The following is a 55,531-nucleotide window of genomic DNA, read 5'->3' on the forward strand; positions in this document are numbered from 1 at the left end:
CAGCCCTGCGCCAGAAATGACCACCTGTCGGATCAGGCGGTGGACGGGGGTCATTGGGCCTGGGTGGCGGATCTCGCGATCTTCTAGGGTGGGTACGTGGCTCGCAGCGTGTATCTGACCAGCGTCGGTTCGGGCGGGGGCAAGTCGACCATCGCCCTCGGGCTGGCGGAGCTGTTGTCCCGACAGGTCGGGCGGATCGGCGTGTTCCGGCCGCTGGTCTCCGGCACCGGCCCCGACCCGATCCTCGCCCTCTTGCACGACCGCTACCGGGTCGACCTGCCCGAGGCGGACCTGACCGGCATGACATACGCCGAAGCGGCGGCGCTCGTCGCCGACGGGCGCCGGGAGGAGCTGATCTCCCGGGTCGTCGAGCGGTACCGGGCGGTCGAGCGGCAGTGCCCGGCGGTGGTCGTGGTGGGCAGCGACTTCGACGACCCGGGTGACCCGGCCCATCCCCGGGAGCTGGCCTTCAACGCCCGGCTGGCCACCGAGTTCGGCAGTGTGGTGGTGCCGGTGGTGGACGGTTTCGAGCAGGAGCCGGCGGCCGTCGCGGCGGCCATGCGGGGCGCGTACCACGATCTGGCCGACCTGGGAGCGACAGTGCTCGCGGTGATGGCCAACCGGGTGGCCGGGCCGATGACGCTGCCCGACCTGCCGGTCCCCGCGTACGCCATCCCGGAGGTGCCGACGGTGTCGGCGCCGACGGTGGCCGAGGTGGCGGCGGCGCTCGACGCCACCCTGCTGGCCGGGGACGACGCCGCGCTCAGCCGGGACGTACTGGACTTCGTGGTCGGCGCGGCACACGTGCCGACCCTGCTGGACCACCTCACCGAGGGCGCCCTGGTGATCACCCCCGGGGACCGGGCCGACCTGCTCGTCGCCGCGAGCGCCGCGCACGTGGCCGGGCAGGTGTCGGTGGCCGGGCTGGTGCTCACGCTCGGCGAGCAGCCCGACCCCCGGGCCATGCGGCTGGTGGAGGGGCTGAACACCGGGCTCGCGGTGCTGTCCGTGCGCAGCGACAGCTACGACACGGTGGCCGCGTCCAGCCGGATCGAGGGGCGGCCCAGCGCGGCCAACCCGCGCAAGGTGGAGGCCGCACTGGGCGCTTTCGAGCGCTGCGTGGACACCGACGACCTGGCCCGCCGGTTGCGGGTCAGCCGGTCGACCCGGGTCACCCCGCTGATGTTCGAGAACGAGCTGATCGACCGGGCGCGCTCGCAACGCCGGCACCTGGTGCTGCCGGAGGGCGCCGACGACCGGATCCTGCGCGCGGCGGAGATCCTGCTCCGCCGCGGGGTGGCCGAGCTGACGCTGCTGGGCCGACCGGACGACATCACCCGGCGCACCCGCGAGCTGGGCATCGACCTCGGCGACGCGAACGTGGTCGACCCGGTCACCAGCGACTGGCGGGACGACTTCGCGGCCGAGTACGCGCGGCTGCGCGCCCATCGGGGTATGACCGCCGAGCTGGCGCACGACATCGTGGCCCAGCCCAACTACTTCGGAACCCTGATGGTGGCGACCGGGCGAGCCGACGGCATGGTCTCCGGCGCCACGCACACCACCGCCGCGACCATCCGACCGGCGTTCGAGATCATCCGTACCGTGCCGGAGGTCTCGGTCGCATCCAGCGTCTTCTTCATGCTGCTGGCGGACCGGGTGCTGGTCTACGGAGACTGCGCGGTCAACCGCGACCCGGACGCCGCCCAGCTCGCCGACATCGCGATCTCGTCGGCCGACACCGCCGCCCGGTTCGGCATCGAACCCCGGGTGGCCATGCTGTCGTACTCCACCGGCAGCTCCGGTGCCGGCGCGGACGTGGAGAAGGTCGCCGCGGCCACCGCGCTGGTCCGCGAACGCCGGCCCGACCTGCTGGTCGAGGGGCCCATCCAGTACGACGCGGCGATCGACCCGGCGGTGGCGGCCACGAAGCTGCCGGGAAGCCCGGTCGCCGGGCACGCCACAGTCTTCATCTTCCCGGACCTGAACACGGGCAACAACACCTACAAGGCGGTGCAGCGCTCGGCCGGGGCGGTCGCCGTCGGCCCGGTCATGCAGGGCCTGCGGCGGCCGGTCAACGACCTGTCCCGCGGCGCCATGGTGCCGGACATCGTCAACACCGTGGCGATCACCGCCATCCAGGCGGCCACCGAGGAGGCGTCGTGAGTCGGGTGCTGGTGCTCAACTGTGGGTCGTCGTCGGTGAAGTGGCGCCGCTACGACGGTGAGCAGGTGCTCGACCACGGCACCGTCGAGCGGGTCGGTGAGCCCGGTGGCGGCCCGGCGGACCACGCCAGCGCCGTCCGGCAGATCCTGGACGGGCTGGACCTGACCGGCCTGACGGCAGTCGGGCACCGGGTGGTGCACGGCGGCCGGAAGTTCAGCGCACCGGCGCTGGTCGACGACGCGGTCCTGGCCGCCATCAAGGACCTGGTGCCGCTCGCCCCGCTGCACAACCCGGCCAACCTGGCCGGCATCGAGGTGGCCCGCGCGGCGCTGCCGGACATCCCGCAGGTCGCCGTCTTCGACACCGCGTTCCACCACACTTTGCCGGAGGCCGCCGCGACGTACGCGATCGACCGCGAGGTCGCCGAGCGGTACGGCATCCGCCGGTACGGCTTCCACGGCACCTCGCACGCGTACGTGTCCCGCCGCACCGCGCAGCTGCTGGGCCGCCCGTACGAGCAGCTCAACACGATCACCCTGCACCTGGGCAACGGGGCGAGCGCCTGCGCGGTGGCGAACGGTCGCAGCGTCGCCACCTCGATGGGCATGTCCCCGTTGCAGGGGCTGGTGATGGGCACCCGCAGCGGTGACCTCGACCCCACGGTGATCTTCCACCTGCGCCGGGAGGGCGGGCTGTCGGTCGACGAGATCGACGACCTGCTCAACCACCGCAGCGGTCTGCTCGGGTTGACCGGCGTGAACGACATGCGCGAGGTGCTCCAGCGCCGGGCGGCCGGTGACCGGGCGGCGGAGCTGGCCTTCGACGTGTACTGCCGGCGCATCACCGGCTACGTCGGGGCGTACTACGCGCTGCTCGGCCACGTCGACGCGATCACCTTCACCGCCGGGGTCGGCGAACACGCGGCGCCGGTCCGGGCTGCCGCGCTGGCCGGCCTGGACCGGCTCGGCATCGCCGTCGACGATGTCCGCAACGGCGGCGAGGGCGACCGGGTGATCTCACCCGACGGCGCCGAGGTGAGTGTCTGTGTCATCCGCACCGACGAGGAACGGGAGATCGCCCGGCAGACCCGGGACGTGGTCGCGCGGGGCTGACGACGCGTCAGCGGCTGGCGTTGCGCCGACGCCGGGCTGGGCGCGTCGGCACGGTCCGGCACGCTCAGCCCGTCGCGAGCCAGGCGACGAGGGCGACCAGCACGACCACGACGACCGCCGCGCCGATGATCAGCGGCAGGCGGGACGGCGACTCCGCCGGCGCGGCGGCCTCCGGCGTCTGGCTGAACGCGCGGAACGCCTCGGTGTTGCCACTGGGGTCGGTGTAGTTCTCAGGCATGCCGGTGACCCTAGCGAAGCCGGTCCAGGCGCACCGCCCCCGCCCGCACCGCCCGCTCGGGTCGACCCGCCCGGCGGATCGGACCCGACCGGGTGGCGGGCACAGCCGGGCCGGACGGCGGGGTCGTTGCGCACACTCGGGCACCTACCGTGGAACCATGGGGGCGCGACGGCTGGTCGCCGTACTGGTGACGGCACTGCTGGCTGGTTGCGCGCCGGCCACCGCCACGATCGACGAGGCCACCGGGCCGGTGTCGGCGCGTCGGGCGCCCGAGGGGTCGTACGCCGTCGGCGTGCGTACGCTCACCCTCGATCCGCGCTCGGCGCGCCCACTGCCGGTGACGATCTGGTTCCCGGCATCGGCGGACAGGGTGGCGGCCGGGCGGTTCCCGGTGGTGGTCTACAGCCACGGGCTGGGCAGCCGCCCCGATCTGCACGCCGGCCTGACCACCCGCTGGGCGGCGGCGGGGTTCGTGGTGGCCGCTCCCGCGTACCCGCACACCCGGCAGGGCGCCGCCCACTTCACCCGGGCCGACGTCCGCAACCAGCCGGCCGACGCGTGGCGGCTGATCCGGCACCTCGGGCGGCTCGACCGCGACCGCGAGGATCCGCTCGCCGGTCACCTGGACCTGACGTCGGTCGCCGCCGCAGGGCACTCGGCGGGCGGTTTCACCACCTCCGGCATGTTCAGCGAGGGGCACCCGGCCCGGTTGCGTGCCGGGATCGTGATCGCCGGGGGCGGGTTGCCCGGCAGCTTCGCGGGGCCGGTCGCGCCGGTGCTCTTCGTGCACGGCACAGCCGACGCCGTGGTGCCGCTGACGGTCGGACGGGCGGCGTACGGGCGTACCCCCGGCCCGGCCGCGTTCCTCAGCCTGCTCGGCCAGGACCACGGCGCGTACCTCACGCCGGGCCATCCGGGTTTCGCCCCGGTCCTCGCCACCACCACCGACTTCCTGCGCTGGACGCTGTACGGGGACAAGGCGGCGGGAGCCCGTCTCCCGGCCGACGCCCGCACTCCCCTGACCCGCTACGACTTCCGTCCCGCCCACTGAACCCGGCCGAGTCGTTACGGTCTTCCGATGGACGAGCTTGCGTGCCGGCAGTTGGCGAGCATCGCCGAGGTGGTCGCGGTGACCGGGGCGGACGGTATCCCGGTGTGGCTGCGCGGTGGCTGGGCGATGGATTTCCAGCTCGGCACGGTGACCCGTCCGCACCTGGACGTCGACTGGTACTGCTGGCGCGACGACGCGGACCGGCTGGCCGACCTGTTGCTGGCCCGGGGCTGGCTTCCCGACCCGAGAATGCCGGTGGAGTCGCAGTTGGACCTGTTCGCCGCCGACGTGGAGGTCAGCTTCGCGTACCTGGGTCGCGATGCCGCCGGGCGACCGACGGTGGGTGCCGGGTCCTGGGCCGGCACCCCGCTGCCAGCCCGGATGCTGGACGCCCCACCCGGCCGGATCGGCCCGCTCACCGCGCCGACCATCTCGGTGGCGGCCCAGATCGAGTTCAAGCAGATGTACCCGGTCTGGATGCCGGAACGTCCCCGCCGCCCGAAGGACGCCGAGGACCTGGCCCGGCTGCGCGCCCGTTCTGGTCGAGCAGGTCCTCGTACACCCCGACCTTGAAGGTGATCAGGTCCAGGCACTGGGCGAGCCGGCCGAGCTGGTCGGTGACGCGCCCGTGGTGCTCGCGCAGGAGCACGAGTCGTTCCTCCTCGTTGCCCTCGCCCTCGCGAACGAGGTCGGCGTAGCGGCGGAGCGCGGGCAGCGGCATGCCGGAGGCGCGGAGGATGATGCAGACGCTCAGCCAGTCGACGTCGTCCTGGCTGTAGACGCGACGCCCGGCGGGCCCACGGCGTACGGGGCTGACGAAGACACCCTGCTGCTCGTAGAAGCGGAGCGCGTGCACGCTCAAGCCGGTGCGTTCGGCGACCTGTCCGATGCTCAGACTCGCGGTGACCTCAGCCATGCCGAGCAGGGTAGCGAGGGTTGACCTAGAGCCGACTCTAGCTCCTACGGTGCCAGGTGATCACTACTGAATCACCTAGGAGCATCGGCATGCGCTATCGCACCCTCGGCGGCACCGGCATCGAGGTGAGCACCCACTGCCTCGGAACCATGATGTTCGGTGCCGTCAGAAACCCCGACCACGACGACTGCGTCCGCATCGTCCACTCCGCCCTCGACCAGGGCATCAACGTCGTCGACACCGCAGACATGTACGGCCGCGGCGAGTCCGAACAGATCGTGGGCAAGGCGCTGCGCGGGCGCCGCGACGACGTCGTGCTCGCCACCAAGGTGCACTTCCCGATGGGCGAGGGCCCGAACCAGGGTGGCAACTCGCGGCGCTGGATCCTCAAGGCGGTCGAGGGGAGCCTCCGGCGCTTGGAAACCGACTGGATCGACCTCTACCAGGTGCACCGTCCTGACCCCTCGACCGACATCGAGGAGACACTCTCGGTGCTCACCGACCTCGTCCGCGAAGGCAAGATCCGCGCCTTCGGCTGCTCGACGTTCCCCGCCGAGGAGATCGTCGAGGCACACCAGGTCTCCGAGCGCCGCGGCCTCGGACGCCTGCGCACCGAGCAGCCGCCGTACTCGATCCTGGCCCGCGGCGTCGAGGCCTCGACCCTGCCGGTCTGCCAGCGCTACGGCATGGGGGTGCTGGTCTGGAGCCCGCTCGCCTTCGGGTTTCTCAGCGGGAAGTACCGCAGGGACCAGCCCGTCGACCTGTCGGCCGGGCGTGCCGCCCTGCGGCCGGCGCAGTTCGATCCCACGATCGCCGAGAACGCCGCCAAGCTCGACGCCGTCGAGCAGCTCGTCGACCTCGCGGCCAGCATCGGCTGCACGCTTCCACAGCTCGCCATCGCCTTCACCGTCGCCCATCCGGCCGTCACCTCGGCGATCATCGGACCGCGGACCATGCCGCAACTGGAGGACCTGCTCAAGGGCGCCCCGCTCACCCTGGACGACGCGACCCTCGACCGGATCGACGAGATAGTGCCGCCCGGCACCAACCTGTACAACCCGAACGCCGCCTTCCGGCTGCGTTCCCTGACCGACACGGCGCTGCGGCGGCGCCCCCTCGCCGACCGTGCTGCGGCCTGACTGAGCCTGACGCCGGGACGCAGCGGTCGGTGATCGGGCGGGCACAGCGCGTCGAAGCCCGCCGGCCGGGTCCACCGGGCAGGGCACAATTGGATTCATGTCGCGTCGCGTCACTCCCGCACTGATGGCCAGCACCGTGCTGATGGCCGGTCTGGTCGGCTGCTCAGCGGACAACCGCCCGAGTCAGAGCGGGCAGGCACCGCCGGTCGAGCCGAAGGCCGCCGCCACGCCGACACCGCAGGTCCCCGCCGGAAGGGCCCCGCAGCGCGCCTTCGCGGTCGGCGTACGCCAACTGAAGCTGGACCGGGACGGCCGCGCGCTGCCGACGACGCTCTGGTACCCGGCGGCCGGGCAGTCCGGCGGCGCGGCCAAGCGGTCGGCGACGGCGGCGGAGGGCCGGTTCCCGGTGGTGATGTTCAGTCACGGTCTGGGTGGGCGGCCGGACGACTACACCACCCTGCTGACCCGCTGGGCGGCGGCGGGTTTCGTGGTGGCCGCGCCGACGTTCCCGCACACCTCCCGGGGCGCGGACAACAACGTCCTCGACGTGCTCAACCAACCGGCTGACGTGTCGTACGCGTTGGATCAGGTGCTGGCGTTGGACGGCAAGGCCGGCGACGCGTTGCGCGGCCGGTTGGACGGCGAGCGGGTGGCCGCGGCCGGGCACTCGGCGGGCGGGGTGACCACCATCGGTCTGTTCACCGCGAGCAGGGACGAGCGGCTGGACGCGGGTGTGGTGTTCGCCGGCACGGCGCTCGGTGTGGGCACCGCGTTCGCCGGGGCGGCCGCCCCGCAACTGTTCGTGCACGGCGAGTTGGACGAGGTGGTCGAGTACGCGGCGGGCAAGGCCGCGTACGACAAGGTGCCCTGGCCGAAGGCGATGCTGAGCCTGCCCAAGGGCGACCACGGGCGGGCGCTGCTCAGCGACGGCGCCACGCTGCGGGTCGTCTCGGACACGTCGGTCGAGTTCCTGCGCTGGTCGCTCTACGGCGACCCGGACGCCAAGAAGCGCATCCCCACCGACGCGACCCGCGGCGACATCGCCACCTTCGACGACCACCTCTGACCCGACCGGGCCGAAAACGGCGAAGATCCGCGCAACATCAGTGATGTTGCTGCCTCAGCGCGCCCCGAGGCAGCAGTTTCCCCGATGTTGCGCGGATCATGACGGGCGTCAGGCCGTGTGGTCGATGACGATCTTGCCGAAGGCGTCGCCGGAGTGCAGCCGGGCGAAGGCGTCCTCCACACGGCTGAACGGCACCACGCTGTCCACCACCGGGCGCACCTCGTTGTCGGAACAGAACGCCAGCAGCTCGTACAGCTCCCCCGGCGTGCCCATCGACGTGCCCAGGATCTCCAGCTGCATCGCGAAGAGCCGGCGCAGGTTGACCGCCGGCTGGTGCCCGGCGGTCGCCCCGGAGACCACGATCCGAGCCATCGGCGCGGCCGACTTCAGCGAGTGGTCGAAGGTCGCCGCACCGACCGTCTCGATCACCACGTCGACCCGTTCCGGCAGCCGGGCACCGGGTTCCACGGCGGTGGCGCCGAGGGCGGAGATCCGTTCCCGCTTGGCGGCGTCGCGGCTGGTCGCGTACACCCGCTTGCCCATCGCGACGGCAAGCGCGACGGCCGCGGTGGCGACGCCACCTCCCGCGCCCTGCACCAGCACGCTGTCGGCGTCCGCGACACGGCCCTTGGTGGTCAGCATCCGCCACGCGGTCAGCCAGGCCGTGGGCAGGCACGCCGCGTCGGTCGCCGACATGCCGTCGGGTAGCGGGATCAGGTTCGATCGGGGTACGGCGACCCGCTCGGCGAGCGTCCCGGCGAAGTGCTCGGAGAGGATGGAGACCCCGCGCGGGTCACCGGGGGTGACGACCACCGGGTACACGACCACCGGGCGCCCCTCCGGGTCCAGCCCGACCGCGTCGCAGCCGAGGATCATCGGCAGCTGGGCCTCGGTGAGGCCCACCCCGCGCAATGACCAGAGGTCGTGGTGGTTGAGCGAGGTGGCGCGCAACTGCACGGTCACCCAGTCGTCGGCCGGGTGGGTCGGCTCGGGCTGCTCACCGACAGTGAGCGCGGTGAGCGGGTCGGCGTCGTTGAAGCGGGAGGCGAAGGCAGCACGCATGATCGGCACGGTAACAAGCTGAGCGCCCGTTAAGAAGCCGTGCGCACAGGCCGGCGGCGCATGCTGCGCCGGAGCGCCCCCGGCCCATGCGTGCGCACACACCGGCGGCGCATGCTGCGCCCCCGGCCCGTGCGTCCTCAGCGGCGGGCGACGCCGTCGCGGCGGGCTGCCTCGGCGACCGCCTCGGCCACGGCCGGCGCGACGCGCGGGTCGAGCGGAGACGGGACGATCGCGTCCACGGTCAGCGACTCGGCCACCACGCCGGCGATGGCGTCCGCGGCGGCGACCTTCATCGCCTCGGTGATCCGGGTGGCGCCGGCGTCGAGCGCGCCCCGGAACACCCCGGGGAAGGCCAGCACGTTGTTGATCTGGTTGGGGTAGTCACTGCGACCGGTGGCGACCACCGCGACGTGCCGTGCGGCCACCTCGGGGTCCACCTCCGGGGTCGGGTTGGCCAGTGCGAACACGATCCCGTCGGGCGCCATGCCCGCCACCGCGCTCTCGGGAATCTGCCCACCGGAGACCCCGATCAGCACGTCCGCGCCGCGCAGCGCCTCGGTGATGTCGCCGTGGCGACCCTCGGCGTTGGTGCTCGCCGCCAGCTCGGCCTTGGTGCCGGTCAGCTCGGTGCGGTGCCGGCCGATGATCCCCTTGGAGTCGCAGACCACCACCTGGTCGGGGTTGACGCCCCCGGCGATCAGCATCTTCGTCACGGCCACCCCGGCCGCGCCCGCACCGCTCACCGCGACCCGCAGGTCGCCCAGCTTGCGGTTGAGCAGAGTGGCCGCGTTGCGCAGCGCGGCGAGCACCACGATCGCGGTGCCGTGCTGGTCGTCGTGGAAGACCGGGATGTCCAGCGCCTCGTCGAGCCGGCGCTCCACCTCGAAGCAGCGGGGCGCGCTGATGTCCTCCAGGTTGATCCCGCCGAACGACGGGGCCAGCGCCCGCACCACGGCGACGATCTCGTCCACGTCCTGGGTGTCCAGACAGATCGGCACCGCGTCCACCCCGCCGAACTGCTTGAACAGCACCGCCTTGCCCTCCATCACCGGCAGCGCCGCGCGCGGGCCGATGTTGCCGAGCCCGAGCACCGCCGAGCCGTCGGTGACCACCGCGACGGCGTGCGCCGCCCAGGTGTAGTCGTCGGCCAGGCCGGGGTCGGCGGCGATCGCCTCACACACCCGGGCCACCCCCGGGGTGTACGCCAGGGAGAGGTCTTCCCGGCTGGTGAGCGGCACGGTCGAGGCGACGGCCATCTTGCCGCCCCGGTGCAGCAGGAAGACGGGATCAGCGGGGTCCACGGTGGACGAAGACATGGTGGTGACTCCAGTATCTGTCGAGCAGACGGGGCGGCCGGCCCTGCCGCGAGGTGGGCGGCGAGCGGTGGCACGCTGTGCGGGGGGTCACCCGGGCACTTTCCGAGCATAGTGTCGGCACTGCCCGTCGGATGTGAGCAGGGTCATATCCGCCGGCGAGGAACCCGCCCCGGACGCGGCCAGTAACGGGCCACCACCCGCCCCCGCACGTCGGCCACCCCGTACGCCCGGGAGTCGTCGGTGATCAGGTCGTTGTCCCCGTGCAGCCACCAGCCGCCGTCCTGCGGCCGGACCGCGCGCTTCACCACCAGCAGCTCGGGACGGGTCCGGAAGACCGCGACCACCACGTCCCCGGGCCGGATCGGGCGGCCACCGGGGCGTACCAGTACCGCGTCGCCGTGCCGCAGCGTCGGCGCCATGGACGGTCCGGTCACCAGAACGGCGGTGAGAGGTCTCCGCAACCGGGCCGCCTCACCCGGGTGATCGGTGCCCACTGGTTTCACCTCCACCCGGTTCGGGGAGCATTCCCAGGAGTAATGTCGCCTTTGATCATCGCAAACTTCCCATGGAGGATCCCGATGCGACTTCCGCGCATCCTTGCGCCCCGCGTCACCGCGAGCGCTCACTGCGACCTGCCGTGCGGTGTCTACGATCCGGCTCAGGCTCGGATCGAGGCCGAATCGGTCAAAATGATCTGCGAGAAGTACCAGGCGAACACCGACCCGGAGTTCCGCACCCGCGCCATCATCATCAAGGAGCAGCGCGCCGAGCTGGTCAAGCACCACCTGTGGGTGCTCTGGACCGACTACTTCAAGGCGCCGCACTTCGAGAAGTACCCGAACCTGCACACCCTGTTCAACGAGGCCACCAAGCTCGCCGGTGCCGGTGGCGTCAAGGGCAGCCTCGACCCGGCCACCGCCGACAAGCTGCTCGGCAAGATCGACGAGATCTCGAAGATCTTCTGGGAGACCAAGAAGGCGTGACCACCCCGGTCATCCCGACGATCCGGCCGGTACGTCCCGAGGACGTACCGGCCGTCGTCGCCATGGTGCACGAGCTGGCGGAGTACGAACGTGCCCCGGAGCAGTGCCACCTGAGCGTCGACCAACTGACCTCGGCCCTGTTCGCGACTGTTCCAGGTCGTGGCGCGGCGTCAGACGCGCCGAGTTGGAATGGTCGTCCGACTGCTCCGGCGCTCTTCGGGCACGTCGCGGTGAACGAGCGCGACGAGCCGATCGGCTTCGCGCTGTGGTTCCTCAACTTCTCCACCTGGGCCGGGGTGCACGGCATCTACCTGGAAGATCTCTACGTCCGGCCGGCAGCTCGCGGCTCCGGGGCCGGTCGGCTGCTGCTCGCCACCCTGGCCGACATCTGCGTACGACGCGGATACCGGCGACTGGAGTGGTGGATGATCAACTGGAACCCGGCCGCCGGGTTCTACGCCTCGATCGGGGCGGAGCAGATGAGCGAGTGGGTCCCCTACCGACTCAGCGGGGACGCCCTGAGCCGGTTGGCCGGCCAGGCCACCAACGTCGGCACGCGTACGGGCGACTGACCGGGTAGAGTCCCCGACCGGGGGGATGAGGCGTGACTCAACTGACTGGCCAGGCAGCAATCGACGACGACGTGGTGCACCTCACGGTGCCCGCCGACGGCGGTTACCTCGGCGTGCTCCGCACCGCCACCGCCGGTCTGGCGGCCCGGTTGCAGTTCGCGCTCGACGAGATCGAGGATCTCCGGATCGCGGTCGACGAGGCGTGCGCCATGCTGCTCGCCATCGCCACCCGCGACGCCGAGCTGGAGTGCCGCTTCGCGGTCACCGAGGACGCGCTGACCGTCGAGGTGACAGTGCCGACCGTGCGGGGCGCCACGCTGCCCGGCGAGTCGTCCTTCGCCTGGAAGGTGCTCACCGCGCTGACCACCTCGGCATCGGCCACGGCCGCCGACGGTCGGGCCACGATCGCGCTGCTCACCCGCCGCTCCGGCAGCTACTGACCGACCCGGCGCACACCGGCAGTCACTCGAAGCCGAGCGCCCGGGTCGTCGGAGGGCTGACCAGCAGCCAGCCCACGCCCAGGCCGAGCGCCATCAACGGCACACCCAGCCAGGCCAGCCCGGCCTGAATCATGAACCACCCGATCGGCAGCAGCATGAGCTGGAGCACGATCGCGGGGGCCCGTGCGCCCGCCTGGAGGCGCAGCAGGGCCCGGCCCAGCGCCCAGAGCACCACCGCAGCTCCGATGGCGAACACCGTCACCAGCAGCGCCGACAGCAGATCGGTGGTGGTGGCCGTGAGGTCGGCCCAGATCAGCCACACCGCGATCAACCCGACGACGGCGGCCTCCGCCCACAGCAGCCGGACCGCCCAGCGGAGCGTGACGGGAAACGGGGCCGAGTCGATGGTCACGCGCGCCACGATACCCGGGCTTTCGGGAGGTACAGTGCCGCCCATGCGGGCCGTCCTGGTGGTCAATCCAAAGGCCACCACCACCAGCGAACGCAGCCGGGACGTGCTTGTCCGGGCGCTGCGCAGTGAAGTCGACCTCAGCGTGCGCTACACCCGCCGACGCGGGCACGCCATGGCGTTGGCCCGGGAGGCCGCCGCGGAGGGGGTCGACCTGGTCGTCACCCTGGGTGGCGACGGCACGGTGAACGAGGTGGTGAACGGCCTGATGACGGCCGACCCGCCGATTGGTGCCGACGACGCCCCGATGGCCGAGCGGCTGCCGGCGCTGGCGACCGTTCCGGGCGGCTCCACCAATGTCTTCGCCCGCGCCGTGGGTCTGCCCCGGGAGTGGCCGGAGGCGACCAGCATGATCCTGGAAGGGCTGCGGCTGGGTCGGAGCCGGACGGTCGGGCTGGGCCTTGCCGACGACCGCTACTTCACCTTCTGCGCCGGGTTCGGCCTGGACGCCGCGGTGATCCACCGGGTGGAGCAGGCCCGGCGCAAGGGGCGGGTGTCCACGCCGTCGCTCTACCTGCGCTCGATCATGAACCAGTACTTCTTCGCCTCGGACCGCCGGCATCCCGCGATCACGTTGGAGCGCCCGGGCGAGCAGGCGGAGGCGGAGCTGGCCACCGTCATCATCCAGAACACGGCGCCGTGGACGTACCTGGGCGACCGGGAGGTCAACCCGAACCCGTCCGCGTCGTTCGACCTCGGGCTCGATGTGCTGGCACTGCGTCAGCTCCGGGTGGCTAGCACAACACGGACAGTGACACAGTTCCTGGGTCGGCAGCCTGATCCACGAGGTCGGCAGGTGTTACGACTCCATGACACGGCGGAGTTCACCCTGCTCTCCAGTCGTCCGCAGGCGTTCCAGCTGGACGGCGACTATCTCGGCGAACGGGAAAAAGTCAGATTCACCTCCGTTCCCGCCGCACTGAGAGTAATCTGCTAGGTCTCGGGTACTGCCGTAGGTCGACACGGTGACCGCAGCCACACCGGCCGATCGCCGCCACACCGAGGGGTAGGTGCCGGAAATGTCAGCAATGTCACGCGGACTGTACTATATTGATCCTCGACTGTGGCACGGCGGGTAACCAGGAAAGCACTGGAACCCGGACAAATGGGTTGTGGGCTTGCTCACCGCCCGGAGTTTTTCCGAGCGTCACCCTTGACATCACGAGCGTTCGTGAAAGTATTCACAAGCGAACTTGAGTTACCGGGACATTGCCTGGATATGCTCGTCAGGTTGAGCTGTTCCAGCAGGTCCCCGGCACTAACTGCCTGCTCACGCACTGCCGAATGGTCGGACGCTAACTGTCACCATCGGCACGCGGATGCATATAGGAAAAGCACGACCAAGCAATTGTTGCCACCCATCCAGAATGAGGAGTGTTGCCGCCATGGACTGGCGTCACCATAGTGTCTGCCGCGACGAGGACCCGGAGCTGTTCTTCCCGATCGGGACGTCCGGACCGGCTCTCCTGCAGGTCGAGCAGGCAAAGGCCGTCTGCAGGCGCTGCTCCGTGACCGACCAGTGCCTGCAGTGGGCACTCGAGTCTGGTCAGGACGCTGGCGTCTGGGGCGGAATGAGCGAGGAGGAGCGGCGCGCTGTCAAGCGGCGCGGCGGTCTCCGGGTGCTGCGCGCTCACTCCGCCTGATCCCCAACACACAGCTGTACGCCCCGGTGGGTTCACCCATCGGGGCGTTCCGCTGTCCGACACAGGATCACCGCGCCGGCACAGGTCACCCGATCGGCGTGACCATCGGCCGGCAGGGCCGGTCGTCGACTCGGCGCAGCACCAACTCGACCAGCTCCGGTGCGTCGGTCAACGGCGCGGCGACCGACACGGCGCCGGCCGCCCGGGCCGCCTCGGCTACCGCGTCGTGGAACAAGCCCGGCGCCAGGAAGTACGCACACACCGCGACCCGACGCGCGCCGGCCGCCCGCAGCCGGGACACCGCCACGCCGGCCGCCGGTGGAGCCGCCGAGGCGTACGCCACCCGGCAGGGCACCCCGAACTCCACAGCGAGCGCGTCCGCGACCTGGCCCACCGAGCGACGCGCCCGCGCGTCCCGGGTGCCCGCGGCGGCCAGCACCAACGCGTGGAAGCGGCCCGGGTCCGCCTCACCGAGCCTGCGGCGTAGCCCGCCCAGCAGCCCGGCATCGACAGTGCCGTCCGCCGGGCCGAGCACGTCGGTCACCCGTACCGTCAGGGGTGGCCCGGCCTGCGCCGCCGCAGCGACCGCCGCCGGAATGTCCACCCGATGGTGGTACGCGGCGGTCAGCAGCAGCGGCACCAGCACCGCCTGACGGTGACCGGCCAGGGCCAGGTCGCGCAGGACCGCTGTCGGCCCCGGCTCGGTGTGGTCCAGCCAGCTCGCCCGGACCGATGTGCCCGGTCGGGCCGCCGACACGGCTCGCGCGAGCGCCCGGGTGGCATCGGCCGCTCGTGGATCACGACTGCCGTGCGCGACCAGCACCACCGGAGTCACCCCGCCGGCCGCACCAGGGCCGGTCGGGGTCGTCGTTGGCGAGGTCAGACGTGCAGCCCGCACTCGGTCTTCTCGAACATGGCCCACCGGCCGGCCCGCGCGTCCTCGCCGGCCTTCGTGCGGCGGGTGCACGGCCAGCAGCCGATCGACCCGTACCCCTGCTTGAACAGCTCGTTGACCGGCACGTTGAAGCGGGCGATGTAGGCGTCCACGTCCCGCTGCGACCACGCCGCGATCGGGTTGACCTTGACCTTGCCGCGCCGCGCGTCGAAGGTCACCACCGGAGTGTTCGCCCGGGTCGGCGACTCGTCCCGGCGCAGGCCCGCGGCCCAGGCGTCGTACCCGGTCAGGGCCCGCTCCAGCGGCTCCACCTTGCGGAGCTGGCAGCAGTCGTCCGGCGACTTGTTGAACAGCCGGGGGCCGTACTGGCCGTCCTGCTGGCCGACGGTGAGCCGGGGTCGGATCGACCGGACGTTCACCGGCAGCGTACGGGCGACCTCGTCGCGCACCCTGAGGGTCTCGGGAAAGTGCAGGCCGGTGTCGAGGAAGACCACGTCCACGCCCGGGGCCACCCGGGACACCAGGTGGGCCAGCACGGCGTCGGCCATCGAGCTGGTGACGCAGAACCGGTCGCCGAAGGTCTGCGCGGCCCAGCGGGCGATCTCCAGCGCCGGGGCGCCTTCCAGGTCCCGGGCAGCCTGCTCGGCCAGGACGCGAAGCTCGTCCGGGTCGCGCCGGGCCGGATCGGTCGGCGTCGGACCACCCGGCCCGACCAGGCGCAGGTTCGCTGCGGAGACGAGGCTCATCGGGTCACCGCCCGGGAGAGCAGCCCGGTGAACTTCACTGAGAAGACCCGGGTGCAGGCGCGGCACTCCCAGGCGCCGTGCCCCGCCTCGTTCGGCCGCAGGTCCTCCTCGCCGCAGTACGGGCAGTACAGGGGTGCCGCTCGGTTCTCGCTGCTCACCGCAGTTCCTCCTCGTCGACTCTGATCACCCAGTTGGCGAACGTCTCGCCCTCGCTCCGACCGGCCAGGTAGCGACGGGCCAGCCGTTCCACGTACTCCGGAAGCTCGTCCGCGGTGGTCTTCAGGCCACGCAGCTTGCGGCCGAAACCGGCGGTCTGACCCTGGGCCATGCCCAGCCCGCCGCCCAGGTGCACCTGGAAACCCTCCACCTGCTGCCCGTCCGGGCCGACCACCAGTTGACCCTTGAGCCCGATGTCGGCCACCTGGGTCCGTGCGCAGGCGTTCGGGCAGCCGTTGATGTGGATCGAGATGTCCGCGTCGAAGTCGCGCAGCCGCTGCTCCAGCCGGGCCACCAGCTCCTCACCGCGGGCCTTCGTCTCGACGATGGCCAACTTGCAGTACTCGATGCCGGTGCACGCCATCGTGCCGCGCCGCCAGGCCGACGGCCGGGCCTCCAGACCGATCCCGCGCAGCGCGTCTACCAGCGACTCCGTCCGCTCCGACGGCACGTCGAGCACCAGCAGCTTCTGGTACGGGGTGAGCCGCACCCGGTCGCTGCCGTGCGCCTCCACCACGTCGGCCAGTTGGGCGAGCTGCGTGCCGGAGACCCGCCCGACCACCGGTGCGGCGCCCACGTAGTGCCGCCCGTCGGCCTGCTCGTGCACGCCCACGTGGTCGATCGGCTTCGACGGCAGGGTCGGCGCCGGACCGTCGAGCAACGTGCGACCGAGGTAGTCCTTCTCCAGGACCTCGCGGAACCGCTCCACGCCCCAGTCGGCCACCAGGAACTTCAGCCGGGCCCGGTTGCGCAGCCGGCGGTAGCCGTAGTCGCGGAAGATCCCCACCACACCGGCCCACACGTCCGGAATCTCGGCCATCGGCACCCAGACGCCGAGCCGCTGGGCGAGCATCGGGTTGGTGGAGAGACCACCGCCGACCCAGACGTCGAAGCCGGGGCCGTGCTCGGGGTGGTCGACACCGAGGAAGGCGATGTCGTTCGACTCGTACGGGGTGTCGACCAGCCAGGAGATCGACGTCTTGAACTTGCGGGGCAGGTTGGAGAACTGCTTGTCGCCGACGTACCGGGCGACGATCTCGTCGACCGCCGGGGTCGGGTCGAGCAGCTCGTCGCGGGCGACCCCGGCGACCGGGCTGCCCAGCACGATCCGCGGGCAGTCGCCGCACGCCTCGGTGGTCTGCAGGCCGACCGACTCCAGCCGGCGCCAGATCTCCGGCATGTCCTCGACGCGGATCCAGTGGTACTGGATGTTCTGCCGGTCGGTGATGTCGGCGGTGTCCCGCGCGAACTCCCGGGAGATGTCCGCGATCACCCGCAGCTGGGCCAGGCTGAGCTGGCCGCCGTCGATGCGGACCCGGAGCATGAAGAACTCGTCCTCCAGCTCGTGCGGCTCCAGCACGGCGGTGCGCCCGCCGTCGATGCCCGCCTTGCGCTGGGTGTAGAGGCCCCACCAGCGGAACCGGCCGCGCAGATCCTGCGGGTCGATGGAGGCGAAGCCGCGGTGCGCGTAGATGGTTTCGATCCGGGCCCGGACGTTGAGCGGGTCGTCGTCCTTCTTGATCCGCTCGTTGGGGTTGAGCGGCTCGCGGTGGCCGAGCGCCCATTGACCCTCACCCCGGGGCCGGCGCGGCGCCCGGGCCGGGCGGGTCGTCGGGTCCTCGGATCGGGCCGGCGTGCTGCTGACCGCCATCGCGGCGTCCTCCGTTGTCTGCTGTGCCTCGGGGCACGCGGGGCGCGGCGGCCGACCCGGCGAAGCGGGCGGGACAACGGTGTCTGAGACAGCCGGCGCGGAGCGCGCCCGAGACAGAATGGTCGGGCGTCGTCAGTAGGCCGGACAGATCGCGCTGCGCACGCGGCCGTAATCGACGTGGCGACGAGCCACGAAGCGGCGGACGACTGCGGCGGTCATGGGGCTCATGCTGCCACACCCCATGGGGGCCGGCCAATGTCCACGTGCTGGATCCCACATCACGGGCCGAGAGCTAGCCGACCAGCTGGTCACCGAGGACAGTTCGGGCATAACGCACCACCCGGCCCTCTCGTACGCCGGCGATCAGCCCGTTGTCCCGCAGCGTGGTGAGGTGGTGCGACGCCGTCGCCGGCGCGAGCCCCAACATCGCGGCCAGCTCGCCGGTGCTCAACGGTGAGTCGAGCAGGGATAGCGCCGCCGCCCGGGTGCCCCCGAGCAGGGCGCCGAGCGCCGCGCTGGGCGGCGGCGAATCCCACAGCCCGCCCAGCCCGGTGGGCGGATAGCAGAGGGCTGGCCCGCCGTCGCCCTCCATGATCGCGTGCACCGTCGGCCCGGAGAACGCGGTAGGCAGCAGCGTCCACGGGCGCCCGTCCAGGTCGGCCGGCAGGGTCGTGCCGACAGCAACCCGCAGCGCAGCGCCGTCCCACCGGATCAACGGGTGCACCTCGCGCAGCAGGGTGCGTCCGCCCTGCTCGGCGGCGAGCAGCGTCCGCCGCCGAATGTCGGCCAGCGCGAGCGCCCGCAGCCGGGGCCAGTCCGGTGCGATCAGCAGGGTGAAGTACCGGCGTAGCTGCGCGACCAGCTCGTCCGGGGCCAGCCAGGGTGCGCCGGCCCGCTCCAGTTGCCGGCGCACCCTGGACGGGTGGGTGCCGGCGACCGCCCGTAACTCGGCAGCGAGGTTCGGCGCCACCCCGATCGGGGTGAGGAAATCCGGCACGTAACCGTTGGACGACCTGAGCACCGCCAACAGCGGTGCCAGGCCGGCATCCGGCAGCAGCCGCTCCGCGCGCTCCCGCCACGGACGGTGCATCCAGTACTTCGCCGGCTTGCGTAACGCCCAGGAGCTGGCCACCAGCTCGGCCAGGGGCGAGTGCACGAACCGGACCCGGCTCAGGTCGTCGGGCGAGAACCGAACCTCGATCACTCACGAATTCGACCACGTTCGAACGGTTCGGCGACAGCGCCGGGCGGCCCGACGATTCTCGTCATGGAGTACAGGCAACTGGGCCGGTCGGGCCTGCGCGTGAGCGCGGTCGCGTACGGCAACTGGGTCACCCACGGCAACCAGCTCGACGACGACGCGGCGGCCGCGTGTGTGGCCGCCGCCCTGGATGCGGGCATCACCACGTTCGACACCGCCGACCGGTACGCGCAGGGGCGGGCCGAGGAGTCGTTGGGCAAGGCGCTGAGCGGCGTCCGGCGCAGCTCGATCGAGCTGTGCACGAAGGTGTGCCTGCCGGTCGGGCCGGGGGCCAACGACTCCGGGCTGTCCCGCAAGCACATCATCGAGGGCTGTCACGCCTCGCTGGGCCGGCTGGGCACCGACTACGTCGACCTCTATCAGGCGCACCGGTACGACGGCAGCGTGCCTCTGGAGGAGACGATGCTCGCCTTCGCCGACCTGGTCCGCCAGGGCAAGGTGCTCTACGTCGGCACCTCCGAGTGGACCGCCCCGCAGCTGCGCGCGGGCCTGCGGCTCGCCGCCGAGCTGCACATCCCGTTCATCGCCAACCAGCCGCAGTACTCAATGCTGTGGCGGGTGGTGGAGGCCGAGGTGTCGCCCGCCTGCGCCGATCTCGGTCTGGGGCAGCTCGCCTGGTCGCCGCTCGCGATGGGCGTGCTGACCGGTCGATACGAGCCGGGCCGACGTCCGCCCGCAGGTTCCCGGGCCGCCGACGGTTTTGGTGGCTCGTTCATCGCCCGCTACTCCTCGGATCTGCTGCTCTCCCGGGTACGCCGGCTCCGACCGATCGCCGAGGCCGCCGGCTGCACGATGGCCCAGTTGGCGGTGGCGTGGGTGCTGCGCCGGCCGACCGTGGCGGGCGCGATCGTCGGCGCGTCCCGGCCCGAGCAGCTCGCCGAGACGGCCAAGGCCGCCACGGTACGGCTCGACGACGAGCTGATGGCCCGGATCGACGCCGTGCTCGACGAACTGGTGGAGCGCGATCCGGCGAAGACCGCCCGGCCGAACGATGTGATGCCCGCCTGGCGCCCACCACCTGCGGCCGGCTGACGCCCACGCGGGGGGTGGCCGTGGCAGGCTCGGACCGTGGGGCAATTGTCCGAGAGGTCGGCCGGGACGGCGTGGGAGCACCTGCGCCGTCTGCCGGTCTGGCTCCCCCCGGCGCTGTTGACCCTGGCGGTGACCCTGACCGGGCTCGGCTCGGCCCAGCTGTGGCGCGACGAGCTGGCGACCTGGAGCGCGGCCAGCCGGTCGCCCGCCGACCTGGCCCGGTTGGCCGGCACCATCGACGCCGCCACCGGGCCGTACTACCTGCTGATGCACGGCTGGACCACTGTCTTCGGCGACTCCACCATCGCCCTGCGCGCGCCGGCCGTGCTGGCGATGACAGTGGCCGCCGGGCTGCTCGCCGTGCTCGGCGCACGGCTCGTCGACCGGCGTTCCGGTCTCTTCGCCGGGCTGCTGTTCGCGGTGCTCCCCGGCACCTCCCGCTACGGTCAGGAGGCCCGCCCGTACGCGCTGGCCACCATGCTAGCGGTGCTCGCCACAGTGCTGCTGGTGACGGCCCTGCGCCGGCCGAGCTGGGGCCGGTGGGCAGGCTACGCCGCCGCGGTGGTCGCTCTCGGGCTCATCCACCTGATCGCGCTCACGCTGCTCGCCGCGCACGCGCTGGTCGTCCTGCTCGCCTGGTGGCGCGGCCCCGCCGAGGCTGGCGTCGCCACCCGGGACCACCCCAGCGCTGAGCGGGACCGGCGGGTGTGGCGGTGGGTGGTCGCCGTGGTTCCGGTCGCGCTGCTGGCCGGTCCGTTGCTGCTCAAGGCCCGGACCCAGCAGTCCCGGCAGTTGAACTGGGTCAACCTGGCACGGTTGGACGACCTCACCGCGCTACCCGGCGGCGTTGCCCAGAGCAGCGTGGTGGGCGGCCTGCTGGTCGGCGTCGCCGCGCTGGGCGCGGCCCGGCTCGGGCGGCGCGCCCTGCTGCCGGTGAGCGCGGTGCTGCTGCCGGTGCTGCTGCTCTTCGCCGCAGGCACTGTCGTACCCCTGTGGGTGCCCCGGTACCTGGTCTTCGTGGTGCCCTTCGCGTGCCTGCTGGCGGGCGCGGCGCTGGCCGCGGTGGCCGCGCCGGCCGCGCTCGTCGTGGTGGTCCTGGCCGGGCTGCTCGGCCTGCCCGACCAGGCCGCGCTGCGACGGACCCACGAGTGGCCACGCAGCGCGCCGGTGGACTACGCGGGCGCGGCGCGGGTGATCGGCGACGGTCAACGGCCGGGCGACGCGGTGGTCTACTCGCCCCGGCACAGCTGGCTCTTCCTCGATCTCGGCATCGAGTACCACCTCGGCGAGCCGCCACGCGACGTGCTGGTCACCGAAAACGAGGTCCGCCGCGGCGATCTGTGGGCCGCCGAGTGCCCCCAGCCAGCCCAGTGCCTCGCCGGTACGACGCGGGTCTGGCTCGTCGTCTCCGGCCGGCACGCCGAGCCGCTGGCAGCCGTGCCGGGCGAAAAGGGCGACGCGCTGCGCACGGACTTCACCGTCACGCAGGTCTGGCAGCGCCCCGGCCTCACCGTCGCCCTGCTGACCAGCCGCCCCGACCGCTGAGCGGACCACCCCCGGGCAGGCCGGCGGCCGGGCCCGCCCACCTCGATGAGCGTGATGCCGGTGAGTCATCTTGATGACTCAGAGGCATCACGCTCACCCTGATATCCGCTCCCCCGCGCGGGACCGCCCGACGGGAGGCGCGGCAGCTCAGGCCTGCGAGCGGCCGTCGTGGGCGTTGCGGGCCAGCGGGACGACCAGGACGGCCTCGGTGCCGCCGTTGGCGCCGGCCCGCAGCTCGATGGTGCCGCGCAGCTCGCCGGTGACCAGGGCCCGGACGATCTGGAGGCCGAGCCGGCTGGCGCGCTCCGCGTCGAAGCCCGGCGGCAGCCCGCGCCCGTTGTCGGCCACCGAGACGTGCAGCATCTTGCGGAACCGGTGCGCCGAGACGACCACCTCGGGTCGCAGCGACGGGTCGATCTCGGGAGCGGCGACCGGCACCATGCCCGAGGCGGCTGGTACGGGAGGATCCTCCGCCTCGTCGGCCGGCGGAAAGCCGTGCTCGACGGCGTTGAGCAGCAACTCGTTGAGGACCATCACCAGCGAGGTGGCGATCTCCGCCGGCAGTACGCCGAAGCTGCCCCGCCGTCGCATGCCGACGCTCACCTCGGTCGCCGCGACCTCGGTCGCCGCGCTGGCCACCCGGTCGACGATGCCGTCGAACTCGACCGCCTCGTCGCTGGACATGGAGAGCGTCTCGTGCACCAGGGCGATGGACGCGACCCGCCGGACCGACTCCTCCAGCGCGACCCGGGCCTCCGGCATGGACACCCGGCGGGCCTGCAGCCGCAGCAGCGCGGCGACGGTCTGGAGGTTGTTCTTCACCCGGTGGTGGATCTCCCGGATGGTGGCGTCCTTGGTGATCAGGGCTCGGTCCCGGCGACGGACCTCGGTGATGTCCCGCACGAGCACCAGCGCGCCGATCGGCACGCCGGCGGGCATCAGCGGCAGTGCTCGGGTGAGCATCGTGGCACCGCGGGCGTCGATCTCCCGTCGGGGTGGCGCCTCACCGCGCAGCGCGGCCAGGATGCCGTTCGAGGCCTCGGTGCCGTCCAGCGGGTCACCGGCCAGCCGGCGGTGCAGCGCGGCCAGGTCTTCGCCCACCAGGTGGGAGGCGTAGCCCAGTCGGCGGTACGCGGACTGCGCGTTCGGGCTGGCGTAGGTGACCTTGCCGCCGGCGTCGAGCCGGACCAGGCCGTCGCCGACCCGGGGCGCGGAGGTGGTCTCGCCCGGATGCCGGGGCGGCGGGAAGGTGCCGTCCGCGATCATCTGCGCCAGGTCGTCGGCGGTGGTCAGGTAGTTGAGTTCCAACTGGCTGGGGGTGCGCGCGGTGGAGAGGTTGGTGTCGCGCCCCACCACGGCGATCACCTCACCGGCCTCCCCCTCGGCGGTCCGCAGCCGGACCGGGATCGCCTCGTGCCGGGCCGGCACGTCGCCGTACCAGACCGGGTCGCCCTCCCGCCAGATCCGGCCCTGGGAGTACGCGACGCCCAGGTGGGCCACCTCCGGCCCGCCGACGATGCGCCCCACCTGGTCGTCCTGGTAGGCGGTGGGGGCGGTGGTCGGCCGGACCTGGGCGACGCAGAGGAACGTGCCGTCGGCGTCGACCGGCACCCAGAGCAGCAGGTCAGCGAAGGACAGATCGGAGAGCAGCTGCCAGTCGCCGGCGATCCGGTGGAGGTGGTCGATGTCGGCCGGACGGAGGTGGGTGTGCTCCTCGGCGAGGTCGCGCAGCGTGGACACGGTGACCAGGGTGCCACGCCGCGCCTCACATCGTCGCGGTGACCTTCTTCAACCCGCGCGGCGCGTCCGGGTCCTCACCTCGGGTCAGCGCCAGGGCCAGCGCCAACCGCTGCAACGGCAGGATGTCCAGCAGTGGGGCGTACCGCTCGTCGACCTCGGGAACGGCCAGCCGGGTGGCGCCCGGCACCTCGGCGGAGCCGACCACCACGACGTCGGCGCGGCGTTCGCCGAGACGGGGCAGCACCTCGCCCATCGACCGTCCACCCGGACCGGAGCCGACGACCGCGAGCACCGGGACCTCCGGGTCGGTCATCGCGAGCGGGCCGTGCAGCAGGTCGGCGCCGGAGAAGGCGAGCGCCGGCAGGTACGACGTCTCCATCAGCTTCAGCGCGGCCTCCCGGGCGGTCGGGTAGGCGTACCCCCGCCCGGTGGTGACCAGTTGCCGGGCGAAGCGGTAGCGGGGCGCGAGCCGGGCCGGGGTGTCGTCGGCCAGGGTGCGGGCGGCCAGCTCGGGCAGCGCGTCGAGCGCCTCCCGCTCGGCCGTCGGGAGCACGCCGTCGCCGGCCCGGATCCCCTCCACGAGCATCAGCAGAGCGAGCAGTTCGGCGGTGTACGTCTTGGTGGCGGCGACCGCCCGCTCGTGCCCGGCGGCGATGTCGACGCTCAGCTCGGCGACCTCGACCAGCGGCGAGTCGGGGGCGTTGGTCACCGCGAGGGTCAGTGCCCCGGAGGCGCGGGCGGCGCGCAGCACCTCGGCGAGGTCGGGCGAACCGCCGCTCTGGCTGACCCCGACGACCAGCGCGTCGGACAGGTCGGGGCGGGCCCCGAACAGGGTGACCGCGCTGGGCGAGGCGAGCCCGGCGGGCAGGCCGAGACGGATCTCGGTGAGGTACGCCCCGTAGAGGGCCGCGTGGTCCGAGGTGCCCCTGGCGGTGAAGACGACGTGCCGCGGGCCGCGTTCGGCGATGATCGCCGCCACCCGGGCGATCTCGGCGGCGTTGGCGGTCGAGAGCAGGCGGGCGTAGCCAGCTGGCTGCTCATCGATGTCGGCGGCCATGCCGGCCCCTGCACGAGTCACGAAAACCCCTCCCCTGCGCGGTTGCCGCGCGATTCTTGCTCAGTCTTGCACTTTTAACCGTATCTCAGCAATCGAACGAGCAGGACTGCGCAGGTGATCACCAGTTGATCTCAATATCAACTACGCTGGGAGGCGCTGCATCCGCCTGGCCCAGCGACGAGAGGACGACGTGCCCGAGGGAACGGACGACCCCGCACTCTCCGCGACGGAGGAGCTGGCGCTCGCCCGGCTGGCACTCGACGAGGGCGACCTGCACCACGCCGCGGGGCACCTCGCCGGCGCGCTGGCGCGAGCACCCACCCTGCCGGAGGTGCACGAGACGCTGGCCCGACTCGCCGCGGCGAGCGGTGGCGGCCTCGACCTCTTCCCGATCAACCACCACACCTTCGTGGGGTCGGTCGTCGCCCGCGCCCACCTGCTCGCCACCGCCGGCCGCCCCGCCGAAGGGCTGGAGCTGCTGGCCGCGGCGACCGCGTACTCACCCGGCAGCCCGTGGGCCGGCGTCCCCTGGGTCACCGCGCCCGAGCTGGTCGAACGGCTGGACCCGGACCACCTCGCCCGCGTCCTCATGCAGGTCTGCGCGGCGCTGTCCGACCCGGTGCCCCGGGTCGGCCGGGGCGCCCTGACGCCGTACCTCACGCTGGCCCGCAACGCGGTCACCGTGCACCCCGAGCACGGTCTGCTGCTGGGCGCGGCGTCCGCGCTGGCCCGGCGTCTCGGCGAAGTCGCCCTCGCCGTCCGCTGGGCCACCCGAGGCGTACGCGCACAACCCTCGAAGATGGGCGAGGTCTGGCTCGGGTACGCGTACCGCAGCGCGGGCCGGACCCGCGAAGGCCTCGCGGCCCTCGGTCGGGCCGTCGAGCTGGACCCCGACGACCTGGCGATCTACGCGGACATCGCCGGCACCCTGGCCGACATCGGCCGCCTCGACGAGGCACTGGAGTGGACCGAGCGGGCGCTCGCGCGCGACCCGTCGTTCGACTGTGCCGTGCACACCGCACACCGCCTGCGGCACCTGCGCGACGGCGACCTGGCCCACCTGGTCGCGCTCGCGGACTTCGTCCGCGACCACCCCGACGACAGCCACGAGCACGGCGACCTGGCCCAGTGCTGCCGCGCGCGGCCCTGGCTCGGCCAACTGACTCCGGCCGGCGGTCCACTGGTCGACGCGATGCGCCAGGCGGTGGCCGACGACGACAACGGTCTCGGCGGCGCCGTACGCCTACCCGTCGCCGCTCCGCCGAGCGCCGTCCGGACGGCGACGTCCACCGCGCCCGGGCTGCGGATCGAGGTCGTCGGGGGCGCGCCGGAGCCGGACCCGCGCGAGCCCCGGCGGGCGTCCGCCCAACGGTTGTGGCGCTACGCGGACGACGTGCCCACGCCCGCGCTGCCAGCGCCCTCGGCGACAGCGGTCGAACGGATCGGGCAGGTCGCACACCCGGCCTGGCCGCACCCACCGGCGGCGTACGACGCCGCGGTGGGCCTGGCCGGCCTCGACGTGACCGACCTGCTCGGCCTGCTGGTGCACCCGCCGGCCGCACCGGCCAACGCGGTGGGTCGGCTGCTGGCCGCCCACGACCCGTCGGTCTGGGTCCGTGGTGTGCAGGTGTGGGCCTGCCTGGGGCTGCTGCACCACCGCACCGATGAGCCGTGGGAGGGCTCGACCCGCCGCCGCGTGCTGCTCGACCTGATCTGGGGTGTCGAGGACTGGGTCACCGAGGCGGCAATGTTCGCCCTGGTCACCGCGGCCTGGGTGGATCCCTCGGTGCGGTCGGACGTCGCGCGGGTGGTGGCGGAGCGGCTCGCCGACGCGGCCGCCGTGGCACGGACCCGACCGGTTCCGATCGCCGCCTCGCTGGCCCACCTGGCACTTGCCGCCCCGGATCTGGACCCTGCCACCGCGGCACTGGCCGGCGAACTGCTCGGCCCGCTCGGCCCCAAGGTCCCCCGTCCCCGCAACCCGCTACGCCGCCTCTGGCAACTACTGCGCGGCGCGCGCACCCGCTAGGCGCACGGTCGCGGGAAAAGGCGCGCGCCGCGCCGGCCCGGACGGGACGACGCGGCGCGCGGTGAGGATGACGGGGTCAGGCGACCGGGGCCGCCTTGCCGAGAGCGACCTCGGCCTCCTCCTCCGGAGTGGCCTGCGGCGGCGCCTCGTTGGCGGTCCGCAGCGGGATCTCCTTGATGAACCAGGCGAGCACCGGGATCACGATGGTGAACAGCACGGCCCAGAGGAAGACGTGCGAGATCGCGTCGGAGAGGCCGCCGAGCACCATGTCGCGGGCCTGGGCGGGCAGGTCCTTGAGCTTCTCCAGGTCCATTCCCGAGCCGCCGGACTCGCCGCCGAAGGCCCGGCCGCCCTCGGAGCTGGCCAGCCGGTTGGCGAAGATCGCGCCGAACAGCGAGATGCCGAACGAGCCGCCGATCGACCGGAAGAAGGTCGCCGCGCCACTGGCCGCGCCGAGGTCCTTCTGCTCCACGCTGTTCTGCGCGATCAGCATGGACGTCTGCATGAGGAAGCCCATGCCGACGCCGAGCACGACCATGTACAGCGAGGACATCAACTTGCTGGTGTCGGTGTCGAGCATGGACAGCAGCGCCATGCCCGCTGTCATCACGACACCACCGATGATCGGGTACGCCCGGTACCTGCCGTTACGGGTGATCGCCCGCCCGATGACCAGCGAGACCACCAGCATGCCGAACATCAGGGGCAGCAGCAGCAGACCGCTGTTGGTCGCCGACGCCCCCTGCACGGTCTGCTGGTAGAGCGGCAGGAAGTTCATCGCGCCGAACATCGCGAAGCCGAGCAGGAAGCCGATCACCGAGATCAACGCGAAGTTGCGGTTGGCGAAGAGCGCCAACGGCAGGATCGGCTCCTGGACGCGCCGTTCCACCAGGCCGAACGCCACCAACGCGAGCACGGCCAGGACGGCCAGGCCGAAGATCTGCGGCGACGTCCAGTCGTACTCGTTGCCGCCCCAGGTGGTGATGAGCACGATCGCGGTGATGCCGACCGAGAGCAGACCAGCACCGAGCCAGTCGATCCGGTGCTCGGTGCGGTACTTCGGCAGGTGCATGGTGGTCATCAGCACGAGCAGCGCGATCCCGCCCAGCGGCAGGTTCACGTAGAACGCCCAGCGCCAGGACAGGTGGTCGGTGATGAAGCCACCGGCAAGCGGACCGGCGACCATGGCGATGGCCATGATGCCGGCGATCATGCCCTGGTAGCGCCCACGCTCGCGGGGCGGGACCAGGTCACCGATGATCGCCATGACGCCGACCATGAGGCCACCGGCGCCGAGGCCCTGCACGGCCCGGAAGGCGATCAGCTGGACCATGCCGTCCTGCGGGCCGCCGAGCATGCCGGAGCCGGCCATGCCGCAGAGTGCGGAGCCGACGAGGAAGACGACCACCGAGGTCAGGAAGACCGACTTGCGGCCGTAGAGGTCACCGAGCTTGCCCCAGATCGGGGTGGAGACGGTGGTGCCCAGGACGTACGCGGTAACCACCCAGGTGAAGTGGTTGAGCCCGCCGAACTCGCCGACGATCCGCGGTAACGCGGTGCTGACGATCATGTTGTCGAGCATCGCGAGCATCATCGCGATCATCAGCCCGAACAGCACGACCCTGATGTTGTTGGGTCGCACGCCGGCCTGGGTTGCCTGAGTCATGGGTAAGCTCCCCCCGAAGATTGCCACACTTACTTGCCGCCCGGCTAGTCACCTTACTAGCCGCACGGTAAGTTCGGTACAAGCAACGGTCAAGCCAATTGGAGGGCACGCGTGAGGGAGAGCACAGGCGGGACGCGGGACCGGATCAAGGCCGTCGCGCTCGAGCTCTTCACCGAGCAGGGGTACGAGAAGACCTCACTCCGGGAGATCGCCGAGCGTCTCAACGTCACCAAGGCGGCGCTCTACTACCACTTCAAGAGCAAGGACGACATCGTCGCCAGCTTCGTCGAGGACCGGCTGGAGCAGATGGACGCCCTCAACGCCTGGGCGGCGACGCAGCCGGCCACCCTGGCCACCCGGCGCGAGCTGATCACCCGCTACGCCGACACGATGTTCGGCGGCGACCAGCCGTCCGTGATGCGCTTCTTCGAGCAGAACCAGACAGTGCTCAAGAGCCTCGCCTCCGGCCAGCAGATGCGCGGCCGGATGATGCAGCTCGCCAGCGCCCTCTGCCGGGGCGACGACTCCCCCGCCGCCCAGCTGCGCGCCGCACTGTCACTGTTCGCCGTGCACACGAGTTGGTTCGCCGTACGGGCACCGGGCATCACCAACGAGGAGCGTCGCCGGCTCGCGTTGGAGGTGGCCGACGAGCTGCTCGGCGCGATCGGCGCGGGTGCCTCAGCGGAGCCCGACGAGAGTGCGGCGGAGGCCACCTCGGGCAGCCCGCGCGGCTGATCGGTCGGCGGTTCAGCCGCGGGTGAGGGCCAGTCGCAGGCCGAGCAGGTCCACGCCCGCCGCCGGCGCCCAGTCCTTCTCCGGCGCGCGGACGAAGCCGAGCCGTGAGTAGAGCCGGTGCGCCGAATCGGCCATCCCGGCCCGGACGCAGATCACCAGCGCCGTGCAACCCAGCTCCACAGCACGCGCCACGCATGCCTGCGCCAACGCCGCGCCGACGCCCCGACCCTGGGCGCCCGGGTCGACCGCGAGCATCCGGAACTCCGCCTCGCCCGGCCCGGACAGCTCGGCGAACGGCGTGCCCGGCAGCACGAAGGTCACCGAGCCCAGCACCGCATCGGTCACCTCGTCGACCGCGACCAGCACCTCGCCGCTGGCAGCCCGGCTCGACACGTCGGCCAGCACCTCGCCGTACCCGTGTTCGCCCTTGAGCTGCCCGTCCGCCTCGTACGCGGCCACGGTGAGCCGGGCCACCGCCGGGAAGTCGGCCGGCTGGGCAGGACGAACCCGCAAGCCGGTCAAGCGATCACCGCGATGAGGTCACCGTCCTGCACGACGTCGCCCTCGTTCACGGCGAGCTGCTGGATCACACCATCGGACTCGGCGATGACGGGGATCTCCATCTTCATCGACTCGAGGATCACCAGGGTGTCGCCCTCGGCCACCGTGTCACCTGCCGTGGCGACGACCTTCCAGACGTTCGCCACCATCTCGGCGCGGATCTCCTCGGCCATGTCCGGGCCCTCCCTCATCGCGATGTGTCTGCCGTCGTATCCAATCATGCGTCGCCCGGTGGTGGGCGCGCAGCGGCACGGCCGGGATGGCACGCCCGCCCTGGAGAAGGCGGCGGCTGTCGACCGCACTACCATCAGCGGGTCGGACCCGACGCCGGACCGCCGGTGGGTGCACTGGCGCCGAGGTCGTGCGCAGGACGGATCCGACCCATCACGAGGAGGTCAGCATGGCGAAGAAGTCCCGGAAGAAGAAGGCTCGTAAGAAGAACGCCGCCAACCACGGCAAGCGTCCCAACTCCTGAACGCGTCGACGGGCCCACGGCCCGTCACCGCTCAGCCCGACCCGGCCGACGCCGGGTACACCGGTGGCCCGGGTCGACATCGACCCGGGCCACCGGTCTTGAAGCTGTGCCGCGCCGACGCTCAGTCGGCCAACTCCCGGGATTCAGTGGTCTCGAAGACCACCAGCTCGGTGAGCTTGACCCGCAGCCGCTCGCGCAGCTCGTCCGGCGCTGTCTCGTTGCCGCAGCAACGAGCCACCAACGCCCGCACCTCCTGCTCCAGCCCGTACTCGCGCAGGCAGGGCCCGCACTCGTCCAGGTGGTGCCGGATCAGCGAGCGCCGCTCGTCGGCGCACTCCAGATCCAGGTAGAGGTAGACCTCCGCGAGCACCTCGCGGCAATCCGTCTCGTGCGGCTCCCCACAGCTCACGTCACACCTCCCGGCCGGCAGCGGCGTTCGAGCCCTTCGCCGAGCGGGCCGCACTGAAGCCCCGCTCCCCGGCGTAGCGCTCGAGCAGCTTGCGCAGATTACGACGGCCCCGGTGCAGACGCGACATCACGGTGCCGATCGGCGTGCCCATGATGTCCGCGACCTCCTTGTAGGAGAAGCCCTCGACATCGGTCAGGTAGACGGCCAGGCGGAACTCCTCCGGCAACTGCTGGAGGGCCTCCTTCACGTCACTGTCCGGCAGCCGGTCCAGTGCCTCCGTCTCGGCGGAGCGCAGCCCACTGGAGGTGTGCGACTCGGCCTCGGCGAGCTGCCAGTCGGTGATCTCCTCGGTGGGCGCCTGGATCGGCTGGCGCTGCCGCTTGCGGTAGGAGTTGATGTAGGTGTTGGTCAGGATCCGGTAGAGCCAGGCCTTCAGGTTCGTGCCCTGCTCGAACTGGTGGAAGGCGGCGTACGCCTTCAGGTAGGTCTCCTGAACCAGGTCCTCGGCATCCGCCGGGTTGCGCGTCATCCGCAGCCCAGCAGCGTAGAGCTGATCGACGAATGGCATCGCGTCCCGTTCGAACCGGGCCCTGCGCTCGTCCGTCTTCTCGGTGGTCAACCGCACATCCCCTCGCGTCGGATGCTTTCCCGCCGAGGATACGCGCACGGACCTGCCCGCAGATTCACTTCCGGCCGGTGTGCCCGTGCTCACCACACCCGCCCCGCCCGGTCCCGCCGTCGCCGGCCACTCCGGCCCATCCAGCAGCTGCTTCAGCTGCCGGGCGTCCCGTTCGTCCCGTTCCAGGCTCCGTGTCTCGGTCGGCACCGGTCACCCCCCTCGCAGAAAAGTCGTCCAGGGTTGGTAACGCGAGATGACCACTGGGGCATTCCACCCGGCCCTCCCGTTCCTGGTCCCGGCCCCGACGGCGGCCGGCGCTGGGACCAGGAAGGGCCTGGGAGGACTGGTGCCGTCGGTCCGGATCGGGCCGGTGCCACCATCGGATGCAACGACCCTCGCCCGGCACCGGAAACGGTCGACCGGGCGAGCCGGGTCAGTCGGCCGTCCAGCCCCGGGCCCGCAGCCAGTCCCGGACGACGCCCGCGGTGCCGGCCGGGTCCCGCCGGAGGTCGTGCGTCTCCCCGGGGCGGCTCACCACCTGCACGGCCGGCGACGGCTCCGGCGTCCCGAACGGGTCCCGGTCGCCGTTGACGACCAGCGTCGGCAGGCCGGTGGCCAGTTCGGCGGCACGCGAACGCTCCGGCCGCCCGGGCGGGTGCAGCGGAAAGGCCAACGCGACCACACCGACGGCCCCCACCGCACCCGCCGTCCGGCAGGCGACCCGCGCGCCGCTGGAACGACCGCCGACCAGCACCGACGGCACGTCGGCGTGCCGGTCGCGCAGCACGGCGAGCACCGCCGTCCACGCCTCGTCGAGATGACCCGCCGGTGCCGGGGCACGTCGACCCGCGACCCGGTAGGGCTGGGTCACACGGACCACCGCCAGGCCGGCCGCGACCGACGCGTCGCGTACCGCGAGCAGGTCGGGCGCGTCGATGCTGCCGCCCGCTCCGTGCCCGAGCACGAGCAGAGCGGTGGCGGGGCGGTCCGGCAGGTCGGTGGTGATCCCCGCCGGACCGCGCGGAGTGTCGATCTCGTCGCTGGTTGACACCGACCCATTCTGCGCCGCCTGGCAGACGACGCGTGACGGACCGGGCCGTTGGTCAGCTCAGCGGAACCAGGGTGAGCAGCCGGTCCCGTACCGGCGGGCCGGGGTCGTCGACGGCGTCCGGGTCTGGCTCGACCTCGCCACGCCAGGCGACCAGCATCGCCCGCCGCTCCCGGGGTGTGGTGCCACCCCACACACCGTGGCAGTCACCGACGTCGAGGGCCCAGGCCAGACAGGACCCCTGCACGTCGCAGCCGCGGCACAGCGCGACAGCGGCGTCCGCCGGCTCGTTCGGTGCCGGAAAGAATGTCTCCGGATCGACGCTCTGACAGGTGCCTCTGGTGCGCCATGCGTCGTCCTGTTGCCGTTCCCGCACCGCTCGCAGCAGTCGCGGATCTCGCCGCGCCGCAGCCACCTCGTGCGGGCGGGGCATACGCGCTCGTGTCAATCCACCCACCTCCCCCGTGGGACCGGCAAAAACGGTGGACGTCGTCCGCCCCGTGCGAATCGACAGCCACTACCGGCGCTGTGTTCTATCGCACTTCGCAACATCGGGACAAGGGTCTGCCGGGAACATGACTGAACAGCCAGGAGACGAATCGCGCGCAACCCTGTCAAATCGGTGCCTGACAATGCGCGGCGGCGTCAGAACAGGGTCAGCTCCTGCGGTGTCACCGTCGGCGGCACCGACACCCGGGCGATCAGCTGCGGCCCGTCGTTGCGAACGTCGCCCACCGCCGCCCCCACCGGTCGGATCTCCAACCCCGCCAGCCGCTCCGCCGACGCCGGAACGAGCAACCGCTCCGGCTCGTCGGTCGGCGCCAGCCACGACGACCAACGCTCGGGCGGCAACAGCACCGGCATCCGGTCGTGCACCTCGGCCAGGTCGCCGAGCGCCGCGGTGGTCAGCACGCTGAAGGTGAGCCGGGAGTCGGCACCGGACTGCCAGACCGACCAGATGCCGGCCAGGGCGAGAACCGAGCCGTCGGTGGGAGTCATGTAGTAGGCCTGTCGCCGGCCGTCGGGCTGACGGACCCACTCGTACCAGCCATCGGCCGGGACCAGGCAGCGGCGGCGGGCGAACGACCCGGCGTACGCCCGGCTGGTGGCCACCGTCTCCGCCCGCGCGTTGATCATGCGGGCGGCCCCGGCGGCGGAACGGGACCAGTGCGGCAAAAGACCCCAGCGACCGACACAGAGACTGCGATGCCCCTCCGGGCTCACCCGGACCAGGGGCACCCGGTCGGTCGGCGCGACGTTGTGGTCCGGACGGACCACGCCCTCGGTGTCGTCGGACGACTCGAACAGCGCGCTGAGCTCGCCGGAGCTCCGGGTCGTCGCGTACCTGCCGCACATGGGGCACACGCTAACGCGTCGGAGGCCCCGTCGGCTGTCCCGCCAACCGGGAGTACGACCCGCCGGGCCACACCGTCCACCAGCCGGCACGGCAGAATGTAACCGTGGGGAACCTGACAGCGACCCGGCCGCCGCAGCCGTGGACCGCACCGACCGCGTCCGACCCGGTGGCGGCGACGCTGCGCCTGCCCGGTTCCAAGTCGATGACCGCACGCGCCCTGGTGCTCAGCGCACTGGCCGCCGGCCCGTCGACGCTGGCCGGGCCGCTCCGCGCCCGCGACACCGAGTTGATGGCCGCCGGCCTGCGCGCGATGGGCGCGCACGTGTCGATCAGCGACGACGAGCAGTGGCTGGTCCGACCGCACCCGCTGGTCGGCCCCGCGCACGTGGACGTGGGCCTGGCCGGCACCGTGATGCGGTTCGTGCCGCCGGTGGCCGGGCTGGCCGACGGGCAGGTCACCTTCGACGGCGACCCTTACGTCCGCACCCGACCGCTCGGTCCGCTGATCGAGGCACTGCGGTCGCTGGGTGTCCGCATCGACGTCACCGGGTCGGGCAGCCTCCCGCTGACAGTGCTCGGCACCGGCCGGGTCACCGGCGGTGAGGTGGTGATCGACGCGTCCGCCTCCAGCCAGCTCGTCTCCGGGTTGCTGCTGGCCGCCCCGCGCTTCGACCGGGGCGTCGTGGTGCGCCACGTCGGCCCGCCGGTGCCGTCCGCGCCGCATCTCCGGATGACGGTGCAGATGCTGCGGGCCGCCGGCGCGGCCGTCGACGACAGCACGCCCGACGTCTGGACCGTCGAACCCGGCCCCCTCACCGGGCGCGGCTGGGAGATCGAGCCAGACCTCTCCGGAGCGGTGCCGTTCTTCGCCGCGGCCCTGGTCACCGGCGGCGAGGTGACCCTGCAGGGCTGGCCGCGCAGCAGCTCGCAGCCGGTCGAGCAGCTCCGCTCGCTGCTCCAGCGAATGGGCGGCGAGGTCACCCTCTCCACCAGCGGGCTGACCGTCCGGGGCACCGGCGTGGTGCACGGCCTGACCGCCGACCTCTCCGACGTCAGCGAGCTGACCCCGGCGCTGACCGCGCTCGCCATGCTGGCCGACTCGCCGTCGGTGTTCACCGGCGTCGGGCACATCCGTGGCCACGAGACCGACCGGCTGACCGCGCTCGCGCGCGAGTTCACCGCACTCGGGGCGGACGTCACCGAATCGCCGGACGGGCTGGAGATCCGGCCCCGGCCACTGCGCGGCGGGGTGTTCCGCACCTACCACGACCATCGGATGGCGCACGCCGCAGCGGTGACCGGTCTCGCCGTGCCCGGCATCGAGGTCGACGACGTGGGGTGTACCTCCAAGACCATGCCCGAGTTCCCGGCACTATGGTCAGCGATGGTGACCGGCAAGAGCTGACGCGAGAAGAGGACAGGTCCTGGCGACCAAACGGCGCGAGTACGACGAGGACGACGTACGGGTACGGCCCGGAAAGTCGTCGCGCCCGCGTACGCGCACCCGACCCCAGCACTCCGACGCCGTGGACGGCTTCGTCATCGCCGTCGACCGCGGGCGCTACACCTGCGTGCTGTCCGGAGCCGAGCGCGGCGTGGTCGGGGCCGAGCTGCCCACTGTCACCGCGATGCGGGCCCGCGAGCTGGGCCGCAAGTCGGTGGTGGTCGGCGACCGGGTCAGCCTGGTCGGGGACACGTCCGGCGCGGAGGGCGCCCTGGCCCGCATCGTCCGGATCGCCGAGCGACGCTCGGTGCTGCGCCGCACCGCCGACGACGACGAGACCACCGCCGAGGGTCGACTGGAACGAGTGGTGGTGGCCAACGCCGACCAGTTGGTGATCGTCAGTGCGCTGGCCGACCCACCACCGCGCACCGGGTTCATCGACCGCTGCCTGGTGGCCGCGTACGACGCGGACGTCGAGCCGCTGCTCTGCCTCACCAAGGCCGACCTGGCCGGGCCGGAGGAGGTGCTGGGCTACTACACCGAGCTGGAGCTGCCGTACGTGCTCAACCGCCCCGACTCCGACCTGTCCGCGCTGCGCACGCTGCTGAGCGGCAAGGTGTCGGTGCTGGTCGGGCATTCCGGGGTGGGCAAGTCGACGCTGGTCAATCGCCTCGTCCCGGACGCGCTGCGCGCGGTCGGTGTGGTCAGCGCGATCGGCCGTGGGCGGCACACCTCCACCAGCGCGGTGGCGCTGCGGCTGCCACCGGTGCCCGGCGTCGACACCGACCCCGGCTGGATCATCGACACCCCCGGCATCCGCAGCTTCGGTCTGGCCCACGTCTCGGCCGACAGCCTGCTGCACGGCTTCCCGGATCTGGTCGAGGGCACCGTCGACTGCCCGCCCAACTGTCAGCACACGACCGACGAGGCCGCCTGTGGGCTGGACGCCTGGGTGGCCGCCGGCAAGGCCGACCCGCGCCGGTTGGCGTCGTACCGCCGGTTGCTCGCCTCCCGCGCCGGCGAGGGTGACTCGCGCGGCGAGAGCGACCAGCGCGGGCCCGGCGAGGGTGACCGGCGCGGCCCCGACGAGTGAGTCGGCGGGCGTCGGCTAGGTTGCCGGGATGACCGGGTACGCCGACGACCTCGCCCTCGCCCACCTGCTCGCCGACCGGGCCGATGCCATCTCCACAGCCCGGTTCCGCGCGCTCGACCTGCGGGTCGAGGCGAAGCCCGACCTGACCCCCGTCTCCGACGCGGACACCGCCGTGGAGCGGGAGATCCGTGGCCTGCTGGCCGAGCACCGGCCGACGGACGGGCTGCTCGGTGAGGAGTACGGCGCCGGGCCGTCCACCGACCCGGACGGCCGCCGGTGGATCATCGACCCGATCGACGGCACCAAGAACTTCGTCCGGGGCGTGCCGGTCTGGGCCACCCTGATCGCGCTCTACGACGGCGACCGGCCAGCGGTCGGCGTGGTGTCCGCCCCGGCGCTGGGGCGGCGCTGGTGGGCCAGCGCGGGCGCGGGCGCGTACGCCGGTCACGGCCCGGCCGCCGGCGAGCGGATCGGGGTTTCCGCGGTGCGGGACATCGCGGACGCCAGCTTCTGCTACTCGTCACTCGACGGCTGGGAGCGCGCCGGTCGGCTCGACGCGATGCTGGATCTGATGCGGGCCACCTGGCGCAGTCGGGCGTACGGCGACTTCTACGGCTACATGCTGCTGGCCGAGGGCGCACTGGACGTGATGGTCGAGCCGGAACTGTCCCTGTGGGACGTGGCGGCGCTGGTCCCGATCATCACCGAGGCGGGTGGCACGGTCACGGATCTGTTCGGTCGACCGGCCCCGGCCGGCGCGCCGGGCACCGACAGCAGTGTGGTGGCCACCAACGGTGTGCTGCACCGCGACATCCTCACCAGGCTCGATCGCCCAGCCGAGCGCTGACCCCCGGCAACCTCTATCCTCGCCAGGTGGTCTCCTCCGGCTGGTGTTTTCTCGCGACGATGATCGTCGCGTACGGCTTCGCCAACCTTCTCCAGTCGGTGGCGGCGGCCCGCACCACGGTTCACCACACCTTCGATCCGGGCCTGCTGCTGCGCCTCGCCGGGCACCGGACGTACCTGATCGGTCTGGGCTGCCAGATCGCCGGTTTCGTGTTCGCCTTCCTGGCCCGACGGGACCTTCCGCTGTTCCTCGTGCAGGCCAGCGTCGCGGCCGGGCTCGGGGTGACAGCCATCCTCGGTGTGCTGGTGCTGAAGTGGCGACTACCGGCGGCGGAGGTGGTGCTGCTGGCGCTGCTCTTCGCCGGGATCACCGCCCTGGTGCTGTCCGCCCGCCCGGCGCCGTCGAAGCAGCTCGGCACCGCCGGCTCGATCGCCCTGCTGGTGGCGCTCGGTGTCATCGCGGTGCTCGGGGTCTTCGCCGTCCGGCTGCACGGGGCGCAAGGTTCGGTGGCCCTCGGCTCGCTGGCCGGGTTGGCGTTCAGCTCGGCCGCGGTCGCGGCCCGGCCACTGGCATCCGCGTCGTCCGCCGAGGCGTTCCTCGCCCACCCGCTGTTCTACCTGCTGATCGCCCACTCGATCGTCGGTCAGCTGCTGCTCGGCCTGGCCATGCAGCGCGGCTCGACGACCGCCGCGGTCGCCGCGATGGACGCCGCCGGTGCGGTGCCGGCCGCGATCGTCGGCCTGCTGCTGCTCAACGACAAGATCTGGCCGGGCCGGGAGTGGCTGGCGGCGGTCGGTTTCCTGGTCACCCTGGCCGCGGTGATCGGGCTGACCCGGTACGCGCAGCCGCAACAGCAGCGCCCGGCGACACGACGCCGTGACCGGGCCATGGTCGCGGCGACCCGTCCCGGCTGACCGACCGGGCCGCCCGACCTGCCGCTCAGGCCTCGACCGGCTTGCGGCGGCTCACCACCCGCTCGTAGAGGCGCTCCAGCGCACCGGCGGTCCGCTCCCAGGTGTAGCTGCTGCGGACCCGGTCCACCGCGGCGTGCCCGTACGCGAAACGACCGGCGTTGTCGGCGAGCAGCCGACGAATCGAGACCGCGAGTGCCCGCACGTCGCCGGGGGGCACGAGCTTGCCGGTGACCTCGTCAACGACGGCGTCGGCCAGGCCACCCATCGCGTAGCCGATCACCGGCACGCCGCAGGCCATCGCCTCCAGCGAGACCCGCCCCGCCGAGGAGTAGTGCGGGGTGCAGGCGACCACGTCCGCCGACCGGTACCAGGTCGCCATCTGGTCGTGCGGCACCGCCCCGACGAGCCGCACCTGGTCGACGACGCCGGCCTGCTCGGCCAGCTCGCGCAGCCGTCGTGCCTCGGCGTGGTTGGCCAGTTGGTCCGCCGGTGGCCCACCGGCGATCACCAGCTCGGCGTTGCCGACCAGCCGCATCGCCCGGATCAGGTCCTCCTGGCCGTGCCCCGCGGACAGCGAGCCGACCGAGAGGATGCGGGCCCGCTGCTCGCGTGGTGCCGCCTCGCCGTCGGGATGGAACTGCTCGATGTCGACCCCCGGGGGCACCAGGGCCACCGAGCTGCGTTGCAGACCCATCCGGGTCAGCTCGTCGACCTCGTCGTTCGACTGCGCCACAGCGATGTCCACAGCGCGGGTCAGCGCGCGTTCCAGCGTGATCCGCTCCCCCGGCCCGTCGTAGCGGCCGCCCAGGTGGCGCAACTGCTCGATGCCGAGTGAGTGGAACGTCTGCACCACCGGAATGTCGGTCTCGCGAACGGCGTGCGCGGCGGCCAGGCCCCCGACCCAGTAGTGCCCGTGCACCACCTCGGGCCGCCAGGCACCGGCCCACTCGTCGGTCAACCAGCGGCCGAACTCCGTCACGTACCGGATCAGCTCGGCGGTGGGCAGTGGGGTGAGCGGGCCAGCGGGCACCTGGTGCACCTGGTAGCCGTCGACGGTGACCGTCGCTGGCAGGCCGGGATCGTCCCGGCGCTCATAGAGCCGTACGTCGTGGCCTCGTTCGGCCAACTCGGCGGCAACCCGCGCAATGTGCTGTCGGGTGCCGACCGGTGGGCCGTCGGCGTGGCGGTACGAACTGGCGTGCGCGCAGACGAGGCCGACGCGCATGGGTCACCTCCCTGCGATCTTTCCTCGGCAGTGGTCCTCCCGGTCAGAGCGTCCCATTAACCCCGCGACCCGGAGTCGAAACCTGGCAGATCAGGAAGAGTCCCCCCGAGTGCCACCGACACTTGCGGCACAGCAATCACAAGCGGCACAGGCAGCCAAGTTCGACGATGATCGACAAGCTCAGAGTGGTATGACCTGGCCCGGGCGGGGGTACCGCTCAAGAATGCCGCTGACCCGCACCCTCGACGATTCGACCGTGGTGATCACCGGCGCTTCCAGCGGGATCGGCACGGCGACCGCGTATGCCCTGGCCCGCCGGGGCGCCGCCGTCGTGCTGGCTGCCCGCAGCGAGCCGGCCCTACGACAGGTCGCGCAGCGCTGCCGCGAGTTGGGCGGCCAGGCGCTGGTCGTACCGACCGATGTGACCGATCTGGAGTCGGTGCAACGACTGGCCGAGCGGGCGGCGGCCGAGTTCGGCCAGATCGACGCCTGGGTGAACAACGCCGCGGTGAGCGCGGTGGGCCTGTTCGACGAGATCCCGGTCGCCGAGTTCCGGCGGGTGCTGGAGGTCAACCTGCTCGGAGCGGTGCACGGCATCAAGGCTGCCCTGCCCCACCTGGGGGCGGCCGGTGGCGGTGTCCTGGTCAACAACGCCTCGGTGCTGGCCGAGGTGGCCATGCCGTACCAGTCGGCGTACAACGCCAGCAAGCACGGCATCCGAGGGCTCGCCGACACGGTCCGGCAGGAGCTGCGGGTCACCGGCCGTGGTCAGATCTCGGTCTGCACCGTGCTGCCGGCCACCATCGACACCCCGTTCTTCCGGCACACGGCCAACCACACCGGCCGGGAACTGGTGCCACCGCCGCCGATCTACCCGCCGGAGGTGGTCGCCGAGACCATCGTCCGGCTGCTGCGCCGGCCTCGCCGGGAGGCGTACGCCGGTGGCGCGGCCCGGCTGATCGGCCTGCAGTGGCGGCTGGCGCCCGCGTTGGTGGAACGCACCCTCGGCTGGTACCTCCAGCGGACCCAGTTCGGTCCGGGCGCTCGGGTGGACAGCAGCGGCAACGTGTTCCACGCCGACGCCGAGGCCCGCCGGGACGGCGGCTGGAACGGCCGACGGCGTCAGTTGGTGCGGATGACCGCCGCGTTCGGTCTCGCCGCCGCCGGCACCGCTGTCGGCACCATGGCCGCGATCAACCGCCGATCCCGGTCGGTCCGCTGATGACCGGCCTCGACCGCCCGAATGCGCGAACGGTGACCGGCGCGCACAATGAGGCGATCATGTCGAACTGTCTCGTGGAGATCGACGAGTCGTCGGCGGTGGTCCGGCTGACCGGTGTGCTCGACGCCGCCGGAGCCGAGGCGGTACGCGGCGCGCTGCTCGCCAGACTCGCGGACCGGCCGGGCCCGGTGGTGGCCGACGTGACCGGGCTGCGCGTCCTCGATGAGGTCGGTCGGGGCGTCTTCGCCGAGGTTCGCCGGGAGGTGGCCGACTGGCCCGCCGCGGATCTGCTGCTGTGTGACCCGGCGGTCGACGGGCCCGCCCACCCGGACCCCGCGCTCGCTGGCGTGCCCGCCTTTCCGACGCTCGACGGCGCGCTGGCCGCGGTCGCGGCGACGCCGCTGGCGGCGGTGCTCACCGCCGACCTGGCCCCGACGGTGGGAGCCGCCCGGCAGGCCCGCGAGCTCGTCACCACCGGCTGCCAACGCTGGGGCATGCCGATGCTGGTCGACCCGGCCTGCATCGCGCTCACCGAGATGGTGAACAACGTGGTGGCGCACGCCCGGACTCCGATGACCGTTCGGCTCGCTCCGCAGGACAGCGCCCTGCACCTGGCGGTCCGCGACCACTCCTCGCGTCTGCCGACGTTCGCCGGGCTGTCCCCGCCGAACCGGGCCGGCGGCCGCGGCCTGCTGCTGATCGACACGGTGGCCCGCCGCTGGGGCAGCAGCGCGATACCGGACGGCAAGGTCGTCTGGTGCGTCCTGCACCCGGACGACGAGGTCGCCCACCTCGGCTGACGGGGCGTTTCGCCGCCGGTGCCGGTTTCGCCACCGCACAGCCTGCGGTGCTCCGGTTATGGCGGGAGGGCAGCGGGTAGTGATCAGACATGCGCGACAACGAGTACCCGACCCCCGTGTCCGACACCGAGGCGCAAGGCCTGCCCGACACCGCCGATGACGACTCGACCGCCAACGACGACGTCCTCACCGGGCGCGAGGCGGACGGCCCGGACCCGGCCCAACTGCCCGGCGACCGTACGCCGGTGGCGGTGGACCGGTTCGGGACGACCGCCGAGGAGCAGCTCGACGGTGAGTCGTTGGACTACAAGCTCGCCCGGGAGGTCTACGAGCGCCCGGCCGACGACCCGCTGGCCGGGACGATCGACCCGAAGATCGCCTTCGAGGCGGACAATCTGGAAGCCGCGGCGGAGGCCCAGCTGGACGCCGACGTGATGGATCCGGGGCCCACCTCGGACCCGAACTCACCGGTCTCCCTCTACGACCACGGTCAGCTCGGCACCGTGGCCGACGCCACCGTCGGCCGGCTGGTGGAGCCGGACGAGGGGGCGCACACCGACCAGGAGACCGACTCGGTGGCGTACGACGCGGGTTCGGCTGGCGGCGGGGCGACCGCCGAGGAGTTGGCCATCCACGAGACGGAGCCGCCGCGCTCGGTCTGACCGGGGTCAGTCGTCCAGGCCACGTTCGATGGCGTACCGGGTCAGCTCGACCCGGTTGTGCAGTTGCAGCTTGCCCAGGGTGTTCTGCACGTGGTTCTGCACCGTGCGGTGCGACAGCCCGAGCCGCTGCGCGATCTGCTTGTACGACAGCCCTCTCGCCACCTGCCGCAGCACCTCCGTCTCCCGCTCGGTGAGCCGGGGCGCTGCGGACTGCGAACCGCCGGCAGGGTCGGTCGGCTGCCCCGGCCGGGCGGCCAGCCGGCGGTACTCGCCGAGGACGAGCCCGGCCAGGCCGGGGGTGAAGATCGCCTCGCCGGCTGCGGTGCGGCGGACCGCGTCGAGGAACTCGGCGGGCGCTGTGGACTTCACCAGGTAACCATTGGCCCCTGCCTTGACCGCGTCCAGCACGCTCTGCTGTTCGCCGCTGGCGCTGAGCATCAGCACCCGCACGTCGGGCAGTGCCGCACGCAGACCCAGGATCACCTCGACGCCGGAGATGTCCGGTAGTTGCAGGTCGAGGACGACCACGTCGGGCCGGGCGGCGGCGGCCACCCGTACGGCCTGCCGGCCCTCGCCGCTGGTCGCCACCACCAGGAAGCCCGCCTCCGTGAGGTCGCGGGCCACCCCCTCCCGCCACATGGGGTGGTCGTCGACCACCATCACCCGGGTCGGGGTCACCGCTGTGCCCTCGGCACGGTCAGCTCGATCTCGGTGCCGGCGTCGGGGGCGGACACGATCCGAACCGTCCCGCCCACGTCGGCCACCCGACCCCGGATCGACTGGCTCACGCCGAGCCGACCCTGTGCGGCCGCCTCGGTCAACCGGCCTTCCGGGATGCCCGGCCCCTCGTCGCGGATCGACACGGTCACCGTCGCCCCCTCATCCTCGATCAACACCCAGGCCCGCCCGCTGGCGTGCCGCCCCACGTTGTCCAGGGCCGCGCCGGTCGCGGCGGCCAACTCCCCCGCCACCCGTCGAGGCAGCGGCACCGGGGTGGCCGGGGCGGAGAGCACCACCGCCGCCGAGGCGTACCGGCCGAGCAGGGTCCGCAGGTCCACCGCCGCCGTCTCGGTGCCGTCGGGGAGCACGGCAGCGCTCGCCGGGCTGGTGCCGGCGATCAGTGCCCGCAACGCGGCCTCCTGCTCGCCGGCCAACCGGGCCAGTTCGCCCGCCTCACCGGGCAGGTCGGCACCCCGCCGCTGCACCATCGCCAGCACCTGGAGCACCGAGTCGTGAATGCCCCGGGCCAGCCGCTCCCGCTCCCGGGTGGCGGCCTCCAACTCCACAGCGCGTTGCAGCCGTTCCTCGGCGCTCGCCGCGAGCCGGGCCACGTGCCCGACCACCAACCCGGCGAGCAGCATCAGGATGACCCCGGTGAACGAGGACTGGCCGATCCGCTCCCGGGTGGTCAGGTCCGCGCCGGCGACCAGCAGCGCGGCGACCGTGCCCCGCCGCCGCCCACCAGAGACGGCCCAGGCCAGCACCGGGCCGGCCATCCAGGCGACCCCCATGGTGGGTACGCCGGTGGCGAGCGCCGCCCGACCGACCACCCACGGGGTGGCCAGCACGATGGCGAGCACCACCCCGAGGTCGGCCAGCAGCAGCGGCCAGCGCCGCCAGGCCGGCCGGGCGTACCCGACCGCGGTCGCCGCGGTCCAGGCCGCCATGATCAGGATCAGGGCGCCGACGGCGTACGGGTGGTCGTACCGGTCGGCGTCGCGCACCGCGAGCACGCAGACGTACGCCAGGGACGCCAGCCGGAACACCGCCAGCGCACGCCACAGCGGCACCTCGAATCCACCCGGCGGCGACGGCATGGCGGTCAGGATGCCATAACGCGTCCACCGCACGGCGAGCAGCGAGTGCGGTTCGGGAAACCCTGACGTACGGTGGAAAAGCCGCGAAATACTCCGAGATCCGCCGCCGGGACGGGCCCATGACGAACGCAGATCCGCACGCACCGCGTACGGTTGTGCCCATCGAACCTGCCCTCCTGATCGCCAAGGCCTTCGACCAGGCCCAGGTGACCGAGATTCGACACTCGGTCACCTCATGCGCGCATGCCTGCGGACTCACCGGCCAACGGTTGGACGACTTCGTGCTCGCGATCAACGAGTTGATCACCAATGCGGTCCGGCACGGCGGCGGGCGTGGATGGTTGCGTCTCTGGCACGAGTCCAGCTTGCTGGTCTGCGAGGTGGCCGACCACGGGCACGGGATCAGCCCGCAGCGGCTGGGCGACCGCAGTCGGCCGGCCCCGGACACCGCCGGTGGGTGGGGCCTCTGGCTGGCCCGCGAGCTGACCGACGCCATGGAGGTCGTCTCCAGCTCCGCCGGCACCACCGTCCGGATCACCGCCGGCCTCGTCAGCCACGACCGCACCACCCGCTGATCCTCCGCAGCCGCTCCCCGCGGCTGCAATGCGGCTGCGGGGAGCGGCTGCGGGAACGGCTTGCGGCTGCGGCTCAGGCGAACAGCGCCGAGACGGACTCCCCGTTGTGGATCCGGCGCATCGCCTCGGACAGGGCGGGCGCCACCGACAGGACCTGCAACTTCGGCACCCGCTTGGCGTCCGCGATGGGCACCGTGTTGGTGCAGACGATCTCCAGGACGCCCTCCTGGTCGCTGAGCCGCTGGAGGGCGTCGCCGGAGAACAGCCCGTGCGTGCAGGCCAACCGCATCGACCGGACCTTCAGGCCCCGCAGATGCTCCATCAACTCGACAACCGTGCTGCCCTTGGCGATCTCGTCGTCCAGCACGATGACGTCCCGGTCGGCCACCTCGCCGATCACCGCGCTGATCTTGACCAGGTCGTCACTGAACCGCTGCTTCGCGCCGGCCGCGACCGGCGTGCCGAGCAACCGGGCGAAGGCCGCCGCCTCCTTGGCGTTGCCAAGGTCGGGTGAGACCACCACGGTGTTGCTCAGGTCGTAGCGCTGGAAGTGGGTGGCCAGCTCACGCAGCGCGTGCAGGTGATCCACCGGGACGCTGAAGAAGCCGTGCACCTGCGGCGAGTGCAGGGTCATCGCGAGCACCCGGTCCGCGCCGGCCGACACGAGCAGATCGGCGACGAGCCGGGCGCCGATCGAGATCCGCGGGGCGTCCTTCTTGTCGGAGCGGGCGTACGCGTAGTGCGGCAGCACCACCGTGATCCGGCCGGCCGAGGCGCCCCGCGCCGCGTCGATCATCAGCAGCAGCTCGACCAGATTCTCCTGCACGGGCGGCACCAGCGGCTGGATCAGGAAGACGTCCCGCTCCCGGCAGTTGGCCTGCAACTGCACTTCCAGACAGTCGTTCGCGAATCGGGAGACCCGCACCGGATGCAGCGGCACCCCGAGGTGGGCACAGATCTCGGCAGCCAGGTCGGGATGGGCAGTTCCACTGAAAACGGCGATGTCGCGCACGTTCGCACATCGTAGGCGACCCGGGCGGCGGCCTTCGGCGGCGGGCCGCAACCGGCCGTGACGCCTGTCGCACCGAACGCCGGTCCGGGTACGGTGCTGCGGTGACCCCCCAGTACGTCGCCGCCATCGACCAGGGCACCACCTCCTCGCGGTGCATCGTCTTCGACTCCGCCGGGGACATCGTCGCCGTTGCCCAGCGCGAACACCGGCAGATCTTCCCCCAACCAGGCTGGGTGGAACACGACGCCGAGGAGATCTGGGACAACGTCCAGCAGGTGGTCTCCGAGGCGCTGCGGTCCGCCGGCACCGACCCGGCCGGCCTGGCCGCCGTCGGCATCACCAACCAGCGGGAGACCACCCTCGTCTGGGACCGGGCCACCGGTCGACCGGTGGCCAATGCCATCGTCTGGCAGGACACCCGGACCGGGCCGCTGCTGCGCGAGCTGGCCTCGGCGTACGGCGAGGAGCGGTTCCGGGCCCGCACCGGCCTGCCGCTGGCCACCTACTTCGCCGGCCCGAAGCTGCGCTGGCTGCTGGACGAGGTCGACGGCCTGCGCGAGCGCGCGGAGCGCGGCGAGGTGCTCTTCGGCACCATGGACAGCTGGCTGATCTGGAAGCTGACCGGGGAGCACGTCACCGACGTGACCAACGCCAGCCGGACCATGCTCATGGACCTCACCACCCTCGACTGGGCTCCGGACCTGCTGGACGCGATGGGCGTCCCGGCGGCGATGCTGCCGGAGATCCGCTGCTCCGCCGAGGTGTACGGCACCGCCACCGGCGTGCTCGCCGGGGTGCCGGTGGCCAGCGCTCTCGGAGACCAGCAGGCCGCCCTGTTCGGGCAGACCTGCTTCCAGCCGGGCGAGGCGAAGTGCACCTACGGCACCGGGAGCTTCCTGCTGCTCAACACCGGCGCCACCCCGGTCCCGTCGACGCACGGCCTGCTCACCACTGTCGCCTACCAGATCAAGGGGCAACCGCCGGCGTACGCCCTGGAGGGCGCGATCGCGGTCACCGGCTCGCTGGTGCAGTGGCTGCGCGACAACCTCGGGCTGATCTCCACGGCCGCGGAGGTGGAGGATTTGGCCCGCACCGTGGACGACAACGGCGGCTGCTACGTGGTGCCCGCGTTCTCCGGGCTGTTCGCCCCGCACTGGCGCACCGACGCCCGTGGGGTGATCGCCGGTCTGACCGGTTACATCACCAAGGGACACCTGGCGCGAGCCGCGCTGGAGGCATCGGCCTGGCAGACCCGCGAGGTGGTCGACGCGATGGATGCCGACTCCGACGTGGCACTGCGCCGGCTCCGGGTGGACGGCGGGATGACCGCCAACGGTCTGCTCATGCAGTTCCTCGCCGATGTGCTCGACGTGCCGGTGGTTCGGTCCCGGATCACCGAGACCACCTGTCTGGGTGCCGCGTACGCGGCCGGCCTGGCGGTCGGCTTCTGGCCGGATCTGGCCACCCTGCGGGCGAAGTGGCGCTCCGATGCCCAGTGGGAGTCCACCATGGCCCCGGAGCTGCGCGACCGGGAGCTGCACAACTGGCGCAAGGCCGTGCAGCGCACCCTCGACTGGGTGGAGTGACCGCCGACGCGGCTGTCACTCCCAGCGGTTGCCGGTGAGCTTCTCGTACACCTCGATGTAGCGGGCGCGGGTCGCCTGGACGACCTCGTCGGGCACGTCCGGCGCGGGGGCCTGCTTGTTCCAGCCGCTGCCGGTGGCCCAGTCCCGCACGTACTGCTTGTCATAGGAGAACTGCACGCGGCCCGGCTGGTACGACTCGGCGGGCCAGAACCGCGACGAGTCGGAGGTGAGCAGTTCGTCGGCGAGGACCAGGGTGCCGTCCGGTGCCCAACCCAGCTCGAGCTTGGTGTCGGCGATCAGGATGCCCCGGTCGGCGGCCAGCTCGGCGCCGCGCCGGTAGACGTCGATGGTGATCTGCCGCAGCCGCTCGGCGGTGGCCTCGCCCACCTTGTCCACCACGTCGTCGTACGTGATCGGCTCGTCGTGCTCACCCATCGGCGCCTTGCTCGACGGTGTGAAGATCGGCTCGGGCAGGATCGACGCCTCGCCGAGCCCTCGGGGCAGGGTTATGCCGGACACCGCGCCGGTCTGCTCGTACTCCCGCAGGCCGCCGCCGGTGAGGTAACCCCGGGCCACGCACTCGACCGGGACCATGTCCAGCCGCTGGCAGCGGATCGCCCGCCCGGCGAACTCGGCGGGCACGTCGATCGCCGAGATGACGTGGTTCGGCACCAGGTCGGCGAGCTGCTCGAACCACCAGAGCGAGAGCGCGGTCAGCAGGCGACCCTTGTCCGGGATCGGCGTCGGCAGCGCCACGTCGTAGATCGAGATGCGGTCCGAGGCGACCAGGATCAGGTCATCGCCGTCGGCGTAGACGTCCCGAACCTTGCCCGAGTGCAGAAGTTCCACGCGCCCTAGTACACCATGCGACATCGGAAGGCCTGATTCGACCACCCACGCCGGGGGTGACCGGACGGACGTTGACACCTTCGTGCGCTGCCTGCGTGAATGGTCCGACCGCCGCCCTCGCAGGTCCAGGAGACCCCCGTGCCCGTTGTTCGACCCCCGTTCGACCGCCTCGGCGCCGACCCGGGCCGGCGCCGACTGCTGACCGCGGTGCTCGGCGCACCTCTGCTCGCCTCCGGCGGGCTGGCCGGGTGCAGCGACGACGCCGCCACCTCGACCCAGGACGGGCCGGTCGAGCTGTCGGTCTTCTGGTGGGGCGGTCCAAGGCGGGCGGCGCTCACCGAGAAGATCCTGCGGCTCTACTCGGAGCGCAACCCCCAGGTCACCTTCCGGGTCACCTGGCAGGGCGCCGACGGCTACTACGAGCGCCTGGCCACCCAGGCGGCCGGCGGCAACGTACCGGACCTGGTCCAAATCGACGACGCCATGCTGACCGAGTACGCCCAACGCCAGATCATCCTCGACCTCACCGACCGGGTCGCCGACCACAGTCTGGATCTGCGGGGCCTGCCGGAAGGGCTGATCCGCTACGGCACGGTGGAGGGGCGGACGATGGCGGTGGCCGGCGGGCAGACCCACGCGGGTGTGGTCTTCAACCGGGAGTTGTTGCGGGAGCTGCAGGTGCCGGAACCGCGCGCCGGGATGAGCTGGGCCGACTACATCTCCTGGGCGGAAGAGGTCACCGAGGCCAGCGACGGCCAGGTGGCCGGCACCATGGACGGCTCCGGTGACTACCGGGCGCTCTGGCTCTGGTTGCGGTCACAGGGCGGCGAGCTCTACCGGGGTAAGCAGCTCGGTTTCGGCGTGGAACAGCTGATCGCCTGGTTCGAGCTGTGGCAGCGGGCCCGCAGGGCGCGGGCCACGCCGGGTGCGGCGCTGGTCGAGCAGGCCGACAGCGGCGAGCCGTCCCGGCAACTGGTGGTGACCGGGTTGACCGCCGCGTCGTTCGCGTGGTCCCACCAACTGCCCGAGTTGCAGCGGCTCACCGGGGCCGAGCTGGGCATTGTCGGCTTGCCGGGGCCGACCGGTGCACAGTGGGCGCGCGCCTCGATGTTCTGGGCCGCGTTCCGGGGCACCCGCCACCCGGACACCGTCACCGACGTGATCAATTTCCTGACCACGAATGGCGAGGCCGGCACCGTCCTCGGCCACGAACGCGGTCTGAACGCCAGTCTCGCCGTCCGCCGCTACGCCGAGGGCAGCATCACCGATCCGGCCCAGCAGCGGGCCGCCGCGTTCGGCGCGGCCATCGCCGACCAGCTCGGGCCGGCCCCGGCGCCACCCCCGAAGGGGCACGCGAAGGTGCGGACCCTGCTGGTCGCCACCGCGGAGAGCATCCGCGTCAAGCGGACCGGCACCCGGGCGGCCGCCTCACGTTTCATCGCGCAGGCCAACGCCGCCCTGGCGGCGTGACGACCGGAGGTCGGCCCACGGCCCGCCGCCGTGGACCGACCTGACCGACGGGTCAGCGCGGCGGGCCGCCGCGACGGTTGCGCATCAGACGCAGCACGAGGAACACGACGATCGCGACCACCACCAGGCAGCAGAGCAGCGGAAGGATCCCGAAGCCGCTGCGACCCCGACGCCGGGCGGCTTCCACCACCAGCTCGCCGGTGCCCGTGGACGCCCAGGCCGCGACGGGCACGAAGACCGCCAGAACGGCCCCACCGAGGACCGCGCTGAGTCGGCCCCACCACTTACCGAATGAAGACATGCGCCCATCCTCGCCGAAGGATGCAACACCGGCACGTCGGTCCACGCCGAATCACGGAACTGAGATCTTTCCGGCCGGAGGTAGGACCCACGAGGGGCCGGTGCCTGCGAGGTGCCGGCCCTCCGGGAGTCACTCCTCCCCGCTGAGGCGCCAAACAAGTCCGGCCCCCACAATGTGGGGGCCGGACTCATGTCATTTCATTTGTAGCGGGGACAGGATTTGAACCTGCGACCTCTGGGTTATGAGCCCAGCGAGCTACCGAGCTGCTCCACCCCGCGTCGACTGGTTAAGACTAACCCATGCGCCCCGGCGATGATCAGCGGGGGTCACCAACCGCTGCGGCCGACACCGCAGAATGTCGAAAGCCCGCCTCCGGCGAACCGGAGACGGGCTTTCTGTCGTAGCGGGGACAGGATTTGAACCTGCGACCTCTGGGTTATGAGCCCAGCGAGCTACCGAGCTGCTCCACCCCGCGTCGGCTCGCTAACCGTAGCGCACCACCCCCGGCCCCCGCAAAACGACATCCGAATCCGCCGGATCGCGACCCGGCCACCGAGGTCAGCCGAGCCAGACTTTCACGGCGGCGACCGCCCGTGCGCTGTCCGCGTCGACCTGCGCCCGTTGGCTGGAGGTGTTCTCCCAGCCCTGTTCCCAGAGGATGGTCACCACGTCGCCGACCCGGATCGCCCGGATCAGCCGCACGTCCTCCACGCCGGTCGGGTCGCCGTTGACGTCCTGATCCGGGCGGCGCATCTCGAACAGCACCGACTCGTCGCCGTAGCGGGTGTCGGTGAGCAGCCGCTGCCTGCTCAGCACCGGCGCGCTGTCACCTGGCCGTTCCTGCTGCGGGCAGTCGCGCACCGCCCGCCGCAGCTCGTCCAGCAGGTCGTCGGCGCGCCCGGCCCGGTAGATGGTGATGGAGTGCGTGTACGTGCCGTCCGGGACGTGCCCCGCACCGGGATTCTGCGGCAGCTTGTAGACCACGTTCCGGGTCCGACGCTGCACGATCGCCCCCTCACTCGAGTAGCGGGCACCGCACAGGTCCGGCAGCACCTCAAGGTCCCGAAATTCCGGCGCGATGCCGATCTGGTTGGCCGCCGCGAGCCGGAAGAACGCCCGATCCGGGATGCCGGTCGGCGTCCTGGGCTGCGCCGCACCTGTGACACCGGGAGACGTCGCCGTCGTACCCGGGGAGCGTTCGGGCGGGGTCGGCGAGACGGGCGGTGATGCCGAACCGCCGGTCACGCTCGGCGACGGCGACGGCGATGCGGATGGCGGCGCCGGCGGCGTGGGCGTGCCGGCCGGCGACGGTACGGTCGCCGCCTGCGGAGCGACCACCTGGGTCCCGACAGCCACGCCAACCACCACCAGGGCCACGGCAAGGGTGCTCCCGGCGACACGCAGCCTGGCCCGACGGTCCGCCTGGTGCCGCAGCACCTCGGGGACGCCCAGATCGCGAGCGTCGGCGTCGGCGGCGAGGGACCGGTACAGCTCAGACAGTTCACGCGACATCGGTGGCCTCCAGTTCCACGACGGCCAGATCGGGCAGCAACGCGGCGAGTCGGGCCCGGCCGCGGGAAAGCCACGACTTCACAGTGCCAACCGGCACGTCGACCTCTCGAGCGATCTCCTCGACGGGCATGTCGAACAGGTAGTGCAGCGCCAACACCCGCCGGTGGGTTGCCGGCACCTGACGCAGGGCCTGGACCAGCACCACGCTGTCCTCGTTGGGCGGAGGGACCGGCGGTGGAGGCCCGGCCAGCCGCAGCGCGCCACGCAGGCCGCCCAGCCGACGCCAGCGGTCGGTCGCCAGGCGGGACACCACCAGCCGCAGCCACGCCTCCGGCGCCGGATGCGCCGACAACCTCCCCCACTGCCGCCAGGCCCGGGCGTACGCCTCCTGCACCAGGTCCTGTGCCTCGTTGTGGTCGCCGGTGACCGCATAGCCGTACCGCACCATCCGCCGCGCGGTGCCGCGGTAGAAGTCATCGAAGCTCTGCGCGTCCCTCACGACTGCTCCCCCTCGTCCCACCCCGTTGCAAATGAGGACGGCGGACCGGTGCCGCAGGTTGCGGTCCGACCGCACCTGTCGGTGAGGTGACAGACGGTGACACCACCGGACACGGCGGAGCCCCCGCCGTCCGGACCGGTGGGTCCGACGACGAGGGCTCCGAGACGTGCTCCCCGCTGTGGTGGATCAGCCGCCGGGGCTCGGCGACGGGCCACCACTGGCAGTGCCGGCGGCCTGCTGCGCCTGCTGGAACGCGGTGAGCGCCTCGTCCAAGGCCTTCAGCGCACGCCCGTACCGCTCGAAGTCGCCGGACGTCTGCGCGGCCCGGACCTCGGTGATCGCGGTCTGCACCCGGTCCGCGGCGACGGCCAGGTCGCCGGTCGGCGGCGGGATGCTGGCGCTCGGCGTCGGCGCCGGCGTGGCGGTCCCGCTGGGCGTCGGCGTCGGCGTCGGCGTCGTGGGGTTGCCCCCGGTGGTCGGAGGCGGCGACGTGCCCTGCCCGGCCTTCTTACCCTGCTCGACGAGCTGCTTGATGCCGTCGTTGATGTTGTCGGCCAGCGCCACGAAGGAGCCACCGTCACCGTAGGAGAGCAGCACCTTCTGCAACAGCGGGTACGCGTCCTGCTGGTTGCTCTTCACGTAGACCGGCTCGACGTAGAGCATGCCGTCGGCGAAGGGCAACGACAGCAGGTTGCCGTACTGCACCTGAGCCTGGTTGCTGGAGAGCAGGTTGAGCTGCTGACGGATGTTCGCGTTGTTGGTCATCTGCTGGTGCACCTGCACCGGGCCCGAGATCCGGGTCTGGTCCGGCAACTCCAGCACCTCCAGGCGGGGCTTCCCCTCGACGTACGACCCGGAGATCAGCGCGGCGAGGTTCTGCCGGCCGTTCGGGGTGACTGCCGAGGTGAGCTGGAACCGCGGGCTCTCCTGCCCAGGGAACTGCGTGAACAGGTAGTACGGAGGCTGCTTCTGGCCGCTGTCCGGGGCGTCCGGCACGTTGGGCACCTGCCAGAAGTCCTGAGCCGAGTAGAAGTCACCCGGGTTGGTCACGTGGAACTTGGTGAGCAGGTTGCGCTGCACCTTGAACATGTCCGCCGGGTAGCGCAGGTGCTCGGTCAGCTCGACCGGGATATCCGCCTTCGGCAGCACCAGGTCACCACCGAACGCCTTGTTCCACGCCTTGAGCACCGGGTCGGTGTCGTCGTACTCGTAGAGCTTCACGGTGCCGTCGTACGCGTCGACGGTGGCCTTCACCGAGTTGCGCATGTAGTTGACGTCCTCCCGGGCCAGCTGGAAGGTGCCCCGGTTGGTCAACTCGTCGGTGGTCTCGGTCTGGAGGTTGACCTTCTCGGCGTACGGGTAGGTGGCCGCCGTGGTGTAGCCGTCGACGATCCACTGCACCCGGCCGTCGACAACCGCCGGGTACGGGTCGCCGTCCAGCGTGAGGAACGGCGCGACCTTCTCCACCCGGTCGCGCGGGTTACGCACGTAGAGCAGCTTGGAGTCCTTGTTGACCGCCTCGGACAGCAGGAAGTTCGACTCCTGCTCCTTGATGGCGTACAGCAGCCGCCGGGCGAAGGAGCCGATCTCCACGCCGCCCTCACCGGTGTAGGTGTAGGACTCGCCGCCACCCTCACCGACCGGCCGGTCGAACTCGGCCTTCTTGTTCGGGTCGGACTGCCCGACGATCGCGTAGTCGTCGTCCGCCATCCGCTCGCCGTAGTAGATCCGCGGCTGCTTGGCCGGGATCTGCTCGGTCTGCGAGGAGCACGCCTCCTGGGTCTTCTCGCCCAGGAAGCCGGAGACGAAGAACGGCTGCCCGCCGCAGACCACCTGGTTCGCCGGGGCGGCCACCAGCCCGTACCCGTGGGTGTAGACGGTGTGCCGGTTGATCCAGGTGTTCTGCTGGTCGGTCAGCTCGCCGTAGTTGATCTCCCGGACGCCGACCACGTAGTCGGAGACGTTCCCGTTCACCCCGTACCGGTCGATGTCCAGCTTGGGGCCGAAGTCGTAGAAGCCACGCACCTGCTGGAGCTGGGTGTACGTCTCGCTGACCAGCTGCGGGTCGAGCAGACGCACGTTCGACACCACCGAGGTGTCGGTGGCCAGGTTCGCCGGTGGGGTGAGGTTGTTCGCCGCGTACGGGGTCGTCTGGCGGCCCCCAGCCCGAACGCCGCTCGTGTCGCGTCGATGCTGCGCTGGATGTACGGCGCTTCCTTGTCCTTGGCGCTCGGCTTGACCTCGAAGGTCTGCACGGCCCAGGGGTAGATGCCGCCGATGGCCACCGCGGACACGCCGAGCAGCGCCAGCGAGATCCCCGGCCAGACCAGGTTCCGCATCCAGGCGTTGGAGAAGACGATGATCGCGATCGCCACCACGATCGAGATGTAGGCCAGGATCTCCTTCGCCGGCAGCAGCGCGTTGACGTCGGCGTAGCCGGCGCCGTACAACTTGGCGCCCTCGTTGTACTCCAGCAGCATCGCCCGCCGGTCCAGCACGTACGCGACGGCCTTCAACAGCACGAAGACCGCGACCAGGCTGCTCAGGTGCGCGCGGGCGGCGTTGCTCATCCGGTCACCGACGCCCTGCAGGCGGACCCCGCCGAAGAGATAGTGCACCGCCAGCGCGCCGATCACCGCCAGCACCACAGCGGTGAAGGCGACGCCGAGCAGGTAACGCCAGAACGGAAGCTGGAAGACGTAGAAGCCGATGTCCACCCCGAACTCCGGGTCCTTGATCCCGAAGTCACCGCCGTTGCGGAAGAGCAGCCACTGGTTCCACCGGTTCTGGGCGGAGAGGCCGGCGAAGAGCCCGACCACAGCGGCGGTCAACGCGATCCAGGTGCCCAACCGCGGGCTGAGCACCATCCGGTAGCGCTCCAGCGTCGCCTGCTCCACCGAGTGCGGACGCAGCCGCGGGCGCAACCGGTAGGCCAGCCACAGGTTGCCACCGACGATCACCGCCATGCCGAGACCGACGGCCAGGAAGAGCACCAGCCGGGTGAGCAGGACACCGGTGAAGACCTCGGTGTAGCGCACCTCGTCGAACCAGAGCCAGTCGGTCCACGCCTGGACACCCCACCCGAGCAGGGTGAAGAGCACGAACACCCCAACCAGGACAGCGATGGTGACGCGCCCGCGCCGGCTCATCCTCGGAAGGGGGCTGCTGCTACGCATTACCACTGTTGGCTCCGCACGCTCGATGTGATCGGCTCCGACCAGGCACCCAGAGTACGGGGTGTTCCTGAGCGTGTCGGGGCACGGTCACACCGGTCAGCAACGCGTCGGCTGACCACCCGCGCGCAACGCCTCCAGAGCGGTCATCGCCTCGTCCAACGAACCCACCCGCAGCAGGGGCAGACCCGGCTGCGGATTGCGGACCGCCTCGGCGCAGTTGTCCGCCGGCACGAGGAACACCTTGGCCCCGGCGCGCTTGGCGCCGACCAGCTTCTGGGCGATCCCGCCGATCGGGCCGACGGCGCCCTCGTCGTCGATGGTGCCGGTGCCGGCGATGATCTGACCGCCGGTGAGATCGGCCGGGGTCAGCTTGTCCACGATCCCCAGGGCGAACATCAGACCGGCGCTCGGCCCACCGATGTCCTCCAGGTCGATGCCGAGGGTGAACGGGTGCGGCTGCTGCTGGTCGATCTCGACGCCGATCCGCGGCCGACCGTCCTGCTCCTGGCTGGTCACCTTCACCGTGGCGGGCACGCCGTCCCGGGTGTAGCCGATGGTCAACGCCGTCCCGGCCGGCTTGGCCCGGACCAGTTCGGTGACCTTCGCGGCCACCGGCACCGGCTGACCATCGACGGAGGTGATCACGTCGCCGGCCTTCAACTCGCCGGCGGCCGGCCCGTCACCGGACACCGTCTTGATCACCACCTGCACCGGAAAGCCCAACTCCCGCAGCGCGGCGGTCTCCGCGCTGGTCTGGGACGCCTTGAAGTCCTCGGCGTTGCGCTGCTCGACCTGCTCCGTCGACTCCCCCGGCGGATAGACCAGCTCGCGTGGCACCACCGCCTCGTCGTCGGAGAACCAGCCCGCGATCGCCCCCCGCAACCGCACCGTGGGCTGCACACCCACCGTGGTCAACCGCAACTGACCGGCGGAGGTCGAGGTCTCCCGCCCGGTGACCTGGATGACCTCCTTGCCGTCGGCCGTACCCAGGGTGTTGACCGTCGGGCCCGGGCCCAGCACCACGTACGGGATCGGAACCCGGAGCACCCCGATGCTCAGCAGGGCGGTGAACAGGGCACCGAGCAGGACCGTCAGGCCACGACGTCTCATGCCGCAGAGCGTACCGACCGACCGGACGCCTCCTGCCGGATGCGCACGCGACTTCGCCCTCAGCGCAACGCCAGCGGCGGCGACCTGGGGCGCGGCCCGCGTACCGTAGACGTCGTGCCTGATATTCCGTTCGGTTTCGCGCTCCCGGGTGGTCAACCACCAGACCCCAACGATCCCGCGCAGATGCAGCAGTTCATGTCGC

The 55,531-nt window shown here is 72.0% G+C and carries 58 protein-coding genes, 2 tRNA genes and 1 pseudogene (2 of these 61 cut by a window edge); 28 read left to right on the forward strand and 33 right to left on the reverse strand.

All coding sequences use genetic code 11. The features are described from left to right. The 3 genes from AC3CF1_RS14255 to AC3CF1_RS14265 all read left to right on the forward strand — a co-directional run. Positions 1-20: the end of a TetR/AcrR family transcriptional regulator gene (locus AC3CF1_RS14255; protein WP_488450638.1), read on the forward strand. Its footprint begins 673 nt before the window's first position; only the last 20 of its 693 coding nucleotides appear in the window; the start codon falls outside the window, past its left edge; its stop codon occupies positions 18-20. 76 nt (positions 21-96) lie between these two features. Continuing rightward, on the forward strand, positions 97-2,166 hold the full coding sequence (pta, locus tag AC3CF1_RS14260; protein WP_088949997.1) for a phosphate acetyltransferase: 2,070 nt from the start codon (positions 97-99) through the stop codon (positions 2,164-2,166). Continuing rightward, entirely contained in the window at positions 2,163-3,278 is a 1,116-nt protein-coding gene (locus tag AC3CF1_RS14265; protein ID WP_355161296.1) for an acetate/propionate family kinase, read from the forward strand. Before pta ends, AC3CF1_RS14265 begins: the two co-directional genes overlap by 4 nt. A gap of 64 nt (positions 3,279-3,342) precedes the next feature. Here the strand turns inward: AC3CF1_RS14265 and AC3CF1_RS14270 are convergent, their stop codons facing one another. Continuing rightward, a complete protein-coding gene (locus tag AC3CF1_RS14270; protein ID WP_488450639.1) occupies positions 3,343-3,516 on the reverse strand; it encodes a hypothetical protein in 174 nt (57 codons plus the stop codon). 157 nt (positions 3,517-3,673) lie between these two features. Here AC3CF1_RS14270 and AC3CF1_RS14275 point away from each other — a divergent pair, with 157 nt between their 5' ends. Next, a complete protein-coding gene (locus AC3CF1_RS14275) occupies positions 3,674-4,567 on the forward strand; it encodes an alpha/beta hydrolase family protein (RefSeq protein WP_355163051.1) in 894 nt (297 codons plus the stop codon). A gap of 27 nt (positions 4,568-4,594) precedes the next feature. Beyond that, positions 4,595-5,140 (forward strand): nucleotidyltransferase domain-containing protein, encoded by a 546-nt coding sequence (locus AC3CF1_RS14280; RefSeq protein WP_488450640.1) that lies wholly within the window; start codon positions 4,595-4,597, stop codon positions 5,138-5,140. Here the strand turns inward: AC3CF1_RS14280 and AC3CF1_RS14285 are convergent. After that, the gene (locus tag AC3CF1_RS14285; RefSeq protein WP_488450641.1) at positions 5,022-5,483 is read right to left on the reverse strand and encodes a MerR family transcriptional regulator; all 462 of its coding nucleotides are present in this window, start codon (positions 5,481-5,483) and stop codon (positions 5,022-5,024) included. The genes AC3CF1_RS14280 and AC3CF1_RS14285 overlap by 119 nt on opposite strands. 89 nt (positions 5,484-5,572) lie before the next feature. Between AC3CF1_RS14285 and AC3CF1_RS14290 the strand changes: the two genes are divergently transcribed. Then, positions 5,573-6,622, forward strand: a complete 1,050-nt coding sequence (locus tag AC3CF1_RS14290) for an aldo/keto reductase (protein ID WP_488452081.1) — start codon at positions 5,573-5,575, stop codon at positions 6,620-6,622. 97 nt (positions 6,623-6,719) lie between these two features. Next, the gene (locus AC3CF1_RS14295; protein ID WP_488450642.1) at positions 6,720-7,688 is read left to right on the forward strand and encodes an alpha/beta hydrolase family protein; all 969 of its coding nucleotides are present in this window, start codon (positions 6,720-6,722) and stop codon (positions 7,686-7,688) included. A 108-nt stretch (positions 7,689-7,796) separates the two neighbouring features. Here AC3CF1_RS14295 and AC3CF1_RS14300 read toward each other — a convergent pair whose 3' ends face one another. The 3 genes from AC3CF1_RS14300 to AC3CF1_RS14310 all read right to left on the reverse strand — a co-directional run bounded on the left by AC3CF1_RS14300 (position 7,797) and on the right by AC3CF1_RS14310 (position 10,575). Continuing rightward, on the reverse strand, positions 7,797-8,759 hold the full coding sequence (locus tag AC3CF1_RS14300) for a zinc-binding dehydrogenase (RefSeq protein ID WP_488450643.1): 963 nt from the start codon (positions 8,757-8,759) through the stop codon (positions 7,797-7,799). A gap of 128 nt (positions 8,760-8,887) precedes the next feature. Beyond that, positions 8,888-10,066 carry an NAD(P)-dependent malic enzyme gene (locus AC3CF1_RS14305; protein ID WP_488450644.1) on the reverse strand — a complete coding sequence of 393 codons (1,179 nt, stop codon included), beginning with the start codon at positions 10,064-10,066 and terminating at the stop codon, positions 8,888-8,890. Positions 10,067-10,209: 143 nt separating this feature from the next. Beyond that, positions 10,210-10,575: a S24/S26 family peptidase gene (locus tag AC3CF1_RS14310; protein ID WP_172862103.1), complete on the reverse strand. Its 366-nt coding sequence runs from the start codon at positions 10,573-10,575 to the stop codon at positions 10,210-10,212. Between the two features lie 69 nt (positions 10,576-10,644). Here AC3CF1_RS14310 and sodN point away from each other — a divergent pair, with 69 nt between their 5' ends. Genes sodN through AC3CF1_RS14325 form a run of 3 tightly spaced genes read left to right on the forward strand, consistent with a single transcriptional unit; the run spans position 10,645 to position 12,061 of the window. Next, positions 10,645-11,049 carry a superoxide dismutase, Ni gene (gene sodN, locus AC3CF1_RS14315; protein ID WP_099848348.1) on the forward strand — a complete coding sequence of 135 codons (405 nt, stop codon included), beginning with the start codon at positions 10,645-10,647 and terminating at the stop codon, positions 11,047-11,049. Then, positions 11,046-11,621 (forward strand): GNAT family N-acetyltransferase, encoded by a 576-nt coding sequence (locus tag AC3CF1_RS14320; RefSeq protein ID WP_488450645.1) that lies wholly within the window; start codon positions 11,046-11,048, stop codon positions 11,619-11,621. The genes sodN and AC3CF1_RS14320 overlap by 4 nt, the downstream gene beginning before the upstream one ends. 32 nt (positions 11,622-11,653) lie before the next feature. After that, on the forward strand, positions 11,654-12,061 hold the full coding sequence (locus AC3CF1_RS14325; RefSeq protein WP_088950009.1) for an ATP-binding protein: 408 nt from the start codon (positions 11,654-11,656) through the stop codon (positions 12,059-12,061). A gap of 22 nt (positions 12,062-12,083) precedes the next feature. On the opposite strand, the gene AC3CF1_RS14330 is transcribed toward AC3CF1_RS14325, so the two are convergent. Beyond that, a complete protein-coding gene (locus AC3CF1_RS14330; RefSeq protein WP_088950010.1) occupies positions 12,084-12,473 on the reverse strand; it encodes a hypothetical protein in 390 nt (129 codons plus the stop codon). A 43-nt stretch (positions 12,474-12,516) separates the two neighbouring features. On the opposite strand from AC3CF1_RS14330, the gene AC3CF1_RS14335 reads away from it, so the two are divergent. Both AC3CF1_RS14335 and AC3CF1_RS14340 read left to right on the forward strand, forming a co-directional pair. Beyond that, entirely contained in the window at positions 12,517-13,467 is a 951-nt protein-coding gene (locus tag AC3CF1_RS14335) for a diacylglycerol/lipid kinase family protein (protein ID WP_488450646.1), read from the forward strand. Positions 13,468-13,915: 448 nt separating this feature from the next. Then, positions 13,916-14,173 (forward strand): WhiB family transcriptional regulator, encoded by a 258-nt coding sequence (locus tag AC3CF1_RS14340; RefSeq protein ID WP_088950012.1) that lies wholly within the window; start codon positions 13,916-13,918, stop codon positions 14,171-14,173. Positions 14,174-14,258: 85 nt separating this feature from the next. Here AC3CF1_RS14340 and AC3CF1_RS14345 read toward each other — a convergent pair whose 3' ends face one another. The 5 genes from AC3CF1_RS14345 to AC3CF1_RS14365 all read right to left on the reverse strand — a co-directional run bounded on the left by AC3CF1_RS14345 (position 14,259) and on the right by AC3CF1_RS14365 (position 18,885). Further along, the gene (locus AC3CF1_RS14345) at positions 14,259-15,071 is read right to left on the reverse strand and encodes a sirohydrochlorin chelatase (protein ID WP_435794789.1); all 813 of its coding nucleotides are present in this window, start codon (positions 15,069-15,071) and stop codon (positions 14,259-14,261) included. Continuing rightward, the gene (locus tag AC3CF1_RS14350; protein ID WP_088950013.1) at positions 15,053-15,814 is read right to left on the reverse strand and encodes a phosphoadenylyl-sulfate reductase; all 762 of its coding nucleotides are present in this window, start codon (positions 15,812-15,814) and stop codon (positions 15,053-15,055) included. Before AC3CF1_RS14350 ends, AC3CF1_RS14345 begins: the two co-directional genes overlap by 19 nt. Next, positions 15,811-15,972, reverse strand: coding sequence for a hypothetical protein (locus AC3CF1_RS14355; protein ID WP_179780832.1), 162 nt, complete (start codon positions 15,970-15,972; stop codon positions 15,811-15,813). The genes AC3CF1_RS14350 and AC3CF1_RS14355 overlap by 4 nt, the downstream gene beginning before the upstream one ends. Beyond that, a complete protein-coding gene (locus tag AC3CF1_RS14360) occupies positions 15,969-17,681 on the reverse strand; it encodes a nitrite/sulfite reductase (RefSeq protein ID WP_099848354.1) in 1,713 nt (570 codons plus the stop codon). The genes AC3CF1_RS14355 and AC3CF1_RS14360 overlap by 4 nt, the downstream gene beginning before the upstream one ends. Positions 17,682-17,973: 292 nt before the next feature. Next, on the reverse strand, positions 17,974-18,885 hold the full coding sequence (locus AC3CF1_RS14365; protein ID WP_488450647.1) for an ArsR/SmtB family transcription factor: 912 nt from the start codon (positions 18,883-18,885) through the stop codon (positions 17,974-17,976). 63 nt (positions 18,886-18,948) lie between these two features. Between AC3CF1_RS14365 and AC3CF1_RS14370 the strand changes: the two genes are divergently transcribed. Together AC3CF1_RS14370 and AC3CF1_RS14375 are read left to right on the forward strand one after the other, a co-directional pair. Next, the gene (locus AC3CF1_RS14370; protein ID WP_488450648.1) at positions 18,949-19,974 is read left to right on the forward strand and encodes an aldo/keto reductase family protein; all 1,026 of its coding nucleotides are present in this window, start codon (positions 18,949-18,951) and stop codon (positions 19,972-19,974) included. A gap of 36 nt (positions 19,975-20,010) precedes the next feature. Beyond that, entirely contained in the window at positions 20,011-21,519 is a 1,509-nt protein-coding gene (locus AC3CF1_RS14375; protein ID WP_488450649.1) for a glycosyltransferase family 39 protein, read from the forward strand. 147 nt (positions 21,520-21,666) lie between these two features. Here the strand turns inward: AC3CF1_RS14375 and AC3CF1_RS14380 are convergent, their stop codons facing one another. Then, positions 21,667-23,259 carry a histidine kinase N-terminal domain-containing protein gene (locus AC3CF1_RS14380; RefSeq protein ID WP_354982408.1) on the reverse strand — a complete coding sequence of 531 codons (1,593 nt, stop codon included), beginning with the start codon at positions 23,257-23,259 and terminating at the stop codon, positions 21,667-21,669. Between the two features lie 25 nt (positions 23,260-23,284). Further along, positions 23,285-24,316: an SIS domain-containing protein gene (locus AC3CF1_RS14385; protein WP_355160868.1), complete on the reverse strand. Its 1,032-nt coding sequence runs from the start codon at positions 24,314-24,316 to the stop codon at positions 23,285-23,287. 190 nt (positions 24,317-24,506) lie between these two features. Between AC3CF1_RS14385 and AC3CF1_RS14390 the strand changes: the two genes are divergently transcribed. After that, positions 24,507-26,345 (forward strand): tetratricopeptide repeat protein, encoded by a 1,839-nt coding sequence (locus AC3CF1_RS14390; RefSeq protein ID WP_355160863.1) that lies wholly within the window; start codon positions 24,507-24,509, stop codon positions 26,343-26,345. 76 nt (positions 26,346-26,421) lie between these two features. On the opposite strand, the gene AC3CF1_RS14395 is transcribed toward AC3CF1_RS14390, so the two are convergent. Beyond that, positions 26,422-28,011 carry an MDR family MFS transporter gene (locus AC3CF1_RS14395; protein ID WP_088950018.1) on the reverse strand — a complete coding sequence of 530 codons (1,590 nt, stop codon included), beginning with the start codon at positions 28,009-28,011 and terminating at the stop codon, positions 26,422-26,424. 111 nt (positions 28,012-28,122) lie between these two features. On the opposite strand from AC3CF1_RS14395, the gene AC3CF1_RS14400 reads away from it, so the two are divergent. After that, on the forward strand, positions 28,123-28,746 hold the full coding sequence (locus tag AC3CF1_RS14400) for a TetR/AcrR family transcriptional regulator (RefSeq protein ID WP_088950019.1): 624 nt from the start codon (positions 28,123-28,125) through the stop codon (positions 28,744-28,746). A 12-nt stretch (positions 28,747-28,758) separates the two neighbouring features. Here the strand turns inward: AC3CF1_RS14400 and AC3CF1_RS14405 are convergent, their stop codons facing one another. Continuing rightward, positions 28,759-29,268 (reverse strand): GNAT family N-acetyltransferase, encoded by a 510-nt coding sequence (locus tag AC3CF1_RS14405; protein ID WP_179780838.1) that lies wholly within the window; start codon positions 29,266-29,268, stop codon positions 28,759-28,761. Continuing rightward, a complete protein-coding gene (locus AC3CF1_RS14410; protein ID WP_088950021.1) occupies positions 29,265-29,480 on the reverse strand; it encodes a biotin/lipoyl-binding carrier protein in 216 nt (71 codons plus the stop codon). The genes AC3CF1_RS14405 and AC3CF1_RS14410 overlap by 4 nt, the downstream gene beginning before the upstream one ends. Positions 29,481-29,668: 188 nt before the next feature. Here AC3CF1_RS14410 and AC3CF1_RS14415 point away from each other — a divergent pair, with 188 nt between their 5' ends. Continuing rightward, complete coding sequence (locus AC3CF1_RS14415; protein ID WP_370453046.1) at positions 29,669-29,782, forward strand: 50S ribosomal protein bL37; 114 nt, start codon at positions 29,669-29,671, stop codon at positions 29,780-29,782. Between the two features lie 121 nt (positions 29,783-29,903). Here the strand turns inward: AC3CF1_RS14415 and rsrA are convergent, their stop codons facing one another. The 5 genes from rsrA to AC3CF1_RS14440 form a co-directional block, all read right to left on the reverse strand. Then, complete coding sequence (gene rsrA, locus AC3CF1_RS14420) at positions 29,904-30,191, reverse strand: mycothiol system anti-sigma-R factor (RefSeq protein WP_088950022.1); 288 nt, start codon at positions 30,189-30,191, stop codon at positions 29,904-29,906. Position 30,192: 1 nt separating this feature from the next. Next, positions 30,193-31,017 (reverse strand): sigma-70 family RNA polymerase sigma factor, encoded by an 825-nt coding sequence (locus AC3CF1_RS14425; RefSeq protein ID WP_141911012.1) that lies wholly within the window; start codon positions 31,015-31,017, stop codon positions 30,193-30,195. A 226-nt stretch (positions 31,018-31,243) separates the two neighbouring features. After that, the gene (locus AC3CF1_RS14430; RefSeq protein ID WP_488450650.1) at positions 31,244-31,861 is read right to left on the reverse strand and encodes an alpha/beta hydrolase family protein; all 618 of its coding nucleotides are present in this window, start codon (positions 31,859-31,861) and stop codon (positions 31,244-31,246) included. A 52-nt stretch (positions 31,862-31,913) separates the two neighbouring features. Beyond that, the gene (locus tag AC3CF1_RS14435) at positions 31,914-32,306 is read right to left on the reverse strand and encodes a WhiB family transcriptional regulator (protein WP_354982410.1); all 393 of its coding nucleotides are present in this window, start codon (positions 32,304-32,306) and stop codon (positions 31,914-31,916) included. Positions 32,307-32,503: 197 nt separating this feature from the next. After that, positions 32,504-33,214: an SOS response-associated peptidase gene (locus AC3CF1_RS14440; RefSeq protein ID WP_488450651.1), complete on the reverse strand. Its 711-nt coding sequence runs from the start codon at positions 33,212-33,214 to the stop codon at positions 32,504-32,506. Positions 33,215-33,318: 104 nt separating this feature from the next. Between AC3CF1_RS14440 and aroA the strand changes: the two genes are divergently transcribed. The 4 genes from aroA to AC3CF1_RS14460 all read left to right on the forward strand — a co-directional run bounded on the left by aroA (position 33,319) and on the right by AC3CF1_RS14460 (position 37,513). Next, positions 33,319-34,620, forward strand: coding sequence for a 3-phosphoshikimate 1-carboxyvinyltransferase (gene aroA / locus AC3CF1_RS14445; protein WP_179780842.1), 1,302 nt, complete (start codon positions 33,319-33,321; stop codon positions 34,618-34,620). A 121-nt stretch (positions 34,621-34,741) separates the two neighbouring features. Next, a complete protein-coding gene (gene rsgA, locus AC3CF1_RS14450; RefSeq protein WP_210794465.1) occupies positions 34,742-35,752 on the forward strand; it encodes a ribosome small subunit-dependent GTPase A in 1,011 nt (336 codons plus the stop codon). A gap of 28 nt (positions 35,753-35,780) precedes the next feature. Continuing rightward, positions 35,781-36,599: a histidinol-phosphatase gene (gene hisN / locus AC3CF1_RS14455; protein WP_488450652.1), complete on the forward strand. Its 819-nt coding sequence runs from the start codon at positions 35,781-35,783 to the stop codon at positions 36,597-36,599. Positions 36,600-36,658: 59 nt separating this feature from the next. Next, the gene (locus AC3CF1_RS14460) at positions 36,659-37,513 is read left to right on the forward strand and encodes a hypothetical protein (RefSeq protein ID WP_488452082.1); all 855 of its coding nucleotides are present in this window, start codon (positions 36,659-36,661) and stop codon (positions 37,511-37,513) included. A 25-nt stretch (positions 37,514-37,538) separates the two neighbouring features. Here AC3CF1_RS14460 and AC3CF1_RS14465 read toward each other — a convergent pair whose 3' ends face one another. After that, a complete protein-coding gene (locus AC3CF1_RS14465) occupies positions 37,539-38,738 on the reverse strand; it encodes a glycosyltransferase (RefSeq protein ID WP_488450653.1) in 1,200 nt (399 codons plus the stop codon). A gap of 223 nt (positions 38,739-38,961) precedes the next feature. Between AC3CF1_RS14465 and AC3CF1_RS14470 the strand changes: the two genes are divergently transcribed. The 3 genes from AC3CF1_RS14470 (at position 38,962) to AC3CF1_RS14480 (ending at position 41,422) form a co-directional block, all read left to right on the forward strand. Beyond that, complete coding sequence (locus tag AC3CF1_RS14470) at positions 38,962-39,960, forward strand: SDR family oxidoreductase (RefSeq protein WP_354982413.1); 999 nt, start codon at positions 38,962-38,964, stop codon at positions 39,958-39,960. 59 nt (positions 39,961-40,019) lie between these two features. After that, entirely contained in the window at positions 40,020-40,760 is a 741-nt protein-coding gene (locus tag AC3CF1_RS14475) for an ATP-binding protein (protein ID WP_354982414.1), read from the forward strand. 89 nt (positions 40,761-40,849) lie between these two features. Next, entirely contained in the window at positions 40,850-41,422 is a 573-nt protein-coding gene (locus tag AC3CF1_RS14480) for a DUF5709 domain-containing protein (protein ID WP_088950032.1), read from the forward strand. Between the two features lie 6 nt (positions 41,423-41,428). Here the strand turns inward: AC3CF1_RS14480 and AC3CF1_RS14485 are convergent, their stop codons facing one another. Continuing rightward, on the reverse strand, positions 41,429-42,082 hold the full coding sequence (locus AC3CF1_RS14485) for a response regulator (RefSeq protein ID WP_354982510.1): 654 nt from the start codon (positions 42,080-42,082) through the stop codon (positions 41,429-41,431). A gap of 14 nt (positions 42,083-42,096) precedes the next feature. Continuing rightward, positions 42,097-43,239 (reverse strand): MacS family sensor histidine kinase, encoded by a 1,143-nt coding sequence (gene macS, locus AC3CF1_RS14490; RefSeq protein WP_354982415.1) that lies wholly within the window; start codon positions 43,237-43,239, stop codon positions 42,097-42,099. Positions 43,240-43,358: 119 nt separating this feature from the next. Between macS and AC3CF1_RS14495 the strand changes: the two genes are divergently transcribed. Next, positions 43,359-43,814: an ATP-binding protein gene (locus AC3CF1_RS14495; RefSeq protein WP_354982416.1), complete on the forward strand. Its 456-nt coding sequence runs from the start codon at positions 43,359-43,361 to the stop codon at positions 43,812-43,814. A 73-nt stretch (positions 43,815-43,887) separates the two neighbouring features. On the opposite strand, the gene AC3CF1_RS14500 is transcribed toward AC3CF1_RS14495, so the two are convergent. After that, on the reverse strand, positions 43,888-44,826 hold the full coding sequence (locus AC3CF1_RS14500; protein WP_354982417.1) for a ribose-phosphate diphosphokinase: 939 nt from the start codon (positions 44,824-44,826) through the stop codon (positions 43,888-43,890). A gap of 101 nt (positions 44,827-44,927) precedes the next feature. Here AC3CF1_RS14500 and glpK point away from each other — a divergent pair, with 101 nt between their 5' ends. Next, positions 44,928-46,412 (forward strand): glycerol kinase GlpK, encoded by a 1,485-nt coding sequence (glpK, locus tag AC3CF1_RS14505; protein ID WP_488450654.1) that lies wholly within the window; start codon positions 44,928-44,930, stop codon positions 46,410-46,412. A 15-nt stretch (positions 46,413-46,427) separates the two neighbouring features. Here the strand turns inward: glpK and AC3CF1_RS14510 are convergent, their stop codons facing one another. Then, a complete protein-coding gene (locus tag AC3CF1_RS14510) occupies positions 46,428-47,261 on the reverse strand; it encodes a phosphoribosylaminoimidazolesuccinocarboxamide synthase (protein ID WP_354982419.1) in 834 nt (277 codons plus the stop codon). Positions 47,262-47,399: 138 nt separating this feature from the next. On the opposite strand from AC3CF1_RS14510, the gene AC3CF1_RS14515 reads away from it, so the two are divergent. Next, positions 47,400-48,731 (forward strand): ABC transporter substrate-binding protein, encoded by a 1,332-nt coding sequence (locus AC3CF1_RS14515; RefSeq protein ID WP_354982420.1) that lies wholly within the window; start codon positions 47,400-47,402, stop codon positions 48,729-48,731. Between the two features lie 52 nt (positions 48,732-48,783). On the opposite strand, the gene AC3CF1_RS14520 is transcribed toward AC3CF1_RS14515, so the two are convergent. The 7 genes and pseudogenes from AC3CF1_RS14520 to AC3CF1_RS14550 form a co-directional block, all read right to left on the reverse strand. Further along, the gene (locus AC3CF1_RS14520) at positions 48,784-49,032 is read right to left on the reverse strand and encodes a hypothetical protein (protein WP_088950039.1); all 249 of its coding nucleotides are present in this window, start codon (positions 49,030-49,032) and stop codon (positions 48,784-48,786) included. A 204-nt stretch (positions 49,033-49,236) separates the two neighbouring features. Next, positions 49,237-49,310, reverse strand: a tRNA-Met gene (locus tag AC3CF1_RS14525). Positions 49,311-49,433: 123 nt separating this feature from the next. Next, a tRNA-Met gene (locus tag AC3CF1_RS14530) sits at positions 49,434-49,507 on the reverse strand. A gap of 83 nt (positions 49,508-49,590) precedes the next feature. Then, on the reverse strand, positions 49,591-50,544 hold the full coding sequence (locus tag AC3CF1_RS14535; RefSeq protein ID WP_354982421.1) for a hypothetical protein: 954 nt from the start codon (positions 50,542-50,544) through the stop codon (positions 49,591-49,593). Next, a complete protein-coding gene (locus tag AC3CF1_RS14540; protein WP_354982422.1) occupies positions 50,534-51,043 on the reverse strand; it encodes a SigE family RNA polymerase sigma factor in 510 nt (169 codons plus the stop codon). Before AC3CF1_RS14540 ends, AC3CF1_RS14535 begins: the two co-directional genes overlap by 11 nt. Positions 51,044-51,229: 186 nt before the next feature. Then, positions 51,230-54,219: pseudogene (locus AC3CF1_RS14545) on the reverse strand (UPF0182 family membrane protein). 96 nt (positions 54,220-54,315) lie between these two features. Further along, entirely contained in the window at positions 54,316-55,329 is a 1,014-nt protein-coding gene (locus tag AC3CF1_RS14550; protein WP_354982424.1) for a YlbL family protein, read from the reverse strand. A gap of 114 nt (positions 55,330-55,443) precedes the next feature. Between AC3CF1_RS14550 and AC3CF1_RS14555 the strand changes: the two genes are divergently transcribed. Continuing rightward, positions 55,444-55,531, forward strand: partial view of a zinc-dependent metalloprotease gene (locus AC3CF1_RS14555; RefSeq protein WP_179780857.1) — the beginning only. Its footprint extends 1,202 nt past the window's final position; only the first 88 of its 1,290 coding nucleotides appear in the window; it begins with the start codon at positions 55,444-55,446; its stop codon lies beyond the right edge, outside the window.

Source organism: Micromonospora sp. MGP-C2 (genome assembly GCF_057766525.1).

Coding starts and splice junctions, on each gene's coding strand:
- AC3CF1_RS14270 (WP_488450639.1), bottom strand. CDS start 3,516: ATGCCTGAGAACTACACCGACCCCAGTGGCAACACCGAGGCGTTCCGC.
- AC3CF1_RS14275 (WP_355163051.1), top strand. CDS start 3,674: ATGGGGGCGCGACGGCTGGTCGCCGTACTGGTGACGGCACTGCTGGCT.
- AC3CF1_RS14280 (WP_488450640.1), top strand. CDS start 4,595: ATGGACGAGCTTGCGTGCCGGCAGTTGGCGAGCATCGCCGAGGTGGTC.
- AC3CF1_RS14285 (WP_488450641.1), bottom strand. CDS start 5,483: ATGGCTGAGGTCACCGCGAGTCTGAGCATCGGACAGGTCGCCGAACGC.
- AC3CF1_RS14290 (WP_488452081.1), top strand. CDS start 5,573: ATGCGCTATCGCACCCTCGGCGGCACCGGCATCGAGGTGAGCACCCAC.
- AC3CF1_RS14295 (WP_488450642.1), top strand. CDS start 6,720: ATGTCGCGTCGCGTCACTCCCGCACTGATGGCCAGCACCGTGCTGATG.
- AC3CF1_RS14305 (WP_488450644.1), bottom strand. CDS start 10,066: ATGTCTTCGTCCACCGTGGACCCCGCTGATCCCGTCTTCCTGCTGCAC.
- sodN (WP_099848348.1), top strand. CDS start 10,645: ATGCGACTTCCGCGCATCCTTGCGCCCCGCGTCACCGCGAGCGCTCAC.
- AC3CF1_RS14335 (WP_488450646.1), top strand. CDS start 12,517: ATGCGGGCCGTCCTGGTGGTCAATCCAAAGGCCACCACCACCAGCGAA.
- AC3CF1_RS14340 (WP_088950012.1), top strand. CDS start 13,916: ATGGACTGGCGTCACCATAGTGTCTGCCGCGACGAGGACCCGGAGCTG.
- AC3CF1_RS14350 (WP_088950013.1), bottom strand. CDS start 15,814: ATGAGCCTCGTCTCCGCAGCGAACCTGCGCCTGGTCGGGCCGGGTGGT.
- AC3CF1_RS14360 (WP_099848354.1), bottom strand. CDS start 17,681: ATGGCGGTCAGCAGCACGCCGGCCCGATCCGAGGACCCGACGACCCGC.
- AC3CF1_RS14370 (WP_488450648.1), top strand. CDS start 18,949: ATGGAGTACAGGCAACTGGGCCGGTCGGGCCTGCGCGTGAGCGCGGTC.
- AC3CF1_RS14385 (WP_355160868.1), bottom strand. CDS start 24,316: ATGGCCGCCGACATCGATGAGCAGCCAGCTGGCTACGCCCGCCTGCTC.
- AC3CF1_RS14395 (WP_088950018.1), bottom strand. CDS start 28,011: ATGACTCAGGCAACCCAGGCCGGCGTGCGACCCAACAACATCAGGGTC.
- AC3CF1_RS14410 (WP_088950021.1), bottom strand. CDS start 29,480: ATGGCCGAGGAGATCCGCGCCGAGATGGTGGCGAACGTCTGGAAGGTC.
- AC3CF1_RS14440 (WP_488450651.1), bottom strand. CDS start 33,214: ATGTGCGGCAGGTACGCGACGACCCGGAGCTCCGGCGAGCTCAGCGCG.
- hisN (WP_488450652.1), top strand. CDS start 35,781: ATGACCGGGTACGCCGACGACCTCGCCCTCGCCCACCTGCTCGCCGAC.
- AC3CF1_RS14460 (WP_488452082.1), top strand. CDS start 36,659: ATGATCGTCGCGTACGGCTTCGCCAACCTTCTCCAGTCGGTGGCGGCG.
- AC3CF1_RS14465 (WP_488450653.1), bottom strand. CDS start 38,738: ATGCGCGTCGGCCTCGTCTGCGCGCACGCCAGTTCGTACCGCCACGCC.
- AC3CF1_RS14470 (WP_354982413.1), top strand. CDS start 38,962: ATGCCGCTGACCCGCACCCTCGACGATTCGACCGTGGTGATCACCGGC.
- AC3CF1_RS14475 (WP_354982414.1), top strand. CDS start 40,020: ATGTCGAACTGTCTCGTGGAGATCGACGAGTCGTCGGCGGTGGTCCGG.
- AC3CF1_RS14480 (WP_088950032.1), top strand. CDS start 40,850: ATGCGCGACAACGAGTACCCGACCCCCGTGTCCGACACCGAGGCGCAA.
- AC3CF1_RS14485 (WP_354982510.1), bottom strand. CDS start 42,082: ATGGTGGTCGACGACCACCCCATGTGGCGGGAGGGGGTGGCCCGCGAC.
- macS (WP_354982415.1), bottom strand. CDS start 43,239: ATGCCGTCGCCGCCGGGTGGATTCGAGGTGCCGCTGTGGCGTGCGCTG.
- AC3CF1_RS14495 (WP_354982416.1), top strand. CDS start 43,359: ATGACGAACGCAGATCCGCACGCACCGCGTACGGTTGTGCCCATCGAA.
- AC3CF1_RS14520 (WP_088950039.1), bottom strand. CDS start 49,032: ATGTCTTCATTCGGTAAGTGGTGGGGCCGACTCAGCGCGGTCCTCGGT.
- AC3CF1_RS14535 (WP_354982421.1), bottom strand. CDS start 50,544: ATGTCGCGTGAACTGTCTGAGCTGTACCGGTCCCTCGCCGCCGACGCC.
- AC3CF1_RS14550 (WP_354982424.1), bottom strand. CDS start 55,329: ATGAGACGTCGTGGCCTGACGGTCCTGCTCGGTGCCCTGTTCACCGCC.